Source organism: Undibacterium sp. GrIS 1.2, from assembly GCF_040544435.1.
Lineage (GTDB): Bacteria > Pseudomonadota > Gammaproteobacteria > Burkholderiales > Burkholderiaceae_D > Undibacterium.
Genome location: NZ_JBEONP010000028.1, coordinates 1 through 57,671, shown reverse-complemented (window position 1 = coordinate 57,671; position 57,671 = coordinate 1). Strand labels below are relative to the sequence as shown.

49 protein-coding genes are annotated in these 57,671 nt (G+C 48.0%); 27 read left to right on the top strand and 22 right to left on the bottom strand.

Features of this window, described 5'->3' with window-relative positions:
- Positions 1–254: 254 nt before the first annotated feature.
- From pgi to edd, 3 genes are all read right to left on the bottom strand, one after another.
- Positions 255–1,874, bottom strand: coding sequence for a glucose-6-phosphate isomerase (gene pgi / locus AAKU61_RS13395; RefSeq protein ID WP_354332963.1), 1,620 nt, complete (start codon positions 1,872–1,874; stop codon positions 255–257).
- Positions 1,875–2,072: 198 nt separating this feature from the next.
- Positions 2,073–2,723, bottom strand: coding sequence for a bifunctional 4-hydroxy-2-oxoglutarate aldolase/2-dehydro-3-deoxy-phosphogluconate aldolase (gene eda, locus AAKU61_RS13390; protein ID WP_322117909.1), 651 nt, complete (start codon positions 2,721–2,723; stop codon positions 2,073–2,075).
- 73 nt (positions 2,724–2,796) lie between these two features.
- Positions 2,797–4,665, bottom strand: a complete 1,869-nt coding sequence (edd, locus tag AAKU61_RS13385) for a phosphogluconate dehydratase (RefSeq protein WP_354332962.1) — start codon at positions 4,663–4,665, stop codon at positions 2,797–2,799.
- A gap of 390 nt (positions 4,666–5,055) precedes the next feature.
- On the opposite strand from edd, the gene zwf reads away from it, so the two are divergent.
- The 5 genes from zwf (at position 5,056) to AAKU61_RS13360 (ending at position 10,361) form a co-directional block, all read left to right on the top strand.
- On the top strand, positions 5,056–6,525 hold the full coding sequence (zwf, locus tag AAKU61_RS13380) for a glucose-6-phosphate dehydrogenase (RefSeq protein ID WP_354332960.1): 1,470 nt from the start codon (positions 5,056–5,058) through the stop codon (positions 6,523–6,525).
- A complete protein-coding gene (gene pgl, locus AAKU61_RS13375; RefSeq protein ID WP_354332958.1) occupies positions 6,512–7,213 on the top strand; it encodes a 6-phosphogluconolactonase in 702 nt (233 codons plus the stop codon). The genes zwf and pgl overlap by 14 nt, the downstream gene beginning before the upstream one ends.
- Before the next feature lie 33 nt (positions 7,214–7,246).
- Entirely contained in the window at positions 7,247–8,146 is a 900-nt protein-coding gene (locus tag AAKU61_RS13370) for an SIS domain-containing protein (RefSeq protein ID WP_322117913.1), read from the top strand.
- Between the two features lie 157 nt (positions 8,147–8,303).
- Positions 8,304–9,146 (top strand): HDOD domain-containing protein, encoded by an 843-nt coding sequence (locus tag AAKU61_RS13365; RefSeq protein WP_322117914.1) that lies wholly within the window; start codon positions 8,304–8,306, stop codon positions 9,144–9,146.
- Between the two features lie 312 nt (positions 9,147–9,458).
- Complete coding sequence (locus tag AAKU61_RS13360; protein ID WP_354332955.1) at positions 9,459–10,361, top strand: DedA family protein/thiosulfate sulfurtransferase GlpE; 903 nt, start codon at positions 9,459–9,461, stop codon at positions 10,359–10,361.
- 77 nt (positions 10,362–10,438) lie between these two features.
- Here AAKU61_RS13360 and ypfJ read toward each other — a convergent pair whose 3' ends face one another.
- The 6 genes from ypfJ to AAKU61_RS13330 form a co-directional block, all read right to left on the bottom strand.
- Positions 10,439–11,338, bottom strand: coding sequence for a KPN_02809 family neutral zinc metallopeptidase (gene ypfJ / locus AAKU61_RS13355; RefSeq protein ID WP_354332953.1), 900 nt, complete (start codon positions 11,336–11,338; stop codon positions 10,439–10,441).
- Positions 11,339–11,411: 73 nt separating this feature from the next.
- Entirely contained in the window at positions 11,412–11,765 is a 354-nt protein-coding gene (locus AAKU61_RS13350; protein ID WP_354332952.1) for a single-stranded DNA-binding protein, read from the bottom strand.
- An 81-nt stretch (positions 11,766–11,846) separates the two neighbouring features.
- Complete coding sequence (locus AAKU61_RS13345; RefSeq protein ID WP_322117918.1) at positions 11,847–12,218, bottom strand: hypothetical protein; 372 nt, start codon at positions 12,216–12,218, stop codon at positions 11,847–11,849.
- Positions 12,219–12,314: 96 nt separating this feature from the next.
- Positions 12,315–13,046 (bottom strand): flagellar brake protein, encoded by a 732-nt coding sequence (locus AAKU61_RS13340; RefSeq protein WP_354332950.1) that lies wholly within the window; start codon positions 13,044–13,046, stop codon positions 12,315–12,317.
- A 120-nt stretch (positions 13,047–13,166) separates the two neighbouring features.
- Positions 13,167–14,495 carry a sensor histidine kinase gene (locus AAKU61_RS13335; protein ID WP_354332949.1) on the bottom strand — a complete coding sequence of 443 codons (1,329 nt, stop codon included), beginning with the start codon at positions 14,493–14,495 and terminating at the stop codon, positions 13,167–13,169.
- Positions 14,485–15,903: a sigma-54-dependent transcriptional regulator gene (locus tag AAKU61_RS13330; protein WP_354332947.1), complete on the bottom strand. Its 1,419-nt coding sequence runs from the start codon at positions 15,901–15,903 to the stop codon at positions 14,485–14,487. The genes AAKU61_RS13335 and AAKU61_RS13330 overlap by 11 nt, the downstream gene beginning before the upstream one ends.
- 349 nt (positions 15,904–16,252) lie before the next feature.
- Here AAKU61_RS13330 and AAKU61_RS13325 point away from each other — a divergent pair, with 349 nt between their 5' ends.
- The 5 genes from AAKU61_RS13325 (at position 16,253) to AAKU61_RS13305 (ending at position 24,351) form a co-directional block, all read left to right on the top strand.
- Positions 16,253–17,539, top strand: a complete 1,287-nt coding sequence (locus AAKU61_RS13325; protein WP_354332945.1) for an efflux RND transporter periplasmic adaptor subunit — start codon at positions 16,253–16,255, stop codon at positions 17,537–17,539.
- A 360-nt stretch (positions 17,540–17,899) separates the two neighbouring features.
- Positions 17,900–20,416, top strand: a complete 2,517-nt coding sequence (locus tag AAKU61_RS13320) for an ABC transporter permease (RefSeq protein WP_354332943.1) — start codon at positions 17,900–17,902, stop codon at positions 20,414–20,416.
- Between the two features lie 86 nt (positions 20,417–20,502).
- A complete protein-coding gene (locus tag AAKU61_RS13315) occupies positions 20,503–21,183 on the top strand; it encodes an ABC transporter ATP-binding protein (protein WP_354332942.1) in 681 nt (226 codons plus the stop codon).
- 114 nt (positions 21,184–21,297) lie between these two features.
- On the top strand, positions 21,298–23,706 hold the full coding sequence (locus AAKU61_RS13310) for an ABC transporter permease (RefSeq protein WP_354332941.1): 2,409 nt from the start codon (positions 21,298–21,300) through the stop codon (positions 23,704–23,706).
- Between the two features lie 117 nt (positions 23,707–23,823).
- Positions 23,824–24,351: a GNAT family N-acetyltransferase gene (locus AAKU61_RS13305; RefSeq protein WP_354332939.1), complete on the top strand. Its 528-nt coding sequence runs from the start codon at positions 23,824–23,826 to the stop codon at positions 24,349–24,351.
- A gap of 145 nt (positions 24,352–24,496) precedes the next feature.
- On the opposite strand, the gene AAKU61_RS13300 is transcribed toward AAKU61_RS13305, so the two are convergent.
- The 5 genes from AAKU61_RS13300 to AAKU61_RS13280 all read right to left on the bottom strand — a co-directional run bounded on the left by AAKU61_RS13300 (position 24,497) and on the right by AAKU61_RS13280 (position 27,839).
- A complete protein-coding gene (locus AAKU61_RS13300) occupies positions 24,497–24,931 on the bottom strand; it encodes a hypothetical protein (protein ID WP_354332937.1) in 435 nt (144 codons plus the stop codon).
- A gap of 120 nt (positions 24,932–25,051) precedes the next feature.
- The gene (locus AAKU61_RS13295; RefSeq protein ID WP_354332935.1) at positions 25,052–25,432 is read right to left on the bottom strand and encodes a glutathione S-transferase N-terminal domain-containing protein; all 381 of its coding nucleotides are present in this window, start codon (positions 25,430–25,432) and stop codon (positions 25,052–25,054) included.
- 166 nt (positions 25,433–25,598) lie between these two features.
- On the bottom strand, positions 25,599–27,002 hold the full coding sequence (locus tag AAKU61_RS13290; protein WP_354332933.1) for a tetratricopeptide repeat-containing glycosyltransferase family protein: 1,404 nt from the start codon (positions 27,000–27,002) through the stop codon (positions 25,599–25,601).
- A gap of 223 nt (positions 27,003–27,225) precedes the next feature.
- Positions 27,226–27,363: a hypothetical protein gene (locus tag AAKU61_RS13285; protein ID WP_354332931.1), complete on the bottom strand. Its 138-nt coding sequence runs from the start codon at positions 27,361–27,363 to the stop codon at positions 27,226–27,228.
- 104 nt (positions 27,364–27,467) lie between these two features.
- The gene (locus AAKU61_RS13280; protein WP_354332929.1) at positions 27,468–27,839 is read right to left on the bottom strand and encodes a hypothetical protein; all 372 of its coding nucleotides are present in this window, start codon (positions 27,837–27,839) and stop codon (positions 27,468–27,470) included.
- 242 nt (positions 27,840–28,081) lie between these two features.
- On the opposite strand from AAKU61_RS13280, the gene AAKU61_RS13275 reads away from it, so the two are divergent.
- Positions 28,082–28,960: a DUF4349 domain-containing protein gene (locus AAKU61_RS13275; RefSeq protein WP_354332927.1), complete on the top strand. Its 879-nt coding sequence runs from the start codon at positions 28,082–28,084 to the stop codon at positions 28,958–28,960.
- 85 nt (positions 28,961–29,045) lie between these two features.
- Here the strand turns inward: AAKU61_RS13275 and AAKU61_RS13270 are convergent, their stop codons facing one another.
- Complete coding sequence (locus AAKU61_RS13270) at positions 29,046–29,357, bottom strand: cupin domain-containing protein (protein ID WP_354332925.1); 312 nt, start codon at positions 29,355–29,357, stop codon at positions 29,046–29,048.
- Between the two features lie 639 nt (positions 29,358–29,996).
- Between AAKU61_RS13270 and AAKU61_RS13265 the strand changes: the two genes are divergently transcribed.
- The 3 genes from AAKU61_RS13265 (at position 29,997) to AAKU61_RS13255 (ending at position 33,853) form a co-directional block, all read left to right on the top strand.
- Positions 29,997–32,207 carry an OsmC domain/YcaO domain-containing protein gene (locus tag AAKU61_RS13265; protein ID WP_354332924.1) on the top strand — a complete coding sequence of 737 codons (2,211 nt, stop codon included), beginning with the start codon at positions 29,997–29,999 and terminating at the stop codon, positions 32,205–32,207.
- A gap of 194 nt (positions 32,208–32,401) precedes the next feature.
- Positions 32,402–33,019 carry an SOUL family heme-binding protein gene (locus AAKU61_RS13260; protein ID WP_354332922.1) on the top strand — a complete coding sequence of 206 codons (618 nt, stop codon included), beginning with the start codon at positions 32,402–32,404 and terminating at the stop codon, positions 33,017–33,019.
- 126 nt (positions 33,020–33,145) lie between these two features.
- Positions 33,146–33,853, top strand: a complete 708-nt coding sequence (locus AAKU61_RS13255; RefSeq protein ID WP_354332920.1) for a TonB family protein — start codon at positions 33,146–33,148, stop codon at positions 33,851–33,853.
- Between the two features lie 151 nt (positions 33,854–34,004).
- Here the strand turns inward: AAKU61_RS13255 and AAKU61_RS13250 are convergent, their stop codons facing one another.
- On the bottom strand, positions 34,005–34,544 hold the full coding sequence (locus AAKU61_RS13250; protein WP_354332918.1) for an REP-associated tyrosine transposase: 540 nt from the start codon (positions 34,542–34,544) through the stop codon (positions 34,005–34,007).
- A gap of 352 nt (positions 34,545–34,896) precedes the next feature.
- On the opposite strand from AAKU61_RS13250, the gene AAKU61_RS13245 reads away from it, so the two are divergent.
- Positions 34,897–35,043 carry a hypothetical protein gene (locus AAKU61_RS13245; protein WP_354332916.1) on the top strand — a complete coding sequence of 49 codons (147 nt, stop codon included), beginning with the start codon at positions 34,897–34,899 and terminating at the stop codon, positions 35,041–35,043.
- On the opposite strand, the gene AAKU61_RS13240 is transcribed toward AAKU61_RS13245, so the two are convergent.
- Together AAKU61_RS13240 and AAKU61_RS13235 are read right to left on the bottom strand one after the other, a co-directional pair.
- Entirely contained in the window at positions 35,026–36,717 is a 1,692-nt protein-coding gene (locus AAKU61_RS13240; RefSeq protein ID WP_354332914.1) for an AIPR family protein, read from the bottom strand. The two genes, AAKU61_RS13245 and AAKU61_RS13240, sit on opposite strands and share 18 nt — an antisense overlap.
- On the bottom strand, positions 36,714–38,477 hold the full coding sequence (locus tag AAKU61_RS13235; protein WP_503012614.1) for a glutamine--tRNA ligase/YqeY domain fusion protein: 1,764 nt from the start codon (positions 38,475–38,477) through the stop codon (positions 36,714–36,716). The genes AAKU61_RS13240 and AAKU61_RS13235 overlap by 4 nt, the downstream gene beginning before the upstream one ends.
- 721 nt (positions 38,478–39,198) lie before the next feature.
- Here AAKU61_RS13235 and AAKU61_RS13230 point away from each other — a divergent pair.
- Positions 39,199–40,278, top strand: coding sequence for a DUF2157 domain-containing protein (locus AAKU61_RS13230; protein ID WP_354332912.1), 1,080 nt, complete (start codon positions 39,199–39,201; stop codon positions 40,276–40,278).
- A 164-nt stretch (positions 40,279–40,442) separates the two neighbouring features.
- Positions 40,443–41,210: a DUF1223 domain-containing protein gene (locus tag AAKU61_RS13225; RefSeq protein WP_354332910.1), complete on the top strand. Its 768-nt coding sequence runs from the start codon at positions 40,443–40,445 to the stop codon at positions 41,208–41,210.
- 61 nt (positions 41,211–41,271) lie between these two features.
- Here the strand turns inward: AAKU61_RS13225 and AAKU61_RS13220 are convergent, their stop codons facing one another.
- Genes AAKU61_RS13220 through AAKU61_RS13210 form a run of 3 tightly spaced genes read right to left on the bottom strand, consistent with a single transcriptional unit; the run spans position 41,272 to position 43,911 of the window.
- Positions 41,272–41,847 carry a GNAT family N-acetyltransferase gene (locus tag AAKU61_RS13220; protein ID WP_354332909.1) on the bottom strand — a complete coding sequence of 192 codons (576 nt, stop codon included), beginning with the start codon at positions 41,845–41,847 and terminating at the stop codon, positions 41,272–41,274.
- An 8-nt stretch (positions 41,848–41,855) separates the two neighbouring features.
- Positions 41,856–42,707, bottom strand: a complete 852-nt coding sequence (locus AAKU61_RS13215; RefSeq protein WP_354332907.1) for a LytR/AlgR family response regulator transcription factor — start codon at positions 42,705–42,707, stop codon at positions 41,856–41,858.
- Positions 42,708–42,711: 4 nt separating this feature from the next.
- Entirely contained in the window at positions 42,712–43,911 is a 1,200-nt protein-coding gene (locus tag AAKU61_RS13210; protein ID WP_354332905.1) for a sensor histidine kinase, read from the bottom strand.
- Positions 43,912–44,385: 474 nt separating this feature from the next.
- Here AAKU61_RS13210 and AAKU61_RS13205 point away from each other — a divergent pair, with 474 nt between their 5' ends.
- The gene (locus AAKU61_RS13205; RefSeq protein ID WP_354332903.1) at positions 44,386–46,233 is read left to right on the top strand and encodes a M2 family metallopeptidase; all 1,848 of its coding nucleotides are present in this window, start codon (positions 44,386–44,388) and stop codon (positions 46,231–46,233) included.
- Between the two features lie 273 nt (positions 46,234–46,506).
- Here AAKU61_RS13205 and AAKU61_RS13200 read toward each other — a convergent pair whose 3' ends face one another.
- Positions 46,507–47,748 (bottom strand): CaiB/BaiF CoA transferase family protein, encoded by a 1,242-nt coding sequence (locus AAKU61_RS13200; protein ID WP_354332902.1) that lies wholly within the window; start codon positions 47,746–47,748, stop codon positions 46,507–46,509.
- 71 nt (positions 47,749–47,819) lie between these two features.
- Here AAKU61_RS13200 and ugpQ point away from each other — a divergent pair, with 71 nt between their 5' ends.
- The 9 genes from ugpQ (at position 47,820) to AAKU61_RS13155 (ending at position 57,475) form a co-directional block, all read left to right on the top strand.
- Positions 47,820–48,554, top strand: coding sequence for a glycerophosphodiester phosphodiesterase (gene ugpQ, locus AAKU61_RS13195; RefSeq protein WP_354332900.1), 735 nt, complete (start codon positions 47,820–47,822; stop codon positions 48,552–48,554).
- A gap of 156 nt (positions 48,555–48,710) precedes the next feature.
- Positions 48,711–49,085: a hypothetical protein gene (locus AAKU61_RS13190; protein ID WP_354332898.1), complete on the top strand. Its 375-nt coding sequence runs from the start codon at positions 48,711–48,713 to the stop codon at positions 49,083–49,085.
- A 214-nt stretch (positions 49,086–49,299) separates the two neighbouring features.
- Positions 49,300–51,912: an alanine--tRNA ligase gene (gene alaS, locus AAKU61_RS13185; RefSeq protein WP_354332896.1), complete on the top strand. Its 2,613-nt coding sequence runs from the start codon at positions 49,300–49,302 to the stop codon at positions 51,910–51,912.
- Complete coding sequence (locus AAKU61_RS13180; protein ID WP_322119582.1) at positions 51,909–52,427, top strand: GNAT family N-acetyltransferase; 519 nt, start codon at positions 51,909–51,911, stop codon at positions 52,425–52,427. The genes alaS and AAKU61_RS13180 overlap by 4 nt, the downstream gene beginning before the upstream one ends.
- 4 nt (positions 52,428–52,431) lie before the next feature.
- Positions 52,432–52,953 carry an NUDIX domain-containing protein gene (locus AAKU61_RS13175; RefSeq protein WP_354332987.1) on the top strand — a complete coding sequence of 174 codons (522 nt, stop codon included), beginning with the start codon at positions 52,432–52,434 and terminating at the stop codon, positions 52,951–52,953.
- Positions 52,954–53,129: 176 nt separating this feature from the next.
- Positions 53,130–53,357 carry a sulfurtransferase TusA family protein gene (locus AAKU61_RS13170; RefSeq protein ID WP_354332895.1) on the top strand — a complete coding sequence of 76 codons (228 nt, stop codon included), beginning with the start codon at positions 53,130–53,132 and terminating at the stop codon, positions 53,355–53,357.
- 373 nt (positions 53,358–53,730) lie between these two features.
- Positions 53,731–54,483 (top strand): electron transfer flavoprotein subunit beta/FixA family protein, encoded by a 753-nt coding sequence (locus AAKU61_RS13165; RefSeq protein ID WP_354332893.1) that lies wholly within the window; start codon positions 53,731–53,733, stop codon positions 54,481–54,483.
- A gap of 100 nt (positions 54,484–54,583) precedes the next feature.
- Positions 54,584–55,513: an electron transfer flavoprotein subunit alpha/FixB family protein gene (locus AAKU61_RS13160; protein ID WP_354332891.1), complete on the top strand. Its 930-nt coding sequence runs from the start codon at positions 54,584–54,586 to the stop codon at positions 55,511–55,513.
- Between the two features lie 171 nt (positions 55,514–55,684).
- Positions 55,685–57,475, top strand: coding sequence for an acyl-CoA dehydrogenase (locus AAKU61_RS13155; protein WP_354332889.1), 1,791 nt, complete (start codon positions 55,685–55,687; stop codon positions 57,473–57,475).
- Positions 57,476–57,671 lie beyond the last annotated feature (196 nt).

Genomic DNA, 57,671 nt, shown 5'->3' with positions numbered 1-57,671 from the left:
TGATGGTGGTTGAGTCATATTCGCTTGAGTAATTGTTATTGAATACTGATTGCACGAACATTCAGCGGGCGAACTTATCGTTGATCAGAAGTGTCATGCTTGGTATTACTCCGGGTAGGTATATTTAAGTCGTCCATATAATCATTGGGTAATACTGAATATTGATGAAAATAAAAGGGGAGTATGTAAAATTCGGCTGCGATAGTGACCGGCGAAAGGATTTTGCAGTGAACCATAGCGCTGCTCAATTCGCCCTATTTATTCCGTTTGCCAATCGCGTTCAGCAAGCCACGGGTAGAGCTATCGTAATCTTCCTTTACCGCAGACGGATCCAGACTAATTAATTGCTGCGCCAGCGATTTGCCGAGTTCTACACCCCATTGATCAAACGCATTAATATCCCAGATCACTGATTGTACAAATACTTTGTGCTCGTACAGTGCAATCAATGCGCCTAATGAGCGTGGCGTGAGGGAATCTAGCAACAATGTTGATGTTGGACGATTGCCTTCAAAAACCCGTGGCGCCAATACCTGGTCTGACAATGCACCCAGCTCGGCGCGGACCTCGTTAATATCTTTGCCCCATGCCATGGCTTTTGATTGTGCAAAGCAGTTGGCCAGTAGTGCTTTATTGTGTCCTGGCATGCCGGCATCATCTTCGGCTACGACAATAAAATCGGTCGGGATAATCGTCGCGCCTTGATGCAATAACTGAAAGTAGGCATGCTGACCATTGGTACCCGCTTCACCAAATAAAATTGGTGAGGTGGCGTAATCCACCCGCTGACCTTCTCGCGTGACAGACTTGCCGTTGCTCTCCATTTCTAACTGTTGCAGATAAGCAGGCAGGCGTGTCATGCGCTGATGGTAAGGTGCAATCGATAGCGCCTGTAATCCAAGGAAGTTGATATTCCAGACACCGATCAAGGCCATTAATACCGGCAAGTTTTGCTCAAGCGGTGCTTGCGCGAAATGTAAATCCATCTCGTGCGCACCCGCCAGCATTTCTTCAAAGCGGTCTGCGCCGACATAGAGCGCAATTGACAAACCAATCGCACTCCACATCGAATAGCGACCACCAGCCCAGTTCCAGAACGGGAACACATTTTCTGGCGCAATCCCAAAATCTGCCGCCGCTTTTACATTCGTACTGAGCGCCACAAAATGCTGACGGATTTGTTCTGCCGGACAACCGTGCGCCAACATCCACTCGCGTGCAGTGCGGGCATTGGTCAGAGTCTCCATCGTGGTAAAGGTTTTCGAGGCGACGACGAACAAGGTCGTTTCAGGATTCGCATTTTTCAACGCATCGGCGACATGGCGACCATCCACATTGGAGACAAAGTGCAGGGATAAATTATTCTTCGACCAGGGAGCTAGGGCGATACACGCCATCTGCGGTCCAAGATCTGATCCGCCGATACCGATATTGATGACGGTGCCGATCGGCTTGCCGGTATAGCCCAGCCAGCGACCTTCGCGTACCGCATCGCTAAAGCTACGCATTTGTGCCAATACCTGATGCACGTCGGCAGCGATATTCTCGCCATTCAGATAAAACGATTCGCCTTTGGGTAGACGCAATACGGTGTGTAGCACTGCACGGTTTTCGGTATTGTTAATCGCCTCTCCGCGCAACATCGCATCACGATGGGCCTCGACCTCTTGTTGTCGTGCCAGCGCCAGCAAATTGAGCTTGGCGGTGGTGTCGATTCTCTGTTTGGAATAATCCAGCAAGATACCGCAGGCCGATGCAGAAAAATGCGTAAATCGCTGCGGATCAGCGCGGAATAATTCTTTTAAACTGGGCAGATTAGTCGCCCGCTGCTGCAGCAAACACCAAAGGGGAGTACGAGAAACAGAGGTCGTCATGATCAGAATTGATTCTATGAGCAAAAAATCGATTTAAGGGGGAGTATCTTGATTAAAACTCTAATTGTCCAATAAATCATTGGACAATTAGAGTAAAAAGTACAATACCTAGATGAGTATATGTTTTTTTTAGAGGGTGTTTTATGGGTTGCTTCTTGTCAGCTTAGTGCGTTTTCTACATAGAAATTGTGTGGAAAATCAAGCCAACTGAGGACGCCCTGCAATCATCGCTTGCGTCGCCAGTGTGCCGATTGCTTCCCAATCGCCAGCATTGATCAGGGAGGCAGGGCACATCCAGGAGCCGCCGACGCACAAGATATTATTTTGACGCAATAAGCCCGGCGTTGCTTCCACCGTTACGCCGCCAGTCAGGCAAAAACGTACGTCGGGGAAAGGGCCGCCCAAGGCTTTTGCCATCTTGATGCCACCGACGATATCAGACGGGAATAGTTTGACGACATCAAAGCCATGTTCCAGCGCCAACATCAAATCGCTCGCACCGCCAACACCAGGGAAGTAAGGCAAGCCAGATTCTGCCGCTGCTCTGGCCAGGCTCGGTGTGATACCTGGGCTGATGCCGAATGCGGCTCCAGCATATTTCACTGCATCTAGCTGCGCTGACGTCAGCACCGTACCTGCGCCAACAACGACATTCGGGCAAGCTTTGATCACTTCGCGCAAGACAGTCATCGCGTTTGGTGTGCGCAAGGTAATCTCAACCGCAGGTAAGCCGTTTTCTGCGAGCGTCGTCACGCAACGAATCGCCTGATCCACATCGTCTGTCACCAGAATCGGCAAAACACGAAGTTGTTCTAATTGCGCAATGATGCTTTGTTTTGTGTGGATCATGATGGTCTCAATTCTTTAGTGATGGTTCTTTTTTAACAGTTAAATAGCGGCACATCCTATTTGCTTGACGGCCTCAATCGATAAACAAGGTCGATGCACCATGCTCTGGCGCGGTCACTACCCGTCGTTGTGCGGCAAATAATTCTCGACCGTAATCAAATGTCGCCTCGGTGGATGGCGTGCGGACTGCGCGTTGCTCCCACTCAGCCGCATCGACTAAGGCAAGCAGTTCGCCTGTATGCACATTTAATTCCATCATATCGCCGTCGCGTACTTTGCCTAGCGGTCCGCCTTGCGCTACTTCCGGGCTGACATGCAATGCAGCAGGCACTTTGCCGCTGGCACCGGACATGCGGCCATCGGTGACTAGGGCGACTTTATAGCCAGCCGACATCAGACTACCTAACACTGGCGTAAAGTGATGCAGCTCTGGCATACCGTTGGCTTGCGGCCCCTGAAATATCACGACAGCGACAAAATCTTTGTTCAGTTCACCTGCTTTGTAAGCGCCGACCAGTGCGTCTTGCGACTCAAACACAATCGCTGGCGCACGTACGATCCAGGCGTCTTCTGGTACCGCAGAGGCTTTCACAATCGCCCGACCGACATTACCCTGTAACAAGCGCAAACCGCCAGTCGCTGCGAACGGATCACTCACATTGCGCACGACGTCGTGGTTGGTCGAGATAGCGGGGAGGGTTTGCCATTGGACTTTATTGCCCTCTGGATGCTCTACCAGTGCCGGGCGGCTGGTGTGTCCTAACAAACCTTGATTACCGTAGACAGTTTTGACATCGGCATGCATCAAACCTGCCGACAATAATTCACGGATCACAAACGTAGGGCCGCCCGCATCTTCAAATGCATTCACGTCAGCAGTACCGTTGGGATAGACGCGTGTCAGCAAGGGGATAACCGAAGACAATTCATCAAAATCTTGCCAGTCGATCAGGATGCCTGCCGCGCGTGCGACTGCAACCCAGTGAATTGTATGGTTGGTCGAGCCGCCAGTGGCCAGCAAGGCGATGACTGCATTGACGATGACTTTTTCATCGACCAGCTTGCCAATCGGCGTGAACTGATCGCCATGTTCAGTTAGCTGCAAAACCCGCTCAACCGCCGCATCTGTCAGCACATGGCGCAAAGGATCGCCCGGATGGATGAAAGCCGCGCCGGGCAAATGCAAGCCCATGGCTTCCAGCAACATCTGATTGCTGTTGGCTGTGCCGTAAAAAGTGCAGGTACCAGCGCTGTGATAAGCCGCACTTTCTGCTGCCAGTAATTCTTCCTTGGTCGCTTTGCCTTGGGCATAGCGCTCACGTACTGCGGCTTTTTCTTTATTTGATAAGCCAGAACCCATAGGGCCGGCGGGAATAAAAATCGTCGGCAAATGACCAAATGCAAGAGCGCCGATCAACAGACCGGGCACAATTTTGTCGCAAATGCCAAGGCACAAAGTCGCATCAAACGCATCATGCGACAACGCTACCGCAGTCGCCTGCGCAATCACATCGCGTGAGAACAAAGACAGTTCCATTCCAGGGCGACCTTGGGTGACGCCATCGCACATGGCTGGCACGGCGCCCGCGACTTGGGCAGTACCGCCAAAGCGCAATGCAGCCTGACGGATTTGTTGCGGATAAGATTCATACGGTTGATGCGCCGACAGCATATCGTTGTAGGCGGTGATGATGCCGATATTCGGTTTTTGTGCTTGATTCAACCAGATTTTGGTGCCGCTATCCATCGCTGCGTTGGCATGTGCCTGATTGGCGCAAGACAAGCTGGCACGACGTGGACCGCGTCCCCGCATTTTTTCCAAGCGTGCCAGATAGGCAGTGCGCAAGGTTTTGCTACGCTCAGTAATACGTTCTGTCACGCGGGCAACAGTTGGGTTGATTGGGTTGATGTTGGCGGGTGTATTTGATGCAGATGTACTCATGAGGAGGCTCGCTTCAGACTTTTTTGGATAATTTTTTTGGATGGAATGAAGATAGCATAAATCTAGTAAAACTGTAACAAACTTTCATTTATGAGTATTTAACTCGATTAAAACAGTAAAAATGACAAATTTATCGTAATGAAACTACATTTTGGATTGAAATCAGGCATAATCAATAAAATAAAATCACATAATCAAACATGAAATCAGTGTAGTAAAAATATCGGTATAACCTAGTTTATTTTCGTTTCATCAGGACTTACGCAAAATTGTCCCAGCAAGGCGTAGCGACGACGACAGTACTTTAGTACGGCTAGGAGCTGCAACGCAGCTGGGGCGGTTTTGCGTAAATCCTATTCATCTCAAATTTAGAATAACTCTGGAGTCAGCATGACCACATTCGTATTATTTGGCGGCACTGGCGATCTCGCCAAACGCAAGATCATTCCCGCGCTGTATAGCGCATTTGTGAACGGTCGTTTAGATGCTGACTTTAAATTTATCGGTGCTGCACGCGAGGTGCTGACGGACGAAGAATTCCGGGTTCGTGTTGCGGCGAGTATTGAGTCACACGGCACTAAGGCGATTGATAAAGATGCAGGCCATAGTGAAAAGACTGCTGCCTTTTTGGCGCTGACGTATTACTCCAAAATTGATGCCCGCGAAGCTGGCGATTTTGACGCCTTAAAAAGTCAACTTAATACCAGCGACACTAATCCGACTTTGTTTTATCTGGCGACTGCCCCCGATATTTTTGTACCAGTAGTAGAGCAATTGTCCAAGCATGGTCTGGTGGAAGGCAATGCCCGGGTTGTATTAGAAAAGCCTCTGGGACGTGATGCGCAATCGGCAAAAGAAATCAACGCATCTTTGCGCACCCATCTGCGCGAAAATCAGATTTATCGTATCGATCACTATCTCGGTAAAGAGATGGTGCAAAACTTGTTGGCGCTGCGTTTTGCCAATGCATTTTTAGAGCCACTCTGGAACCGTAAGTCGATTCAAGATGTGCAGATCTCTATTTCTGAACAGGTCGGCGTCGAGTCCCGTGGTGATTTTTATGATCACACAGGCGCTTTGCGTGACATGGTGCAAAACCATTTATTGCAACTGGTATCGATCGTCGCCATGGAACCGCCAGTCAATGATAATCCCGATGCTATCCGTGATGAAAAGGTAAAAGTCCTGCGCGCATTGCGTAAATTTTCACCGGAAGACATCACTAAAAAGACCGTGCGCGGCCAATACCGAGCTGGCGCGGTAGACGGCAAGCCTGTGATTTCGTATCAGTCGGAACCCGGCGTGCCGCCTGCATCGCGTACCGAAACCTTTGTGGCGATTAAAGCAGAAATTGATAACTGGCGTTGGGCTGGCGTACCGTTTTATTTGCGCACGGGCAAACGTATGGCCAGCCGTAGTGCGGAGATTACGATTAATTTCAAACCGATTCCGTATTCTATTTTTGGCAGCTCGCAAAGTAATTTGCGCTCTAATCGCCTGGTCATTTCTTTGCAGCCGGAAGAAAGCGTACAACTGTTTTTAAAAGCCAAGGAGCCGGGTGAGGGAATTCGTTTGTCTGACGTCGCTTTAAATCTGGATTTTGCTGAAGCCTCTAGTTTGCGTCGGGTGGAATCCTATGAACGTCTGTTGCTGGATGCGATGCATGGCGACCTGACTTTGTTTGTACGTGATGATGAACTGGGTGCCGCATGGGCATGGATTGATCCTATCATGACCGCCTGGCAGAACGACAGCGAGGGTTTGAAATCGTACATTGCCGGTAGTTGGGGGCCATCAGCGTCCAGCTATTTGCTGGCGCAAAACGGTGCAGCATGGGGCGAAGAATATGTTGAAAACTAATAGCATGGTGCTGCATAGTTTTAATGATTTTGCCGAGCTTACTGACGCTTTAGTCGCGCAATGGATAGGTATTATCGATAGTGCAGCAGTTGAGCGACTCCCGGCTTATTTTGCTCTTGCTGGAGGCTCAACACCTGCACCGATATATCGCCAGCTTGATCAATTATTGTCGCAGCGCGATGTGAATAATGTGAACCTAGTTGCGACCGATGAGCGTTGGGTTGAGGACGCCGACGCACAAAGTAATGAAGGTCTGTTCAAAAAAAATATGGCCTCATCGTATCGTCGTCAGTGGAATTTAATTTCATTAAAAAACGATGCAAGTACGCCGGAAGTAGCGACCGAGGCCATCAGTCACCGGTTAGCGCAACAAATCCCACAGCCATTTAATGCCGTGTTGTTGGGAATGGGGGCGGATGGTCATGTCGCTTCATTATTTCCGCAAGCGCCGACCCGGCATGATGATCTGGCTTGTCTGGCCGCCTTACATCCGCAGACGCATCAAAGCCGCATGTCTTTATCGCTGCCACGTTTACTTGATACTGACAGAATCTGGTTAGTCATTACCGGCGCAGAAAAACGTCAGGTTTTAGAGGGAGCATTAGACACTCCTGCGGGTAGCGCTTTACCGATTTCTGTATTGCTGCAAGAAGCTAGCTGTGATGTCGATGTATTTTGGTGTCCTTGATTACCACTAATAGTTCTCTAATTAAAGAGCAACATGCCTAATTCTGCCACCGTACTACAAGACCCAAAACCAATTCCTTCTGAAAAAGGTTTATTGGCACGCATCCGCACGGCCAGCACGGCGCTGAGTCGTGCTGAGCGGCAGGTAGCAGAATTTTTGCTGCTCAAACCGCACGATGCATTGGAAATGTCGATACGAGTTTTAGCGCAGGCTTGCGATGTCAGTGAGCCTACGGTTGCACGTTTTTCGCAATCCTTGGGCTTTGACGGATTTAAAAGCTTTAAGCTGGCATTTGCCAAAAGTCTGGCAACTGGCATTCCGTATTTACATCTGGACGTGAATCAGGCTGATCATGTGCGTGATGTGTTGCCCAAGGTATTTGATCGCACCATCGCCGCCTTGATGGAGGCGCGTAATTCTGCCAATACAGCGACCTTTGAGGCGGCAGTCAATCTGCTGTCACGCGCCCGCCGCATTGAGTGTTATGGATTGGGGTATTCCGGTGCCTTGGCGATTGACGCTCAGCTCAAGTTTTTCCGTTTCGGGATTCCTACGACAGTCTTTTGTGATGCGCATTTACAGGCACAATCGGCATCTTTATTAAATAGTGATTGCGTGGTTGTCGCCTTCTCTCGCACAGGCCGTACCCGCGACATGATACGTAGTGTAGAACTGGCAAAAGGTGCTGGCGCCAAGGTGCTGGTGCTATGCGCCAGTGGTGGTCCATTGGCAGAATTGGCAGATGTCCATTTGAGCGTGGATGTAGAGGAAGATCCGGATATTTACACGCCCATGACCTCGCGTCTGGCACATCTGACGTATATCGATGCATTGGCAGTTGCCGTCACTTTACAGCGCGGTCCTGCTGCGATTGATATGTTAGAAAGAGCCAAAGCCAGCATTAGTGAAAAACGGTTGGACAGTAAAATTTAAGGGCGATTTTTTCTGTGGTGAAGGGTTTGGGTTTTTGCGTAAATCCACCGTATAAAATTTACAACAAGTTAATTTAAATCTGCGAAGCTATTCGCTATCCTTTGGCGATTCCCCTGTTTTGGGTAATACTGGGAAAAAACCAGTCTAGGAATTGTCTATGTCAGCCATTGCGATTGAGCAGATTATTCAAGAAGTCAAAGACTTACCCACCTTGCCTGGCGTGGTGATGGAACTTCTCAATACCATTGATCAGGATGACGTGAATATCAATGAGTTAGCTCAAAAAGTCAGCCGTGACATCGCGCTTACTGCCAAGACCTTGCGTTACGCTAATTCGGTGTATTACGCCACCATGGTGAAGGTAGCGACAATTCCACAGGCGATCACACTGCTGGGATTAGACACCTTCAAGCAAATGGTGATGATCGCTGCCTTATCTGGCTGCTTTCCGGAAAACAAGTGCAAGGGATTTAGTCATAAACGATTTTGGTACCACTCCAACGCGGTCGCTATCGCGGCAAAGATTTTAGCCCGGCGACTCAACTTTAATCTCGACCTTGCCTTCACCGCGGGTTTGTTGCACGACATCGGTTCGCTAGTCTTAGTGACACATTATTTGTCTGAATACGAAGCAACGATCGCATTCCGCTTAGAACATCAAGTCACGCAATTCGAGGCAGAGCGCCAGGTCTTAGGCATCGATCATGCGGTAGTGGGCGAGGCACTGGCAAACCAGTGGCAGTTTTCTGAACTGATGGCCAAGGCCATTGGCGGTCATCACCAGCCGGACAAACCAGGCCTCGGCTTTTTGGCAACCATCGTACATGTCGCTGATGGTATTGCGCATGCACTCAACATCAGCACAACACCCGATCACACGCCACCAGAGATTAGCGGCCAGGCATGGGAGAGTCTGGGACTAGATCAAGCATCGCTAGAAGAAGTCCTGGCCGAGGCGCAACTCCAGTTCGATAAACTGAATGCTGAAATGGATGTCTGATTGTTTAGGGTGTATGTGATACTGGCAGTAAGTATATTTAATCGTCCATGGAATCATTGGTCTGTAAGCTGATTTTAATAAAATTAAGAGGGAGTATATGGATTACTCCTCGCTGAAAAGAGATTTTGAGTCTTCGCTAACGCGCTCCACTCAGTCACCGCAATATCTCAAAAGCTAGCCCGGCATACAATACGTATTTGTCTCCATCCTGCAATTTGTTCTCCACTATTTAGCTTCATTTTGATTTAATTCTGCAACTGGGTTCCCCACATCATGATGCAATCCCTGATCCACCTGGCACAACAATAAGGCTTGATTATTGTTTTCGGCAATGTCTTGCTGATGCAATTAGGCCTGCCTTTGCCGACAGTTCCTACCTTAATTATTTCTGGCACATTGGCTGCCGATGGTCAGGTATCGCTGGCAGCCTTACTTGCAGTCACGCTGCTGGCCAGTTTGATTGGCGATACCGTCTGGTATCTGATCGGTCAGCGCCACGGTGTGCGGGTGATGCGCCTGTTATGTCGCTTATCTTTATCCCCAGACTCCTGCGTCAGACAGACCGAAACCCGGTTTGAGCGCTGGGGCCTGAGTACGTTGCTGATCGCCAAATTTGTACCGGGTTTATCGCTGATCGTCGCGCCAATGGCAGGCGCTTTGCGTTTGCCATTGCTAGCTTTTTTATGTTTTGATGCAGTCGGTATTTTATTGTGGGGCGGGATTGCCATCGGTGCTGGCTGGTTGTTTCACCCCGATATTGAGATGATCAGCCGGCATCTGCTGGAGATGGGCAATGGCGCTTTGGCGCTATTGGGCATTGCGCTCATTTTGTACGTCAGTTACAAATGGTGGCAACGCTGGCGTTTTCAAAAAATCCTGAACATCACTAGGATCAGCGTCAATGAATTAGTCGATCTGATGGCAGCGGGGAAAACACCTGTGATCGTCGATATCCGCTCTTCATCCGTACGCAATCTGGATACCCGTCACATCCCCGGTGCCAGAATGATCGCTTTAAACGAATGGCAAACCTTAATACCTCATGTGCAGCAAGACAGCGATATCGTCGTCTACTGCAATTGCCCTAACGAAGCCTCCGCCGCGCAAATGGTGAAATTGCTGATGGGACGCGGCTACACCAGAGCAAGGCCGTTGCTAGGTGGATTAGACGCGTGGGAGAAAGCGGGGCAGGCTATACATACTCTGGATGCTTGAAAACGTCATCGTATCTCCACCGCGCTTCCTAATCCCTATAAAAAATGCTCTGATTGGATCAAAGCTGCTCGATCACATCAAAGTTGCTTTGCCTGGAAAGTATTGCACTGATCGACTTTGCCGCTCTCCAATCCGCGACTAAACCAGCGCACCCTTTGTTCTGATGTGCCATGCGTGAACGAGTCTGGCACGACCTGACCTTGAGCCTGACGTTGCAATGCATCGTCACCAATCGCGGTTGCTGCACTCAAAGCGGTTTGTACATCACCGCTTTCTAATATGCTGCGTGACTGGTTGGCGTGGAACGCCCAAACACCTGCAAAGCAGTCCGCCTGTAATTCCATCCTGACCGACAAAGCATTGCCCATCACTTGTGATGCGCGTGATCTCGCCTCATGTACTTTGTCGGAAATACCCATCAGATTCTGTACATGATGTCCGACCTCATGTGCGATCACATAGGCTTGCGCAAACTCACCGCTGACATGAAAACGATCACGCATTAGGCGATAAAAGCTCAAATCGATATAGACTTTTTGATCCACCGGACAATAAAAAGGCCCGGTCGCGGTCTCGCCTTTACCGCAAGCAGTAGAGGTACTATTATTAAAAATGACTAAAACTGGTTTGACATATTGCTTACCGCTGGCGCGGAACATTTCAGTCCACACGTCTTCCGTATCACCCAGTACGGTTTTTACAAAGTTAGTTTCTCTGTCATTAGCAGGCGGGCGATGTGCTTGCGGCTGTTGGCTTTGCTGAGACGATGTGACCGGCGCTGATCCGCCGCTTAACAGGCTTAACACCGTCATTGGATTAATACCAAAAAAATACGAGGCCACCAAAGCGATCACGATCGAACCGATACCAATATGACGTCCGCCAAAGCCACCTCCGCCGCCACTATTGCTGCCATCATCACTATCACCACGACGATCTTCTACATTATCGCTCTCGCGATTGCCTTCCCATTTCATATTATTCCTCCAGCTTGATCATTTTTGAGTGATTTCATCAGGCTTACTTTTTTATACGTAATTCGTTTTAAGCTCAGTGGTTGTCGTCGCGCTCTTCATCATCCATCAGCATCGCATCCCGCTTTTGTCTAACGTGATATGCCGTCAATACAGCATGCGCTACCAAATCTACGGCTGGCCTGGTATTGCCTTGTTTATCTTCCCAGACTTTGGGTGTTAAGGCGCCCGACAACGCGACGGCATCGCCATCACCCAGCGCTAATAACTGATCTTGCAGATCGTCGTTAAAAGCGATGACGTTACAGAAAATAAAGTCACCATCCGGTGTTGGAAGTCGTAGTTTGCAAGTGACATAACTACTGCCGCCTTGTCCTTTACCCTCTTGTGCTTGGCCATACAATCTGCCGGAAATTAATGCATCTATCACTTGAGCCCTGTTATGTGAAGGTTGAAACTAAGTATTGAAAAAATACTGAAGAAACAAATACTGAAATCCAGAGGTGAATTTTTATTTCAGTAGTTGAAAAAAATGTTCAGATTTACGGACTATTTTTTTTGATTCCATGCCGAACAGATCATGCGTTTCTTGCAGTACGAATTCATTGACTTCTTTGAGGTGGAAAATCAGACCACGGAAGTTGGTTCCCAAATAATCAAACGGTGCCAATTTGGTTTTTACCGGCACATCAGTTGCCAGTAAGGTACGCAGCTTACGTTCCAGATCATACAAACTTTTCTCATCAAAACTGACAATCGATCCCTTGGGAGTAGGGAAGCTGGTTGAGAATGAAGAGTTTTGTCCCATCGGGTTTTTCAGGGTAATTTTGATGCCTAGTCGCAAAAACTTCGCTATCGCAAAAAAATCATTATCGTCGTACATAGGTTCTCCAGGTGTTTTCTGTTTTTATACTGCCTGCCAATATAGGCTGACTTGTGATTGATCAATCTGCAAACTAAACATGAAAAAGACCAGCGATCAAAGCATCAGTAGCTTACGTCTTTCATATTCGGTCTTGATGATAAAGCGTTGAATCGCGACTTCCATCACATGCGGTAATTTTAAAAATTTGACGCCTATGCGATAACGGCCATTGCCATCACGACTAATCAAGGTGAAATGCCGAATTTGTCCGGGACAGATCAGGACATTTTTATCGGATAACTGGATTTCTAACTGCGCGATTTTATCGTCTGATCGCAACGGCGTTTCGCCATACACGGTGGCGGCAAAACCACCTACGCTCAAATCATGTAGTGCCAGATCATATAGTTGGCTATCTTCTTCCATGAGTAATTTCACTCTTAGAGGATTGACCACCGGCAGAGCATTACGATAACTCTCGCGCCTTTGCAGACGGACGATACGTTCTGGTAAAGGGACCCAAAAGGCGTCTTTGTCACCCCATAAAAACCGATTCGGCTCTATCCCGGAAAATTGCACTCGTATCCCATCTGGCAGTGCTAAAAACGTGCAACTAGCTGCTTTTTCTAACAGTTTGTTCGCTCTTTCATCGCCACCCAGATCAAAAATCAATGCCTCTGCTCTGGCCTCTAACAGCAAGCTCAATATAAATTCATTACCGCCATTAAAATAAACGGTCACAGGTTCCCGGCGATGGATCAGATCATTCAGTATGTTCAGGATCTCCATTCGCCCAAGCAAAAAAAAGCGATCCTCAATTTCGTCATTACTTAAGGACGCTGACATGGGTTTGTCTCCATCAAACGTTGGTGAGTATGACCATACCCTTTGCTGTTAGGGAGGTCAATACTCTTCAATCCAGATGTTGGATGCAGCTATGTCGATTAGGTACTATGAGGGCGATTATTAAACAGTCAAAATGAAGCGCGCACCGCCTTGTACCACGTGGGCATAGCGGATAGTGCCGCCGTTACCCTGGATCAGTTGCTGCACCATTGCCAGGCCGATTCCGCTACCTTTTTCTTTGGTTGAGAAAAAAGGCGTAAAAATATGAGGAATAAATTCTTCCGGTACACCAGGCCCGTTGTCGGTGACTTCTACCCGCAAACGCCCGCCACGACTCAGTTTGGCGCGTATGACCACTTCGGGCGAGGCTTTTTTGGATGTCGCTTCTTCCGCATTTTTGATGAGGTTAATCAAGGCTTGTTCAAATTGGGCAGGGTCTATCATTAATTCTAGCGATGCCGGTTCTGTTATAAATTCGGCACGTCCGCCACGTTGTGCCCACGCTGGAGAGATTAAGGTGGATAAGCGCTTAAAAAGTGTTGCCAGATGGATACGTTCTGGATGTGCCGCAGGGACGTTCGACAAGCTCCGGTAGCTACCGACAAACTCCGCTAAACCATGCGCGCGGCGACTGATAGCGTCTAAAGCCATGGTCAAGTCCTTGATGCTGTCGGTGGGTAAGCTTGGTTTTAGGTCCTCTAACAAATCATGCGCGGTGCGGGATAAAGATGCCACTGGTGTCAGAGAATTCATAATTTCATGGGTCAGCACATGCACTAATTTTTGCCATGCCTGTTGCGCCTCGGATTGCAGTTCGCTTTCTACCGGCATTAAGGCAATCATCAATCGCGTGTTGCCATGCGTGGTCAAACTGCTGGTTGCAAGTAATGCGCGCTCCAGTCCTTGCTCGGTTTCAAACAAAATCATGCTGCGCTTGCCCACCACTTGCGTTCTCAGCAGATCAAATAATTGCTCAGGCTGGACGGCACGACCTGGGGCGATCAGCCGACGTGCGTTGCCATTCATTGCTTGCACGGGATAAGGCGTGGAGGTGGTGTCAATCGAAAACAGGGCAATCGGTGCGTGTTCTAGACTATTTTCTAGTGTGCTTAGATTTTCTTGCAGCGTTGATGAGGTATGCGGTAATGCGGGTGCCACATCGGCTAGGACATGGATTTGGCGTGGTAATAAACCTGCCAGACCAAAACCAAATAGCCAACTACCGATCAGCGCTAGTAATCCAGACAATGCCAATAATCGTGCTGTCTGTGCAAGCTGTGTTGCAGTCAAAATATAAGCCGTAGCGCCCGCGGCAAGCATCAAAATCAATACGCCAGAAATGCAGAACAGTTTGCGATATCGATAGCGCGGGTCCGGCGTTGCTGATGCCGGTGACACTGGTGATGTTGGCGATGTTTGCAATATTTCAGTGGGCATTTCAGATGTCATGCTTTTCTAATTTCCGGTACAAAGCAGCGCGACTTAAGCCCAGCAATTTAGCCGCCTGACTAATATTGCCACTAGCTTGCGTCATGGCGCTGGCAATTGTGTCGCGTTCTAGTTTGGTCAGCTTAAATGTATGAACGGTATTCTGAGCAATGTTATCTGGCGCAATCCCCGCTACTTCCGCCATCGCTACCAAAGTCGCGTTTGCAAAGCTTAAGCCAAAATCCTGAAGCTGATAATCTGCCTGCGTTCCTAAGATCACGGCTCTCTCACATGAGTGCCTTAAAGAGCGAACATTGCCCGGCCAATCGTACTCGCACAGCGCGTTCAAAGCGGTATCGCTGAGCTGACGTACAGGGCGCTGATATTGATTTTGATATAGCACCATATAATGGCTGAGCAAATCAGGGATATCTTCCCGCCGCTCGCGTAAAGGTGCTACGCGCAGGACGATGGTATTTAAGCGGAATAAAAGGTCCGAGCGAAAAATAGAGGGATCAAATAATTTGATCTCGCTTAAATTAGTCGCGCTGACGATACGCACATCAATTTTTTCTGCCTTGTCCATACCGACCGGTGTGACTTCACGCCGTTCTAGCGCGGTCAGTAATTTCGCTTGTGCACCCAAAGGTAGATTGCCAATTTCATCTAAAAATAAGACGCCACCGCGCGCCGCCTGAAAGCGTCCTGCACGGTCGCTACGCGCATCGGTAAAAGCACCTTTGCGATGACCAAACATATCGCTCTCAAATGTGGTCTCGGGTATCGCTCCCATATCGACCGCTAAAAAATGAGCTGCGTTACGTGGTGACGCTAAATGGATGGCGCGTGCTACCAGCTCTTTACCCACGCCGTTTTCACCCAGCACCATGACATTGGCCTCGGTCGGAGCGACGTTGGCGATCATGGATTTGAGTTCACGCATGCTGGCAGAATTACCCATCAGGTTTGCAAATGCGATGGACGTATCATTATTGCTGACCACATCAGATGTACCTGATATGTCAGATACGTGAGTAGTAGATTTTCTGGCGAGAGCCGTTTCTACCGCGGCCAGTAGTCTGGCATTGTCCCAAGGCTTGGTGATGAAATCGCAAGCACCGCGTTTTAATGCCTCCACCGCCAAAGGTACGTCGGCATACGCCGTTACGGCGATGACCGCAGGAGCGGGATGTTGTGCCCGCAATAAATCCAGCATCGCCAAACCCTCGCCGCCATCAGTGCGGCCAGCGGTGAAGTTGAAGTCGAGCAAAACGACATCCGGGTGTTCATGCACTAACAAAGTTTTTACTTGTGCAGGCTCGGTCACGACCTTGACTTGCGGATATTTGCGACGCAGCAAAAGTTGCGCTGCACAAGCTACATCGGGGTCGTCATCAATGATCAGCAGATGAGGTGCGCTATTAGACATGATTGTGCATAGTTGAAGATAAAGCTGGCTGAGATTTCTGTAGGTGCTGGTAGGATTTTAATTTACACGTGTCAATGCACAGTCTAGCTTTGATAAAGGACACTAGCAATGATTCACCAACGCTAACGAGCGTAAAAACAGGAAGTATCCGTGAAGTGTTCAATATCGGACAGTTTTTAAAATCTGTCTGAATCAGATTGTCCAATACCGATCAATGCCGATCAATAATCCCCAATTTTTAGTCCTTTTCAATCCAAATCAGCATGGCACAGAGATTGCGATAGTAGACATGAGTTTCAGAATGAGTAAAACATTCTCAAACAAAACCTCCTACCATTTTGATTGAACCATGAAATTATCTACGCCTCATCTTGCTGTGACCGGTGCCGCGATGGATGTCATCGTGCCGCAGAATCATAATAAGAAAATTCTGATTAGCGTGGTGTCAATATGTTTAATCGGATTGGCGATTGCTGGTTTATGGAATCTGATGCCGCGTGGTTTGCAGGTATCTGCTGCCGATGTACGTATCGCCAACGTCGAGAGCGGGATTTTTTTGGATGACATTATCGTCCGCTCTAAAGCCGAGGCGCTGCATTCTGTGATACTGGATTCCATTGAATCCGGCAGGGTAGAAGAAGTGTTTGCGCATGATGGCGCGTTGGTGAAAAAAGGCGATATTCTTTTTAGGATTTCTAACCCTCAACGCAATTTAGAACTATTGCAACGTCAGTCAGAACATACTCAGCAGATTTCTAATCTGGCCAATTTGAGAGTGAATTTTGAGGCCGCAAATTCTGATCATCAGCGCCGCTTATCTGACCTTGAATTTAATCTAATGCAAGCGAAAAAAAAGCATGCCCGGAACGTCAAATTGGCTCAGCAAGGCTTTATTTCTTCGGTCGCGCTGGATGAATCCGCCGATACCTTGGAGCAGCAGCAACGTGCTTTTAATGAAGAGAAAAATCATAGCGCGAATGAGACCGAAGTCAAGCGTGACGCTGTTGCCCAGATGGAGCATGCAATTAAGACGATAGAAACGGGCTTGACGCTGGTCAACGCCACGGTCGATGCGCTGGTGGTACGTGCCCCAGTTGCTGGTCGCCTGACAGATTTCCGTTTGCAGATCGGTGAGACCGTAAAAACAGATCAGCATATTGGGCGTATCGACGATCCCGACCAATTTAAGCTCACAGCACAAGTCGATGAGTATTATCTGAACCGTATTGCGATAGGGCGACAAGGCGTGTTTAAGCAAGATGCCAAAGAGTATCGTGTCGAAGTTAGTCAGGTCTATCCACAAATCAAAGATGGCCGCTTTTCGATTGAATTAGTGTTTAAAAATGCACAACCCGCCAGCCTCAACCCCGGTCAAAGCTTGGATGCGCAAATTACCCTAGGTGAACCGAAAGACGCTTTGTTATTACCCAATGCGCCATTCATCACCGACAGCGGCGGCGCCTGGGTCTTTGTGGTCGCAGCCAATGGTGTTGATGCCGAGAAGCGCATGATTAAAACTGGGCGTCGCAATAACCGTCAGATAGAAGTCTTATCAGGCCTCAGTGCAGGAGAAAAAATAGTCGTGTCGAGTTACGCTACATTTGGTAATGCGACGCGCTTGCAATTGAAAAAATAGCTTCAAAAAAATAGCATCCTCGGCGCGTCAACTTAGGAAGGCGACAGCATCAATGCGATAGTTTTTTCTTTGCTGTATCAGTATGATAATTTATATACTAATAGGTAGTATATTTAATTGTCCATATAAAGTCTGGACAATAGGCCAATTTTCATAAAAATGATGGGGAGTATATGGTTTTCATCAAAATTTTAAGATGCTTAACCTCATCACAAGCGCCGCACAGAACAGAAGAAATTTATTAGGGATTGTTGAGTATCTTAGATGTAATGAAAAAGCAAGCAGAGACGGTTGATGTAACTAAGTCTTTAATCAGTAAATCGGTAGTAAATCGGCAGTAAAAAAGAAAGAGATAAGACAATGAACTTTAAAGATTTTCGGATGGGGTGGCGCCTGTTGCAACAGCAGCCTGTGTATTCCGCCATTATGATTGTCAGCCTGACGATAGGATTTACTTTTTGCTTTTTGGTGCTGGCATTCACCCGCTACGAATTTGGATTTGATACCAATGTTCCAGAGGTACAGAATGTGTACGTCGTCAAGGCACGTCCTAATTGGGGATTTGGTTTTTGGAGCGAGAATGTCCCTTTGTCGATGAAAGACTCGCTGGAAAAAAGTGATGCTCCTTTATTGGTCACAGCAGTGTTGCCGTATTCCGCCGCAATGCGGGTGAACGACGGCGGCAACGATGTCGTGACCAAAGTAGAGCTGACTCTGGTGGATCCGGCTTTTTCTAAAGTATTTGGTATCAAGCCAATGGAAGGTGATTTGCAAGCGGCACTCAGCCGCCCAGATGCACTGGCACTGTCAGTAGCGACAGCGCAAAAACTCTTTGGCGATCGTCACGTTGTTGGCAAAAATTTACAGATCAGAGGCGCTTCTTACCGTATCGCGGCGGTATTGCCTGATCAGCCGGCCACCAGCTCGATTCAGTTTTCCGCGCTAGCTGGTCTTAACTCTGCCGCATGGCCAGAGGCAGAGCGCCAGCGCGCAAGAGATAACTGGAATTACTATTCCTATGACGATAAAAATTTTCTGAATAACAAAGTCTATTTCCGCTTATTGCCCAATACCTTATTGCCAAGTACGCAGTCGAATGCGACATCAGGTAATAAAACGGATATCAAGTCTGATGGTTTATTGAGTGAGCTTGCCAGCGCAATCAACACCGACATCAGTCGCTCGGCATTGGCCGGACATCTGAATACAAAAGATACGCAAGAGCTTGGCAATAAGCCTTTATTGAAAATCGCATTTGGCGCGTTAGCAGAATCGCATCTGGATAGCGAGGCGCGTAGTAATAGCGGCTCTAAAGGGGACCCTATCGCTACGTTGGCGATGAGTGCCGTCGCGTTTTTAATTCTTTTGCTGACCGCAGGTAATTACGTCAATCTCGCCACCATCCGCACCATAGCGCGTCAGCGCGAGATGGCGATCCGCAAAGTGCTGGGTGTGACAGCAGGGCGGTTGCTGATGCAGATGATGGCAGAATCGATCTTGGTATCTTTGATCGCCGCAATTGCCGGTGCCTTCTTAGCTTGGTTATTACTACCAGTCTGGTCGGAGTTAACTGAGTTAGATATGGTGAACATTTTAACGCGCCAGGACTGGATGGCATTTGCCGCCATTGTCATCGTGATGGGTATATTGGTCGGTATCTGCGCTGCACTATATCCAGGTTGGATTGCACTCAAGATGCGCCCTGCCAATGCTCTGGGTGGGCGTGGGAATAGTGAGACAGCAGGCGGTTTGTGGCTGCGCCGCGTGTTAACCGTGATGCAATTCGCTATCGCCATGTTCGTGACCGGGGTGGTGATGACGATAGGGACGCAAATCCAATATCTGAAGCACATCGACTATGGCTACCAATTAGACTCACTGCTGATCATCAACTTGCCTGCGGAATTGAGCCAGACTGAGGTTCGTAGTTTTCAGGATGCCCTGGCACGTCGGCCAGAGATTAACGGTGTTGCAAATACAACGCCATGGCCTGCTAAGGTGGAATTTAAGACGACCAAAACAGAGACCATTAGTCTAAGCACCTTGAGAGTAGGTCCAGAATATTTCCATACCATTGGTTTGGGGGCAGCAGTAGGGCGCGTGTTTGACCCCAACATCGATGCCGGTGACAACAGCAATGGTTTGGTGATGAATGAGTTAGCCGCAACCCGGCTGGGCTATGCCAATGGCAATGCGGCGCTGGGACAGATTGTTAGTATGGAAGGCAAAGCGATGCAGATTGTCGGCATCAGCAAGAATGTCAGCAGCGGCTTTATGCATGGATCACCACGTCCGATTGTGTATCAGATTGCGACCTCAGAAAAATCGTCGCTAGCGCCGCTCTTGCCGCAATTAACTGTCAATGGACGCAACGATCTGACCGCAGCAAAAACAGCCATTACTGAAGTCTGGCATCAGCATTTCCCAGATATGTATTTAAATCTTAGTCATCTGCGACAAAATTTGGAAGTCAACGCAGGCGGTCCTCAAGCTATTTTTGATTCTTGCGTGATTGTCGCTGCCATCATGATTCCGCTAGCCATTTTCAGTATTTATATTCTCTCTGCCTATGCAGTTCAGCGACGCGCTAAAGAGATCGTTATGCGTAAATTATTTGGTGCTGACAAACTCGATATCGCCAAGCTACTGCTCAAAGAATTTACGATTTTACTCAGCATTGCCGCCATCGTCGGCTTGCCCTTGTCGTATGTTGCGGGTAGGGGTTTTGTCGAGCAATTTGCAGACCAGGCACCGATGGGATTATGGCCAATTGTCCTGGCATTGCTGGGTGCTGTCGTAGTGACTTTGCTGGCGACTACCAGACACACCTTAATCGCCGCAAGAATGTCCCCGGCAGTCGCCTTACGCGCTGCCTGAGTAAATTAGTTGTAGCAGAATTAAAAGTAAGCTGAATTAACAAGTAAATCTATTCCAGCCTTTAACAAAACATATAAGGAAGCATCATGCTAAAACTAGTCAACGTCAGTAAACTCTATGTCGCAGGCGAAGTACAGACCGCCGCACTGAACGGGGTAAATATCGAAATCGATGCCGGTGAATATGTCGCCATCACAGGCCCTTCTGGTTGCGGTAAATCGACTTTACTTAGTCTGTTGGGTTTGCTGGATATTCCCAATTCTGGTGAGTACTGGTTTGAGGGGAAAAACGTCGCAGGCTGGAGTGAGTCGCAATTAAATCAACTACGCCGCGGCAGAGTTGGCTTCATCTTCCAAAGTTTTAACCTGATAGAAGAACTCAGCGTGTATGAAAACGTCGAACTGGCCTTGGAATATTCTGAAGTACCAGTCAAAGAGCGTCGCATTAAAGTCACCGCAATGTTAGAGAAGTTGGGCATAGGGCATAGGGCAAAACACAGGCCATCCCAATTGTCTGGTGGCCAGCAACAACGTGTTGCTATTGCACGTGCCTTAGTCGCTGGCCCCGCTATTTTATTAGCCGATGAACCGACAGGTAATCTCGATACTGCACATGGCGATGAAGTCATGCGCATCTTGCGCACCATTAACGCCGAGGGCACGACTGTCGTGATGGTTACGCACTCGCCATCGCACGCAGCACAAGCATCACGGACATTGCATCTGCTGGACGGGCATGTGGTGGTGGATGCTTTGCGTGCCGCTTGATTGTTTACTTTCTGACGAACTTGCCTGCTGATTTTGCATGGTGAGTTCATCATATGGCGACCTGAAGTCCCTGTCAGTAATAGCTGACGCCCCCATTACATAAGATAGACATTGATGAAATTCAGAGATTTCCGCATAGGCTGGCGCCTGCTGATACAAGAACCTGCGCATTCGCTGGTAGCGATCATAGGATTAGCCATAGGATTTATGGTGTTCTTTCTTGGCCTTAGCTATATTTATTACGCTTTGCATTTTGATCGTCATGTACCCGAGTATCAGCATATTTTTATCGTCAAGAGTTTGCCAAATTGGGAGGATCAGCGCTGGCATGAAAATATTCCGACTTTAGTAAAAGATGGCCTGGAGCGCAGCGGCTTGCCATTGCATGCAGCACGCTTGGTGGTGCTGGATACCGAGATGCGCGGTGACGGCGCGGTACAAAACGTCAAACTCACGACGGCTGATGCCAGTTTGATAGAGGTATTTGGTATCAAGCCGGTTGAAGGCGATCTGTTAGTTGCCCTAAGTCGTCCGAATGCTCTGGCACTCACCGTATCGACTGCACGACGACTTTTTGGCGATGCCCATGCCTTGGGAAAATACGTGCATATCAAAAACGATACTTTCCTCGTATCAGCAATTATCAGCGATACACCGGACAACTCTACAGTTCCGTTTTCTGCTGTCACCGGTATCAATACCTTGGCGTGGAAAGCGGATGAGCGTAAAGCCATATTAGACAGCTGGTCCGATTTGTCAGCTCGTCTTTACATCAAGTTAGGTGCAAATATCTCCGCAGATCAAATTGCGCGGCGTATTGCAGAGGATGCCGACAGGTCGCCTTTACGTGCGCAACTCAAAGCGGAGCAACTTGCACAATTAGGTCACGATCCATTATATGAAGTGAAATTAGGGGCGCTGACAGATTCTTTCCTTGACCCGGTAGTCGGCGGTGGTAACGGATCAAGAAAAGGCAATCGAACGATCACTATTTCAGTTGCCTGCATCGCCTTATTCGTTTTGTTGTTAGCGATTGCAAATTACGTCAATCTGGCTACGGTCAGGATCATAGCGCGGCAGCGCGAGATTGCTATTCGTAAAGTGCTTGGTGCTCCGCATTGGCGTGTCGTCATGCAGGTATTGACAGAGACGATACTGGTCTCCCTTATCGCGGCAGGTGTCGGGATGCTGTTGGCATGGCTAGTCTTGCCAGGATTTTCTGCTTTATCCGGTTTTGCATTGGAGTCACTGCTGACCGCTACCAATTTCTTATTGGCTATATTGGCTGTGCTAGGTTTCAGCATCGTTATAGGATTGCTGGCAGGTTTTTATCCGGCGTTGATGACAGCCAAAATACGTCCCTCCGCAATCCTCGCTGGACGCGGCAGTTCGGTGAGTACTCATGGGATGTGGTTGCGCCGCAGCCTGACAGTATTTCAATTTGCAGTCGGGATGTTTTTTATTAGCATGGCACTGACAATGTCAGGGCAGCTTCAACACATCAGCCGTTTAAATTTTGGATTTGATCCAGACAAATTTCTCTCGATTGAGATGCCCTACGGATTAGAGCAGGCAAACGCTAAAAGCTTCAGTGATGCAGTAACGCGCCTGCCTAGCGTCGTCAAAACAACGGCTTCTACCGTGGCAATCGGCCAGGCTGATTTTTGGAATGTCGATATCACCATGCCCGATGCTCGTGTCATCAAACTCGATAAAACGCTGGTCAGCCCTGACTACTTTAATGTCTATGAGATCGCCCCATTAGCAGGTCGCTTATTCGATGCAAAGATAGATAACGTTGACAATCCCAGTGTGGTCGTGATTGACGCTTTGGCTGTTACGCGCTTGGGCTTTAGCTCGCCTACCGCTGCCGTTGGACAATTCATTAAAGTCAAAGATAAGCCCTTACAAATCATCGGAGTCAATCAACCTGTCAGGACGCAGAGCCTGCTGATGGATGCCGCACCACGCGTGTTTATGCTGTCGCTAGAAACGCCATCGCTGTCCGTCAAATTTGAGGGTGATCCAGCTATTGTTAGCGCCGCTATCACCCATCTTTGGGCGCAACATTTTCCTCAGAATATATTGCAGATTAAGCCCGTAAGGAATTTGCTGGAAAGAGGGCCAAGACAAATTGAACCTATGTTGATCATTGTTTCGATTGTGATGTGTATTGTGATTTCTCTGGCGTTTGTTGGCATGTATATCTTGTCTGCCTATAGCCTGCAACGACGGTCAAAAGAGATCGTTTTGCGCAAGCTATATGGAGCCATGGGACGAGATATCGCTCAGTTACTTAGCTATGAGTTTATTGCGCTGATCGGCGTCTCGGCGCTACTTGGTTTGCCTGTGGCCTACGTCATGGGGGAATCTCTTTTAGATGAGTTTGCTGAACGTGCGGCGATCGGACCATGGGCGGTATTGGCCGCGCTGGTCAGTGCTTCGATCTTAGCAATGATCTCGACCATACGGCATACCAGAGTGGCAATGCATATGTCTCCTGCATCGGCGTTGCGAGGATAAAACTCTTCGTCATGTATTGAAAACGAGTGACTGGCTGGTACACTGGAAGGATAGAACGTTGTTCATTTTCATAAAAAATTCTTTCAGTGTTACCAATCGATACAGGAGATTATTCATATGATCAAAGGCAGTTGCTTTCATCTTCGGCATGTACAAAAAGACGATATCCCTGAGCTCATCAGATTGCTTAACGCACCAGAATCTAAAGGTGATTTTCTCTCTTTAGAGATGGTGTTGCCAGGTGCATTGGAGAAGAAATTTGAAGCAGAATCGTTGAGTAAAGAACTCAATGAAACGTTTTTAATCGTTGATCACGACGGGACGATTTTAGGTCGCGTGTTTCATTTCAAAACTATCTCTTACTTCAACTCACGTGAGATAGGCTACGGACTATTTGCCAGCGACAAACGTGGCAAAGGTATCATGACCGAGGCCGTGCAACTGCTGACTGATTATCTGTTTAAAACCTTGTTGATCAATCGCTTAGAGATCCACATGCATGTCGATAATATCGCCTCAGAAAAAGTGGCGATCAATTGCGGCTATCTAAAAGAAGGCATCGCCCGTGGCGCTTCATTTAGCCGGGGCAAACATGTTGATATGGCCATGTATGCATTGTTGCGGCATGAGTGGGAAGTGCTTTGAGAAAGTCTAAGTTAGTTGATATGGGTTTAATTACCGGATCAATCTAAAATTTCGATTTAGAGCGTCCAATCATTCTGCGGCTTCTGGCGTGATTTCCTTCCAAGAGCCGCAGAATGATTGGACATCTGTTTTTAGAGTTGACTTGTTAATCTGCTTTACGTGTTCTGGCGATGAACTCTGCATGCGGATAATCGGCTACCGTAAAATCAAATCCGCGTGAGGTCAGCCAGGTACAAGCTTCTTCTATCGTAGAGAAATAGTGGACTAAGTCTTCTGGCAAGTTGCCAGTTTTGCGGCGGTGGATTTCTTTGCGCATATTGTCTGGCACAACTACAGCGAGACAGACGCAAGAATTCTGGAATGCCCATTCACGCATTTTAGGGAATGCTTGTAGCGAATCTACATTCGACATCTCCCAATGGGCTGCATTGGTCAGACCCGCCCAAGGCTGGCTGACCGGTGCCTTTTTTTTCGTATCGAGAAAGCAAGCCCAGGTGCCTTCTTCATTAAAGCTACCCGCTGTAGTGCGTACGAGAACATTGCGTACTACGGTAATTTCCCATTGACCATGTATTTTCATCAGATTGATTTTAGATGATGGAATTTGTATTTTACTAGTGTCTTATTAATGTCGGATCGATGTCTAATCAATGCGTTATTCGCGCATGCTAACAATTAAACGCCTTGCTAAATCCTATCTTTATATTACCGCAAATTCCTGCTGCAAATAGTGCACGATATCCTTGGATTCATATAACCACTTCACGCTGCCGTCGTCGTTGCTGATCTTCAGGCAGGGGACTTTAGGGCTGCCGCCTTGGGCCAATAAAGTTTGGCGATGTTCTGTCATATGTTGCGTATTACGTAGTTCTATAGTCAGCGACAGGCGCGCCATTTCTTTCCGTACCTTGATGCAAAAAGGGCACGTTGCAAACTGATATAAGGCCAGCTTTTGGCATGCTGCATCGACCTTAGTCTGATCAGCGATGGAGCGCACGACACCTTTTGGCCGTGTCAGGCTTTCTTTCAACAGCATGAAAGGGCCGAGGACGATGCGTAGCAGTCTAAAAAAGTATTTCATGAGTTCTACCAGGTTTAAAAATGATGATGCTGTTATCGAGATTGCCGATTTGATGGGCGACGGTATCGACGATGTTATTGATATTGAATCAGCGCAGAAGGGCGCATTGTAAGCGACAAGCGCATGATTTCGGCAGATTGTATTGATGCGTGATCCACGCATCTCCCTAAGAAAATGTCTTACCGTCTTTGACCCAAATTGCCAGAGCCGCAGCAAGCTCGTCCATCACAGCATCCCAACGTCCAGCTGAGTCCTGCCTGAACAGACGCATTTGATGCGGGTACCATGGGCTGTCCTGACGATGCGCCAGCCAGCGCCAGTCTGGTTTATAGTCCGGCACTAACAGCCAGCACGGCACACCCAAAGCACCTGCCAGATGTGCGACAGCGGTATCGACACTGATGACTAAATCCAGTTGTTTGATGATCGCCGCAGTGTCTGCAAAATCTGTGACGCAGTCACCCAGCATTAACACTGAAAATGACTCTGGGATAGATTCTCCGTCCAACTCTTTTTGCAGGCTCACAAATTGAATGCCAAGCACCTTTAATACAGGCGTCAAATACGTCACTGACGGCAGCGAACGGTGCGCATCATTTTCAAAACGGGAATTACCTTTCCAGACCAGACCTACGCGTTTCTGATTGGCAGACGACAGCTGTGAATATTGGGCTGGCCATTTTTCAGACCACTGTTGCAGCACATCTGCATCGGCATGCAGATAAGGAATAGTCGCAGGGATAGTATCTAAGCGGGTCTCAAAGTGGAAAGGCAAACTCATAGGCAAGGTCCAAAAATCCCATTCCCGGTTCGATAAATTATCGTCCAGAGACAAAATTTCATCCACGCCAGCCAGACTGGCGAACAACCTTTTTAAACCTGGATGACAAATCAACGTGACTTTAGTCGCGCCTTTTTCTCTCAGCAAAACCGCATAGCGACAGAATTGGATCATGTCGCCATGACCTGCCTCAAAACCGATTACGATCGATTTGCCGGACAGGTCGCCACCTTGCCAGTGCTGACAAGTAAACACGTCCGATATACGTGTAATCCAATCACGCGCTTCCATGCAAGGCCAACCTTCGGCATAGCGCCCTTGCCGCAGCAAAATATAGGCTAAATTAAAACGTGCTTTCGCATAATCCTGGTCCAGATTGAGCGCATTACGGTAGCAATCCTCAGCTTCTTCCTCTCGTTTCGTACAGGCTAGCAAGACACCCAAATTGGACCACAATGCGGGTGAGTCGGAGGTAAATAATAAACACTGCCGGTATACGTTCTCCGCCTCATCAAAGCGATCGCGTGCCATCAGCATCGCGCCTAAGTTCAGATAAGTTTGTACCACGTCGGGTCGTACCGTGATCGCTTGCTGATACCAAAACTCAGCACTGTTCCATGCGCCAATTTGCTCTTGCAGATAAGCCAAGTTAATCATCACCTCAGCAAAGTCAGGGGCGATTTCCAGCGCTTGTATAAAACAGGCAATCGCTTTGTCATTCTCAGCATCGCCCATTAACTGATTGCCGGTAGCGAAAAGTGTTAGCGCTGATTGGGGATAATCTGACATCGGATTCGCTTATGAAAGGTGTTAGCAGTGAGATTCGCTATGCAAAGTTGAAATGCTATCGTATAAGAATTGTTGGCAGTGATTGTAGCAATTTATATGCGCCGCAATGCTACAGATAAGAGGACTCTACGCTGAGGTTTGGTCATCTTATGTAGAGTTCTAAAATCCTCGTGCCCGGACACGTCGCGTCGTTTTATTTTAAACTCCGCAAAACTCGCAATACCTAGGCATTACTGTGCCAGCTTGACAAGCTCTGCATGTACTCCAATACGGATTTTTTAAAATTCTGTAAAAAGAATCTCCAATCAAAGTGCGCCTCGCAGCCCAAAAACACGCCACCAGCCGCAATATCATTGGACATGCTTTACACTTAAAATAGAAGATATCCATCGAAATAGTATATGTGGTCATCGTTGAGGTACGTACGCGAATGGATTAGCGTATCTTGCCCCTGCGATGTGCGTGCTAATTTGGTGGACTAAGGTGGATTTTTCCGAGAGCGATTTTGGCGTTACTTTGACTGACGTGTTTAAAAAATGGTCTGCCGTTTTGATTTGACACAAACATAAAATATTCGCCCGCTGCATTTCTGGCGAAACAGGTTAACGAATATTGAACAACTAGGTCATCGTCTTCGTCACCAATAATAGACTCTTCCTCTTTAACGATCTCAGCATCCGCTCCATTGAAGACAAAACGAGCATCGCTGGACTTCGCTCGATAAGCGCGAAACTGTTCCTTCGCCTCTTCGCGATATCGACTTAGATCTTTATCTGAACCCTTCTTTAGCGAGAGTGCAAAAACAACTGGCAAGATTAAAAATATGATTTCTATCATCAAAGATAAACTTTCAAATCAAGTGTGAAGTTGCATATTGCGTGTTGTGCATTATAAGCACTCGCCTATTCGCCATCCATATTCACTCTGCAAATTACATATAACGATCTGTATCGTTCCTCAATCTGACGATAAAACATCTTGTACGAAATACCGCTGGAGCGTCCGATTTATGTTTTCAGCGTGCATATTTCAATGCGCTCAGTTAGTATCTATTTCATATCCAAACTACAAGTCATCTTATGAAAAAAACTGCTTTCTTTTGTATGCTTCTAGCGATGTTTAGCCTGAGTGCTTGCTCGAAAAAAGAGACTTCGGATGATGAGTATAGAAGACCGACAGGCGTCGTGTTGGCGCAAGAGGTCGCTTCTCCTCTTCAGGCAGAAATGCCTGCGTCAGCGCAAAGGGAACCTGGAGAAAGTAGGGCACCATCAAAAGCCAAGGAGTCCTCTCGTCGCTATCTTGCTTACGAACATTCCATCGGTATCAATATTGCTGAAGAAAAAATTACGCCATTGGTCGATAACCTCAAGCGCATCTGTGATGCTACCGAGAGTTGCGATGTTTTGGATATCAGTGTCAGCGGTAACGATTTCGCCAGCGCCGAATTGAAATTGCGTGCAAAGCCCACAGATATTCCTAAGCTGATCGCGTTAGTCAGCCACGAAGGTAAGTTATCCGATCAGCGCACCAGCGCAGAGGATTTGAGCGGACGGATTGAAGACACGGCAAAACAGATCGCTCTCAAAGAAGATTTTCGTAGTCGGCTGGAAGGTCTACGCGCCAAAGCGGGCAGCGATATTGATGCGCTGATTAAAGTCAATGAGCAACTGGTGCAAGTCCAGTCCGATCTAGAATCATTGAGTGGACAACGCGTTGTCTTGATGAAACGCGTCGATACCGAAATTCTCAACATCCGAATTGCCTCTGCAAACAAGGCTTCTGTCTTGGCACCATTAAGCCGCGCCGCTTCTGGCTTCGTACGCAATAGCCTAGATGCACTGGCAATGGTCGTCACCTTTATCGCAACCGCATTGCCATGGCTGCTGCTTCTGACTTTTTGTGTTTGGCTATTCAAAAAAATCAAGCAGTACAGAAGACGGAAGTTTGAAAAGAATTGATGTGTGCTTTAGTACTCACAAGATGAAGGTTCATGATGAACCTTCATTGTTTGAAGCGGTGCTCATGGCGACCCCATGTAAGTCATTAGCCGCGCTGAAACACCTTCATCAAACTCACACCGTCGGCACCCGCCACGCAAGCAGTTACCCCCGCCTCCAGATGGATTAACTGAGCAGCAGCCAACGCTACCGACTTACCAGCGATCGTCAGCGTGCATTCGCCTTGCAAGACATACAGCACAAATGCATGGCTGGCCTTGATGCTGATTGCCTCACTCTCGGGGTAGGTATTCAGATACAGCTTATGGGATTCCTCTGGATGCAATTGACGCACCGCGTCTTCAGAAATAGTAAGCGGTGACAGTTCAGACCAGGTTTGTGGGTGGGCGTGTGTCATGTGGATTCCTTTAAATATGTCAGACAAAGAGCCGGCAAGCGCTACAGCCTATTTGCCAAAAGGCGCGAGTATAAGAGTAAACGCGGTAAGAAGACAGCGAACGGGCAGAAATAAATGCGTGCCGATTATTGCAGAGTCAGTCTATCAGGCATCGGCTAAGGCTTTGCTTCAAACCACAACATCAACCTATCTTTGAACCCAGATTTTCCATTAGACCGCTACCACTTCGCAAAAAACGCAGACGGCGTGCGGTCTTCAGAGGGATAGCACGACCGCGATTTGAGTGCGAGCGCTACAGCGACAATTGCACCTTTGGCGAACTACCTGGCGTTGTTGCTCCTCCTAGCAAGATGTAGCTTGCGTCGTCGTCGCGTCTAGCCAGTCAGTCCGCCAAAGGCACACTTGTCGCTGTTTCAATGGAAAATCTGGGTTGAACGTCAGCATCTTGCAGGATGATGCGCGTCAAATTGTTTAAAAAAAGATAATGACCGTTTAGTATCGTTAGCTTGGTGGCTGTACTAATTTCTGCTGACAGACAGAGTCGACTGATTCTACCGCTTACCCTATCAGGCTAAAAGAACGGATAATGGCGCCTAATTCACGTTTACGCACTTTTGGCCGCCTTTTTGGAACACTCTCATGGAAATTAAAGTTAACTTTCTCGATAAGCTTCGTCTCGAAGCCAAGTTCGATGACTTCACAGTGGTAGCCGACCAGCCTATCCGTTACAAAGGCGATGGCTCAGCCCCCGGGCCTTTCGATTACTTTCTTGCCTCGTCGGCACTGTGCGCCGCTTATTTTGTGAAGTTGTATTGCAATACGCGCAATATTCCTACTGAAAATATCCGGCTATCCCAAAATAATATTGTTGATCCAGAAAACCGTTACGCGCAGATTTTCAAGATTCAGGTCGAATTACCGGCGGATATTTCTGATAAAGATCGTCAAGGAATTTTGCGCTCTATCGACCGCTGCACAGTAAAAAAAGTGGTGCAGGCTGGACCAGAGTTTGTGATTGAAGAGGTAGAGAGTTTAGATGCCGACGCGCAAGCCTTGCTGACTTTAAATCCAAATACGGATGCGGCCACTTATATCGTTGGCAAAGATCTGCCTTTGGAGCAAACCATCGCCAATATGTCTGGCTTGCTGGCAGGCCTGGGCATCAAGATTGAAATTGCCTCGTGGCGCAATATCATCCCGAATGTATGGTCGCTGCATATCCGCGATGCGCATTCACCGATGTGTTTTACTAACGGCAAGGGCGCGACCAAAGAAAGCGCCTTGGCATCAGCTTTGGGCGAGTATATCGAGCGGCTGAGTAATAATCATTTTTACGCAGGCTCGTTCTGGGGCGAAGATATCGCCAACGCCGAGTTTGTGCATTATCCGAACGAGCGCTGGTTTAAGCCTGGTAAAAAAGACGCGTTGCCTAAAGAAATTTTGGATGCGTACAGCTTAGCGATTTACAACCCCGATAAAGAGCTACGTGGCTCGCATCTGATTGATACCAATTCTGGTAATACAGAGCGCGGTATTTGCTCGCTGCCATACGTGCGGCAATCCGACGGCGAGGTAGTGTATTTCCCATCCAACTTAATCGAAAATTTATTCGCCAGCAATGGCATGAGCGCCGGTAATACGCTGGTCGAGGCGCAAGTGCAATGTCTGTCTGAAATTTTTGAGCGCGCCGTCAAACGCGAAATTTTAGAAGGCGAAATCGCTTTGCCCGATGTACCGCAAGAAGTGCTGGCGAAATATCCCGGCATCTTGGCCGGCATTCAAGGCCTGGAAGAACAAGGCTTTCCGGTGCTGGTAAAAGACGCCTCGCTCGGCGGACAATATCCGGTCATGTGCGTGACTCTGATGAACCCGCGCACAGGCGGCGTATTTGCCTCCTTCGGCGCACACCCGAGCCTAGAAGTAGCACTGGAACGCAGCCTGACAGAGTTACTGCAGGGTCGCAGTTTTGAAGGCCTCAACGATTTACCTCAGCCTACCTTTGTAAGCCAAGCCGTGACTGAGCCGAATAACTTTGTCGAACACTTCATCGATTCCAGCGGCGTAGTGTCATGGCGCTTTTTCAGTGCTAAGTCCGACTACGAATTTGTGGAATGGGATTTCACCAGCGAAGGCAGTAACGCCAATGCAGAAGAAGCCGCCACCTTATTCGGCATCCTCGCAGAGATGGGCAAAGAGGTCTACATGGCTGTGTACGATCAGTTAGGCGCGACCGCTTGCCGGATTTTGGTACCGGGTTATTCAGAGGTTTATCCCGTCGAAGATTTGATCTGGGATAACACCAACAAATCCCTATTGTTTCGCAACGATATCTTGAATTTGCATCAGCTCGACGATGATGCCTTAGAAGCGCTGCTCGATCGTTTAGACAACAACGAGCTAGACGATTACAGCGACATCGCCACCTTGATCGGCGTCGAATTTGACGAGAACACGGTCTGGGGACAACTCACCGTGTTGGAATTAAAACTCCTAATTAATTTAGTCTTAGAGCAATTTGAGGAAGCGCAAGAGCTGGCGCAAACCTTCTTGCAATATAACGATAACACGGTCGAACGCAGATTGTTTTATCAAGCCTTGAATGTCGTACTAGAGGTCATGCTAGATGATGATTTAGAGCTAGCCGATTACGAAGTCAATTTCCGTCGCATGTTTGGCAACGAGCGTATGGATGCGGTAATGGGATCAGTCAACGGCAGCATACGCTTCTACGGCTTAACGCCTACGAGTATGAAGTTGGAGGGCTTGGACCGCCATCAGCGTTTGATTGATAGCTACAAGAAATTGCACACTGCGCGGGCTAAGCTGGGGGCTACATCGAGTAAGGCCTGAGATTCATCTCGGACCCTGTAGTAATGAGTTTATTCAGCGCACAAACGAATGTTTTATCTCAGAGCAGTCGTTTGTATTGGAGCGTCGATATGCCCATATGTCGATATGCCGATATTGGCTAATGTTAGGTAAACAACAGTTGCAATATCACTTGGCCGTTATCATTGCCAGCACTTAGTTGAGGAAGAACACCAATGATAAAGATTCTCGTCTTATTGATTGCTATATGGGGAATCACCATGAGTGCTTTTGCGATTGAAGAACCGCGGTATGACCTGGTAAAGCAATACCCTGAGTTTGACATCAGAAAATACCATGCCTACATAGTTGCCGAAGTGATCGTGCCCGGCCCGGCGGATAAAGCCGGCAATAAGGGTTTTGACTATCTGGGCGGCTATATTTTTGGTAAAAACAAAGGCAGTAAAAAGATAGCGATGACGGCGCCAGTGGCACAAACCGCAGCACCAACGCCGATAAAAATCGAAATGACCGCACCTGTCTCGCAGACCGCAGCCGACGGTGGTTGTCTGGTGCAGTTCACCATGCCCAAAGAATTTACCTTAGATACCTTGCCGGAGCCGACCGATCCCAAAGTCAAGCTACGCGAGATATCCGCACAAACTTATGCAGTGATCACTTATTCGGGTAGTTGGTCGCAATCGCTATATGAAGAAAAACTCAGCCTTCTCAAAAAGCTAGCCAGTGAAGCAGGTTTGAAAATGGAAGGCGAACCTGTTTTTTCACGCTACAACTCACCGTTTTCATTACCGTTTTTTCGTCGAAATGAGATCTGGATACGGGTGGTTATGTAGTCGGAGTAGGGTGCAGTTTTTTTAGGTCGATAAGAAGAGTAGCGTGCACGATGCACTCATTTTGTCTAACAAAAAAGATATTAAACAGATTACAATTTCGACTCTTAATTTTTCATCAAGGTTCGTATGCGTAGTTTGATTAGTGCGGTATCGTTGTTGGTCTTAAACTCAATCCTGTGTCTTCCAGCGGCGGCAGAACAGCCGGTCGTTACAGATCAGACATCCGTGGCGGCGTCTGCGGCATCGGCCTCTGCTGCGGTAGTAGATGCATCAGAGCCACCTAAAAATAACGACATTAAAGTTATCGAGATCGATAAGGTCTGTGCTATTCCCGCCTATCCCAAACCAGCTCTCCGCATCGGCATGCAAGGCAAAACCATTCTTAACCTGATGATCGACAATGCAGGCAAGATCAGCGCCTTTCAGTTAGAGAAAAGTAGCGGCTGGAAATTACTCGACGTCACTGTGATGCAAGCAATCATTGGCTGCCAGGCGATACCCGAGGGTCGGTGGATACCGAGCGAGCGCAAAGTTGCCTACCTATGGAAACTCAATCAACCTGATGTCAGCCCAGCAGTGATCGACCCAAAAAGCTGTAAACCTTCAGAAAAGCTTCGCGTAGCCCTCGATAAAGAAAATGGAGTCGGCATCGTCGTTGGTATGTCCGTTTCCGACAAAGGTAAAGTACTCAATGCCCAAGTCCAGTGGGGTAGTGATGACGAACAACTAGACCAAGAAAGTCTGCGCATCGCACGGTCATGTGAGTTTGTCCCAGCCGAGAGAGGTGGCAAACGCATCGCGGATGCACAATCAATCAGGTTCGTTCAGAAGTAGTAGGCGAGGGCAGCCAGGCTCGCTGATGAAACGATAGGTTTGTTTAGTATGTCCAATCAAAATAAGCCTCGCAGCCCGAAAACCTGCCAGAAGCCGTAATATCATTGGGGGTAGGGTGCACAATGCGCACCAATTTATCCCCAGCGAATAACTATTCCCCAAAGTCCCCGGCAACATCGGCACCAATCCCCCAATCCGGCGGCAATATCTCTTGCGCGACATAACGATGAAATGTCGAATGTGGCCAATCCATCGCACGCGTAACCAGGCCATGTTTCGCCGGGTTAAAGTGAATATAATCGACATGCCGTGCAAAGTCGTTATCGTCACGGATTTGATGTTCCCAAAAGCGTCGTTGCCAGATGCCCGATTCTTTTCTTTGCGTTCGTGAGGCAGATAAATTATCCACGCCAAACTCATCGGCACAAGCTTGTGAGACCAACCGTTTGATCATCGACCAGCGAACAGAGAAGTCCGCATCACCTTGCGGCAGCGTCCAGATACAATGCAAATGATCTGGCAGAAGCACCCATGCATCAATCTCAAACGGATGTGTCAGACGTGTTTTTTGGATCGCCAGGCGCAAGGCATTACGCAATGATTCGGTGGCCAAAATAGGTCGTCGACGAAAGCTATTTACGGTGAAGAAATAGGTGCCGCCAGCGATATTTGATCGTCGGTAATTAGACATGAGAAAGGCGCGAAAAATAAAATCACAGCGTGCCTTGAACGCGATAGCTCGTCAATATTTGTAATAATAATCCCGCAGTAAAGATGCGCCTAGTGGCACAAAAAAATCACAAGGCGCATAAATATTAAGTAGGGTGCGCCATGCGCACCAATGATGGAAAAATGAACGGCTTAAAAAATGAGGATGTCCGGTGAAATGGTGCGCATGGCGCACCCTACGGAGGCACGCACGCTACGCTTGCTGCTTTGAACGCGATATCTCGTCAATCTCTGTGAAAACGATCCCCAGCAAAGATGCGCCTCGTGGCACAAAAACAAGCCACAAGCCGCACAAACATTAGGTAGGGTGCGCCATGCGCACCAATGATGGAAAAACAAACGGGGTAGAAAATGAGGATATTCGGTGGAACGGTGCGCATGGCGCACCCTACGGAGGTACGCACGCTACGCTTGCTGAGGTACGCACGCTACGCTTGCTTAGCTCACGGCATTTTTTTTAGCATCTGAGAATAAATATCTTTACATTTAGTTTGATTTTTAAACAAGCTTGGAATCATCGCATTTTCGTAATAATTTTGAACGTAAGTCACAACTGCCGCACTATAAAAATTTGTTAGTTCCACAATCTTCTCATCGGAAATTATGGATTTAAGTTCAGCACTCGGATTGTTTAGATCGTTTTTGGGAATGTGTTGAAAAACTAAGCCAGAAATCAATCTGTTTCCATATCTAACAATTTTTTGCTCACGAAGAATCCTATAGCTTTTCTCAAGAAATGAAAGTTGATTTTCGATCTTCCGGTTTATTACGACCGCTCTCCACGTGAGAATTCCCGTTGTAGACGGATTAAAGAGAGTTTTATATGGAGGTCTAGTTAAGTCCTCCCATACTTTTCCGATTTGTCCTTTTACTTGAACAATTATTGAAACATCTAACGAGGCGCAAGCTAAAGCTGTTGTACTTTCTTGTAAGTCAAAAGACGATGATGTCGATAACTGTTCGTCATTTCGCATAATGACGTAGTTGATACCATCAATTGCAAGCTCTGACTTTATTCTTTTTTGTTCGGTATCTTGTGCAACGAAATCTCTATTATCAATTTTGTTTTGGCGATTATTTGTTTTTGTGATGTTGTCGCCAAAATTGATGTCTGCGCCATCTAGAGAAACAATACGAATTTGAACATAAGCTTTGTCAATCGAAACCGATGGTTCTGCTTCGGCAAATCGTCCAATGGTGCTGATCGTTTGGGCGCCATTGACAACATACAAATCCTCACACGCAAACGTCCCCACTTCGGTATCTGAACCCCCTTTAGCTGTTTTCTTAACGCTTGATGCGATTGCAGTAATTCCGTTATTGAAATACCAAAAATTCTCAGGGAACTCAGTAAGTGTTTCTCTAATTTCTGCGTTCACGTCCGTGTCACCTAGTGATCCCCGGAGATTCAATGCCAATAATCTTTCTTTGTGTTGCCCCCAAAGCTGAGCGAGATCACTTGCACATATTTGCCCATAAACTGCGTATGACGGATTTTGTTTTTTGCCCCAATATCGAAGTTGTAATTCCGCTGAAATTGGATCATTTAAGTTTTCGCTAAGAGATTTATGAAGTAATGACTGATTAAGAATCGAGATCGATAATATTTCACCTGCATCATTGACTTCATTTTTTAAATCTGAGAAATCGCGCTCTGCATGAATTGATAGTTTGGATGTACCTGTATGGGCAAGAATTACGACAATTTTTGTAGAGGACGAGTTGAGAGCATCTTCTATTTCTACAGCTCTGGCATTAACTTTTGCATTAAATCTCTCTAAATTTAAGCTTAATAAATCATGAATTCCGGCGATAAATTTTTTAACCGAACCAAGATCAGGCTCGCCTTCTCCGCTTTTTATCCATTTGGTTTGTACTAAATAGAGACTTGAACTTTGCTTGTCATATGCGATCGCATCAATCCCATTATCATCATAACCATCAGTAATCGACTCAGCCGCTTCCTGTTCTGAGAGGCTTGTAAGGTGATAAATGGAGTATGCAGCAAGTGATCTGGATAGAAACACAGACTCCAAATCATCCTTAAGTTTTGACTTTTGATCAGCTAAATCAATCTTTCCCTCAAATAATTGTTTGAGTCTATTTCGTATCTGATTTACATGAATGACACTCATTTCGTCCCCCAACCATCCTTCAAAGTAGTAACCCGATTAAACACAGGTTTACCCACCACAGAGTCCACACGATCTGCCACAAAATACCCATGACGTTCAAACTGCAAGCACGTATCTGGTGTTACGTCTTTCATACCCGGTTCTACATAGGCTTTGACGACTTCTAATGCGTTTGGATTGAGTAAGGCCATGAAGTCTTTGCCGCCCGCGTCCGGGTTTGCATCGGTGAACAGGCGGTCGTACAAACGGACTTCGACTTCTAATGCATCGGCGGCGCTGACCCAGTGGATGTTGCCTTTGACTTTGTAATTGGCGCTGCCTTCGGTGCCGGATTTGCTGTCGGCGAAATAGTTGCAGTGGACGGCGATGATGTTGCCGTCGGCGTCTTTGTCTGCGCCCGTGCATTCGACTACATAGCCGTAACGCAGACGTACCTTGTTACCTGGGAAGAGGCGGAAGTAGCCTTTGCTTGGGACTTCCATAAAGTCTTCTTGCTCGATCCAGAGTTCTTTGCTGATGGTGAATTCGCGGTTACCACGCTCTGGGTGGTGCGGGTGAACTGGTGCGCTGCAGGCAATGTTCTCGTTCTCAGGGAAATTGTCGATGATGAGTTTGAGCGGTCGCAACACGGCGGTGGCGCGTGGTGCTTTGGGGTCGAGGTCTTCACGCAGGCAGCCTTCGAGCGTGCTGTAATCGATCCAGCCATCAGAGCGGGTGACGCCTATGCGTTCGCAAAACAGTTGCAGTGATTCTGGGGTGTAGCCACGGCGACGGATGCCGACGATGGTGGGCATGCGTGGGTCGTCCCAACCGCTGACGATGTTTTGTTCTACCAGTTGGCGCAGTTTGCGTTTGCTGGTGACGACATAGGTCAGATTGAGGCGGGCGAATTCGTATTGGCGTGGCACGGGATGCTCACATATTCCTCCTTCGGCGGCGCGTTCGATGACCCAGTCGTAGAACGGGCGGTGATCCTGGAACTCTAAGGTGCAGATCGAGTGGGTGATGTTTTCAATCGCATCTTCCAGCGGATGGGCGTAGTCGTACATTGGGTAGATACACCATTTGTCGCCGGTGCGGTGATGATGAGCGTGACGGATGCGATAAATAGCCGGGTCGCGCATATTCATGTTGGGCGACGCCATGTCGATCTTGGCGCGCAAAATATGTTCACCATCTTTGAACTCACCCGCCCTCATCCGTTGGAATAAATCCAAAGACTCTTCAGGTGTGCGATCTCGAAACGGCGAATTGATCCCGGGTTTAGAGAAGTCGCCTCGATTAGCCGCCATGTCATCAGCCGATTGGCTATCAACATAGGCATGTCCTGTATTTATAAGGTAAACAGCTAGCTCATAGAATTTTTCGAAATAATCGCTTGCATAGTAGAGGTGACTGCCATCGTCTTGTTCCGGACTATCGTTCCAGTCGAAGCCTAACCACTTGACGCTGTCGATGATGGTGTCGACATATTCTTGATCTTCTTTTTCTGGATTGGTATCGTCAAAACGCAGATGGCAACGGCCAGCGTAATCGCGTGCCAAGCCAAAGTTCAGGCAGATGGATTTTGCATGACCGATGTGCAGGTAGCCGTTGGGTTCTGGCGGGAAGCGGGTGATGACGTTGGGCAGGCCGTCACGGGTATAAGTGCCTGCCGCAAGATCGCGGTCAATAATGCCGCGCAAAAAGTTGGACATCGGGGCAGGTGCGTTTGCATCGTGTTTTGTTGCAAGAGTGGTGTTTTTATCGTTATTGCTCATGGTGCCAATCGTTTCAAAAAATAATGTGATGACAAGCATTTTACCGCAGCGTAACAAGAAGCCAGCGCAAGTTATTAGTTAAACCCAGATTTTCCATTAGACCGCTACTACTTCGCAAGAAACGCAGAGGGCGTGTGGTCTTCAGAGGGATAGCACCACCGCGATTCGAGTGGGAACGCTACAGCGACAATTGCACCTTTGGCGAACTACCTGGCGTTGTTGCTCCTCCTAGCAAGATGCAGCTTGCGTCGTCGTCGCGTCTAGCCATTCAGTTCGCCAAAGGCACACTTGTCGCTGGTCCAACCGAGATTTTCCATTAGGCGCACCGAAGGTGCTATTTGAGTGCTGGCGGCGCATTTCCGGTCATTTTTGACGCTCTTCGTTGCTCATGGCTTGCCATGATCGCCTCATTCGCATCAAAACTGCCTCGAAAAGTGCATCCGCCATCAACTCAAATCCTAACGGAAAATCTCGGTCCAATGGAAAATCTGGGTTAATTATTGACCGTTTATGCAGTGCGCTTTCTCTCTATCAATGATCTCAACGATGACAGGCGGAAATAGATGCACATTTTTGTTGATGAAAGATTAATATTCTCGACTTGAGGTATCGGCTGGTGATACTTTAAGAACATCTGCCACAGCGATAGCAAAAACGCATTTAATACCAGAGGGCAAATGCACGCTGGTGCAGAGAAATAATCAGTCGGGAGGACAAGAAAATGGGCAAATTAGTTGAACGTAGCGCCTTGATGGAGGCGGCAGATCTGGGCTTATTGCATTACGGGCAGGTCGAGCCTTTGATGCGGTTTTTAGAAACCCGGGCGATGAAAACCGGTACGGCACGGTTTAGCGGGACGATGGTTTTATATTATCTGGGCGGCATGCTGGCGATTGCGGCGTGCTCCTTATTCAGCACCCTTGCGGTGGAGCGCTGGGGCATGCCGGTGCTGCTGGCGCTGAGTATTGGCTACTTTGTATTTGCTATAGCGGTCGCTACCTGGCTGGATAAGCGCGGGCAGGGCGTGCTGGCGGGTATTTTTGCGACGCTGGCGATTGCTCTGGTGCCTCTGATGGTATTTGCGTTGCAGCATGTCACCGGGTTTTGGGAAGATAGCGCTAATGCTGAGCATTATCGGGATTTTCATCAATGGATAGACTGGCACTGGCTGGTGATGGAGTTGGTGACACTGTTGATCGGTGCGCTGATGTTGTGGCGCTTTAAGTACAGCTTTTTGGTGATGCCGGTTGCGGTGACCTTGTTTTATATGGGGATGGATGTGGTACCTGCCTTGCTGATGCATGGTGATATGGGCGATATCTTGGGCGGTGACTGGCATGTGCGGCAGCAGATTTCGCTGGTATTTGGGTTGGTGATGCTAGTGTTTGCGCTGGTAGTGGATTTCCGCTCACTGCGCGGTGTGGACTATTCGTTCTGGCTGTATCTATTTGGCTTGCTGACGTTTTGGGGTGCGTTGTCGTCGATGGGCAATGGCGCTTTGTCTGGCAAGCTGATTTATCTGGCGATTAATGGGGGCTTGATTTTTATCGGTGCGGTATTGGGTCGTCGGGTGTTTGCTGTTTTTGGCGGTATTGGTATCGCGATGGTGTTGGGCGATTTGTCCTGGCATTTGTTCAAAGACAGTTTTGCCTTTGTTGCCGTATTGACTTTGTTAGGTTTTGCGCTGATTGCATCGGGTGTGTGGTGGAGCCGGCATCGTGTGCGTCTAACCGCGCAACTCTCGAGCAAATTGCCGATGGCAATGCAATCTAAACTGGCAATGCGCGGCTTATCGACCTGAATAGATCCTAATATTAATGAGATCGATGTAAGGAAACGCCACCTCCTTAGACTAAGACACATAGTCGCAGTATAAATAGGGATATGAATATAGGACTTGGACAGCGCCAGATGGAGGGCGGTGTCCAAGTCTTTATTAAGGTTCCTGATTTTTAGGGAGGTGGTATGAAACGTTTATTCTCAGTATGGCCGTTGGTACTGGTTGCAGGGATCGTCCAGCCAGCGTTGGCGCAAACTTGTACCAAAAGCAGTCCAGCGCACACGGTCGCTTTGCTGGAGCTGTACACCTCCGAGGGCTGCAATAGTTGCCCGCCAGCCGATAAGTTTGTCAGTAGTGTCTACAAAACGACCGGCTTAACATCCGACCAGGTATTGCCCTTATCACTGCATGTGGATTATTGGGATTACATCGGCTGGAAAGATACCTTCTCCAATCCTATTTTTACGCAGCGTCAGCGCTGGCTGGCGGAGCTGGCGTCCACTCGCACGGTGTATACGCCTGAGGTGTTTGTTGCTGGCAAAGAGTTGCGCAACTGGAGTAATGGCGTGGCGGATGCAGTCAAGCGCATTAATCAAAAACCTGCTCAAGCGGATATTCGCCTGACTGTGGATGGCGTGACAGATCGTCAGCTCAACGTGAGTATGACCAGCAACACGGCGCAAACCGGCAAGCTCTATTTTGCCTTGGTTGAAAGCGGCTTGGTCTCGCATGTCAAAGCAGGAGAAAACAGTGGCGTCACGCTACAGCATGATTATGTCGTGCGGCAGTGGGGCGATCCCGTTCGTCTGACGGGCGGCAGCAATACGACGATGCGTCAGATCAGCTTCCCTGCGAATGCTGTACGTAAGAATCTGGCAGTGGCGGCTTTTGTGCAATCGGACAAAGGTGAGGTATTGCAGGCGCTGTCGTTGCCGATTTGTTCGGGTTTATAGAAGGCGCTTTAATGCACCTTTTATCCGAACACATCGGTTGTAGAAGATCTCGGTTGAACCTTTATGTTTCGCTTGCAGCCCGTAGCATTTCTACATGTTCAATATCATCTTCCAGATAGATGTCTGACACGGTGACAAAGCCAAAGCTGCCATAGAATTTTTCCAAATACGCTTGTGCGCCGATGCGGATAGGTTGATTGGGGTAGCGTTGTTCTAACTGCGCGATGCCCTCGGTGATGAGTGCTTTTCCGCTGCCACTGCCACGAAATTCTTTTGTGGTGATGACACGGCCGATGGATGCTTCTGCAAACTTGAGACCCGGCGGAACGATGCGCAGATAGGCCGCGATCCTGATCTTGCTTTGAGTGTCGGGATGTTCTGTCGTTTCTTCTATGACTGTTCCAACCACGTGCAAACAATCCTGATCTGCGTCATCCATATCCGGGAACACGCAGTTTTGTTCTACGACAAATACCTCGCTGCGTGCACGCAAAATGGCATACAACAGCGCGGGTGATAAGTCATCAAACGCCAGACATTGCCATTGCACCGCAGCGCTGATGGGTTGAGTATTGTGAGACGCTGGCACTGAGTGCGATTCAGAAGTTGATTGCGAAGTCGATTGAAGAGCGGTCATAAATAAAATTACATTTGTCTGAAAAGATGGGCATACACACGGCTTACAGCCAGCTTCTCATCCCGATCAATCAGCTTGAGCGAAAGCTTGCCGGATTCATCCCGATGTGCCGAATGGATGCACTGGCTGTTGACCACCGTGCTGCGATGGATTTGCCAGAACTGGTTGCTATCAAGCTGTGGCAATAACTCTCTGAGGCTAACACGGATTAGTGAAGAATGTTCTGCTGTGACGACGTTGATGTACTTGTCAGTTGCTTCAAAATACAGCACATCATTGATGCGTATCATACGGATCTGGTTGCCGACTGCGGCACGTATCATCGTTAGTTTTTCTGTCGTCTTTGCATCGCCGCTAGCGACGCCAGCTTGACTAACACCAGCTTGATTTGCATAACCAAGATTGCCAACGCCAGGCATCAGATTGCGCAATTGCGCGACTACCCGTTCTAATTCTCCTGAACGCTCTTGACCGTCGTCTAAACGCGTTTGTAAACGCTTGACGGTTTTGCTCAAACGTTCTTCGCTGACTGGTTTCAACACATAATCGGATGCCGCATGTTCAAACGCATCTATCGCATAATCGTCATAGGCTGTGACGAAGACAATCAATGGGAAAGGTTTGTCATCAGGCCATTCTTCGGCCAGTTCTTGTGCGACTTCCAACCCGGTTTTCCCCGGCATTTTGATATCTAAAAAAAGAATGTCTGGTAGCTGCGCCAGTGCTTCTTGTACTGCGGCCACACCGTTTTCTACCACGCCGCAAATGCGTAGCTCTGGCCAGAGTTTTTCCAGATGCTTCATCAGCGTGAGCGATAATATCGTTTCATCTTCTGCGATGAGTGCGCGTAGTTGTGCCATATATTTATCCTTGTAGCGGAATAGTCAGGTGCGCTATGGCACCCTCTGGTTGATTGGGACTGAGTGTCAGGCTGGCGCTAGCGCCGTATAGCGCAAACAAACGGTCGCGTACATTCTCGTTGCCGACATGATGGGAGTTTTCATCGATACGGCCATTAATGTGGTCACTTTTTTCGTCGTTTTCGCCGTGATTCTGCGATTGAGTAAGTTGCGTTTGATTGGCGACCGGCTCTTTGTAGGTAGACGGTAGTCCCATACCGGTATCGATTACTTTTAGATGCAGAACTTGATCGGTGACGGCTGCAGAGACGTGAATGTGACCACCTTCTATTTTGGGTTCTACCCCATGTTTGATTGCATTCTCAACCAGCGGTTGTAGCAACATCGGAGCGATCTGTAATGACTGTAAATCTGCCGGTAAATCGATCTGATACGTGAGGCGCTTGCCCATCCGTATCGCTAATAATTCTAGGTAGGCATGCATCAAGGCAAACTCTTGTTTGAGCGTAGTCTTGTCGGTGCGCGAGGAGCTGAGACTGGCACGCAAATACAGAATTAATTGCTCTAGCATATATTGAGCACGCTCAGCATCGATAGCGATTAAACCTTGCAAATTCGCCAGCGTGTTAAAGAGCATATGCGGCTCGATCTGCGCTTGTAGCAATTGCAGTTTGGCTTGCATTGCCTGCCGCTCAATCGCGGCATTGCGGGCTTTCTCTTTTTCTGCCTGGGCTTTTAATTCTGCCAGTTTGCTTTGGTTCCAGAAAAAAATACCTGAGATCAGACTGATAAAAATACACATGACGACCATGGCGCGGTCACCACGGTTAATAAATCCATTAAAGCTCGGTATCGGAATGCCATAGATCAGCATGCCTATACTCAATCCAATATAGTACCCGACCGGAGCGGAGGCGGCGCAGACTAACAAAAAAGCCAGATTATTAGGCTTATTCGTTCTCCAGATCAGCCAGCGTAAGGCATCGATCAATAGTGAGATACAGGTACCAATAATGACCGAAAATACCCAGTTCATCTGGAAAGTTCCGTCGGTGACCACGACATAAGTCAGGAAAATCGCTACTAGCGTATTGAACAGCATTAAGATCGCCAGCGACCGTAGTAAATTAATTTTGTGGCCGCCTCTGGGGAAGATCAATGTCAGCATATGAAAAGTAGAGAATTTTTTTTGAATGTCTATCATACGTTGCTTAGTTAGCTTCCCTTTAGTTTTCCTTCAGTTTTACTAAAGGGTTCTTATTGCAGCAATGCTATTTGCGGATGACAGCCATGATGAGCAGAACCTTTTTATTGCGCGACAGTAAAGTGACGAAAGTACTCGATTTGGTCGCCAATCAGCGCTGAGCCGCCGCGAAATGACCCGCCAAAATTGCGTATGCGGTAATAGAAAATCCCTACGCCAGAATATTTTGCTGATATATTTACCGGCCTTGTTGGCAAGCTCTTTCGTAGCCTTGTTAGCAAGCCTTTGATTAAGCTCGTTTTTGAGATTGTTTTAGCCCAGCTTGTCCTGATCAATCTTGAGCTTCACTATGAGTATCAGCACAGCATAGGCACAAAGTAGTGCTGCATTGCAGCGTAAAAGAGTTGTCGCTTATTTGCTCATCGGCATACTGAAGTCATTACCGATGATTTCGTCGTTTTTAATAAGGATCTTATGCGTTATTCCACACGTTTTTTACCGGTACTGACTGCCATCGCAATGGCGTTATCCGTACCTGTGACCGCTATGGCACAAACCGCCGCGCCAGCCAAAGTCAAAACAAAGCCGCCGACCGTGGCCGAAGCAGAACAGTTTTTGCGTGACAGCGAAGTACGTTTGCAACAACTGTCGGTGATCTCGCAACGTGCCGCTTGGGTGTATGAAACGCATATCACCGATGACACTGAGGCAATGTCGGCGCAAGCCAGTGAACGGGCTTTAACCGTCGGCAGTGAAATTGCGATACAGGCGCGTCGCTATAACCATTTGCCGTTGTCAGCTGATAGCAAACGTAAGTTGAAATTGTTGCAGCTCAATTTAAGTCTGAGTAACGCGGCTGACCGCGAAGCTTATACCCGCTTGAGCACTTCGCTCGCGGGTGAATATGGCAAGGCTAAATACTGCAAAAAGGCAGATGATCCAAGCACCTGTCTGGATCTGGGGCAGATGGAACAAATCATGGCAGAGAGCCATGACCCAGCGGTACTCAAAGATATCTGGATGGGCTGGCATCATCAGGCGACTAAATATAAAAAGAGCTATGTCGATTATGTCGCCGTGTCTAACAAGGGTGCGCGAGAAATGGGCTATGTCGATACCGGCGCATTGTGGCGTTCAGAATACGATATGTCGGCGGATGAATTCGCTGCCGAGAGTGAGCGCCTGTGGCAGCAAGTCAAACCTTTGTATGAATCTTTGCATCAGTATGTACGTTTGAAATTACGTCAGACCTATGGTCCTGACGTGGTGCCGCTGACAGGGCCGATCCCCGCCCATTTGTTTGGCAATATGTGGAGTCAGACCTGGGAGAATTTATATCCTATCGTCAGACCAGAAGGGCAGGATGCCTCTTTGGATGTGGGCGCAGTATTAAAGCAAAAAAATATCGATGCCAAAGGAATGGCGCAATTTGCAGAGGGCTTTTACACCTCATTGGGGATGGAATCCTTGCCAGCGACGTTCTGGCAAAAATCAATGCTGACCAAGCCGCGTGATCGCGAAGTCGTGTGCCATGCATCCGCCTGGGATCTGGACAATATGACCGATGTACGTGTCAAGATGTGTATGAATCAGACGACCGAGGACTTCACTACGATTCATCATGAGTTGGGTCATATTTATTATGATCTAGCGTATCGCAAGCAACCGTTTTTGTTCCGAGGCGGCGCAAATGACGGCTTCCATGAAGCGATCGGCGATACGGTTGCCTTGTCCGTAACCCCAGAATATCTGAAGCAAATTGGATTGCTGAATCAGGTGCCGGATGTGTCGCAAGATATTGGCGTATTGTTGAATCGTGCCTTAGAAAAAGTTGCTTTCTTACCGTTCGGTTATCTGGTGGATCAATGGCGCTGGAAGGTGTATTCCGGTCAGGTTGCGCCTAAAGATTACGACAAAGTCTGGTGGGAACTGCGTGAGAAATATCAAGGGATCAAGCGACCAGCGCCGATGGAAGCGGATGGTTTTGATGCCGGGGCTAAGTATCATGTGCCGGCAGATACGCCTTATGCCCGTTACTTCATTGCTGATATTTTGCAGTTCCAGTTCCATCGCGCTTTGTGCAAAGAAGCGGGTTATGTTGGTCCGTTGAATCGTTGCTCTAACTACGGTAACAAAAAAGCCGGTGCCAAATATCAAGCGATGCTGTCCATGGGTGCAAGCCGTCCATGGAGCGAGGCACTGAAAACCGTTTCTGGCGAAGAGAAGATGGACGCCTCCGCGATTCTGGATTATTTCGCACCATTAAAAGTCTGGTTAGATGCGCAAAATAATTTGCTGATGAAGCAGGATGTAAAGGGATAATCGAGGCGATACATTAAAGGCCAGCATTGGGGACGGGTATTGAAATAAGCTGTATTTAAGCTGCGATAATATTAGATACTCTAGGTAAGTATATTTTATTGTCTAGATAAAGTCTGCTTAGTAGCTTATTTTGATAGCATACTCCCCTATTTGTTGGTATTTAAAAATACAAAAGGGAGTGGCTTTTTGGCCACTCCCTTTTTGCTTTCGTTGATAGTTTTGACTAAGTTGATGGCTAAGTCAGCGCAAGCTAGCCCCATGCTTAAACCAAGATCAAATAATGCGATTTTTAATCAGGGCTGCAATCTTCTCATCATCGTAATGCAGTACGTCGCGCAGAATTTGCTGGTTGTGCTGCCCCAATAACGGTGGCGGTGCCTGATACTGAGTGGGTGTGACGGATAATTTCATCGGGCTAGCGACCAGCCTGACTTTGTCTGCCGTAGGGTGGGGCAGATCAAGCCGCATCTCGCGGGCGATGACTTGTGGATTGTCGAATACTTCTTCCAAATTATTGATCGGGCCGCAAGGCACGCCGGCGCTTTCTAACAAGTCTATCCACTCTTGTTTGGTTTTTTGTTTGACCATCTCGGCCAATTGCGGCACCAGTTGATCTCTGTGCTGTACGCGTCGCGGATTGGTAAAGTACAGGGGATCGTCTGCCAGTTCAGGGCGACCGCCTGCATGTACAAATTTAGCGTACTGACCGTCATTTCCGGCGGCCACAATGATGTGTCCGTCTGATGTAGCGAAGGTTTGGTAAGGCACGATATTCGGATGTGCATTGCCCCAGCGTTTTGGTGCGACCCCGCTGGCAAGGTAATTGGTGTTCATATTGGCCAGCATGGCGACTTGTACATCCAGCAGCGCCATGTCGATGTATTGGCCTTCGCCTGTGCGATCCCGGTGTGTTAGCGCTGCCATGACGGCAATAGTGGCGTACATGCCAGTCATTAGGTCCGCAATTGCGACTCCCGCTTTTTGTGGGCCGCCGCCGGGCAAATCATCACGTTCGCCGGTCAGTGACATAAAACCGCCCATGCCTTGCACAATAAAATCATAGCCAGCGCGATGCGCGTATGGTCCGGTTTGACCAAAACCTGTGATGGAGCAATACACCAGATCAGGTTTTAGCTTCTTTAGGTTGTCGTAGTCCAGACCGTATTTTTTGAGTTGGCCGACTTTGTAATTTTCCAGCACGACATCGGATTGTTGTGCCAGTTCACGGATGATTTGCTGACCTTCTTTGGTGGCGATATCAACGGTGATGGCGTGTTTGCCGCGGTTGGCTGCGAGGTAATAAGCAGCTTCGCCGGTATTTTTCCCAGCATCGGATTTGAGAAACGGTGGCCCCCAGCTGCGGGTGTCGTCGCCGACTTCTGGTTTTTCCACCTTAATTACTTCTGCTCCCAAATCAGCTAAATTTTGCGCACACCATGGCCCTGCAAGCACGCGGGTGAGATCCAGTACGCGGATATGTCCGAGGGAAGTCTTGTTGTTTTCTGTCGTCTGCATATATGCTATGTCCGTTCGATTGGTCGATACTATTCTGGTAAGTCAAACAATGCTGAGAGGAATTCAATACGATGATAACTAGTTGGCCTTATCCTAAAATAATCGCGCACCGTGGCGGTGGCACGCTTGCTCCAGAAAATACCATTGCTGCAATGCGATGTGGACTGGAGTATGGATTTCATGCGGTTGAGTTTGATGTCATGTTATCAAAGGATGGTGTGCCTGTGCTAATGCATGATCCTTTATTTGGCCGCACTGTGTGCGGCGAGGGTGGCGTCGCAGCTAGCTTGGCAGTCGAGTTACAACAGATGGATGCGGGAAGCTGGTTTTCTGAGCGGTTTGCCGGAGAGCGTATCCCGACTTATGTGCAAGTGATTGAGTTTTGTCAGCAACATCGGATCTGGATGAATGTCGAGATTAAACCGGCACCGGGGTTTGAAGAGATTACCGGACGGGTAGTAGCAGAAGTGACTAAGCAGATGCAGGCGGGTGGTGACGTGCTGTTTTCTTCCTTTTCATTTGACGCTTTAATGCAGGCTAAGCTAGTGGCACCAGAGATTAAGCGCGGATTTTTAACCGACCAGATTGAGTCGGATTGGCAGCAGCGATTAGAACAACTGGATGCGATTGCCTTGCATACCAACCATAAACATTTAACGCCTGAGATTGCACAACAGATCAAAGCTCCAGGCTATGGTTTGTTTTGTTATACAGTGAACACGCCAGAGCGCGCTCGGGAAATTTTGGATTGGGGTGTCGACGCGTTTTGTACTGACCGGATTGATTTGATTGCGGCCGATTTTTGATTGTTACATTCGCTTACGCGGCTTACAGTTTTAACGTCAGCAGCTTGTATTTGGAGCTCGTTATAGGCTCATGAGTGACGCAGTTAAAATTAGGATTTACGCAAAACTGCCTCACTTGGTCAGTAAAATTACTTTAATCCATCGAAAGGGAAGATCATGAAATCCAACAAAAACACAATCACACGTATCATCTCCAGCAAAATTGCTCCTGCATTGATTGCAAGCTTGTTCGCGATGCCAGTATTTGCGCAAACCGCTGCGACAACGAACACACCTAATATCGATAAACGTCAGGATAATCAACAACAACGCGTTGCCAATGGCGTTAGTAGCGGCGCACTGACCGCAAAAGAAGCCACTAATTTGGAAAAACGTGAATCTAAAATCGAAACTGATAAACAAGCAGCGAAAGCAGATGGCACCGTCACCAAACAAGAGCGCGCAAAACTGCAACATGAAGAAAACCGTGCCAGCAAAAAAATCTATGCAAAAAAACACAACGCACGTACAGCGAGTTCGCCAGGTCAATAAACTGAGTTGCGCTTAACAAAATAGACCGCTGTCAGATGTTTTAAGCAGCTGATTTAAGAGAGATAGGTCTCTCTAAAAAGTAGAGGAAAAGTAGAACCCGTCTGGCATTCGACGCCAGGCGGGTTTTGTTTTTATGGCACAAAATGCCGGAAGTTATCACGTATAATCAAGAGCTAACTTTTTAAAACCGCATCAATCTGCCCTGAAAATTACTATGAACTCGTCTGAAATCCGCGATAAATTCCTCAGCTTTTTCGAATCCAAAGGCCATACACGAGTCCGTTCGTCCAGCCTGATCCCCGGCAATGACCCGACCTTGTTGTTCACCAACTCCGGTATGGTGCAATTTAAGGATGTCTTTCTCGGTCAGGACAAACGCAATTACACCCGCGCGACTACAGCGCAGCGCAGCGTGCGAGCAGGCGGCAAGCATAATGATCTAGAAAACGTCGGTTATACAGCCCGTCACCACACATTTTTTGAAATGCTGGGTAATTTTTCCTTCGGTGATTACTTCAAGCGCGACGCGATCAACTATGCATGGGAATTGCTGACCGTTGTCTACGGTCTGCCAAAAGACAAGCTCACCGTCACGGTGTACCAGGAAGATGACGAAGCCTACGATATCTGGAAAAATGAAATCGGCGTACCGCCTGAGCGCATTATCCGTATCGGTGATAACAAAGGTGCGCGCTACGCATCAGATAATTTCTGGCAAATGGCAGATACCGGCCCATGCGGTCCATGCTCTGAAATTTTTTATGATCACGGCGCCGATATTTGGGGTGGTCCTCCGGGTTCTCCTGATGAAAACGGTGATCGTTTTATCGAAATCTGGAATCTGGTGTTCATGCAATTCAACAAGGATGAGCAAGGCGTTTTGCATCCTTTGCCAAAACCTTGCGTTGATACCGGTATGGGCTTGGAGCGCATTGCGGCGGTATTGCAGCATGTGCACTCCAACTACGAAATTGATATCTTCCAAAATTTGATTAAAGCCGCCGCGCGCGAAACGGGCTGTACCGATCTACATCACAATTCTTTAAAAGTCATTGCGGATCACATTCGCTGTGCAGGCTTTTTGATTGTAGATGGCATCATTCCTGGCAATGAAGGTCGCGGCTATGTCTTACGTCGTATCACGCGCCGTGCTCTGCGTCATGGTCACAAGCTAGGTCAGCCACAGCCATTTTTCTACAAACTAGTTGCTGATCTCGTGAAAGAAATGGGCGAGGCTTATCCCGAGTTGGCAGAGGCTGGTGAGCGTGTTGCCCAGGTCTTGAAGCAGGAAGAAGAACGTTTTGGCGAAACGCTGGAACATGGTATGAAGATTCTGGAAGCGGCACTCGCCAAAGATAGTAAAAATCTGGATGGCGCGACGGCTTTCACCTTGTATGACACTTACGGCTTCCCGCTCGATCTGACGGCGGATATTTGCCGTGAGCGAAATGTGGTGCTGGACGAAGCTGGTTTTGATGCTGCTATGGCGCATCAGAAGCAAACTGCTCGTGCTGCAGGTAAGTTCAAAATGGCTGCGGCAATTGAATACAACGGAGACAAAACGAAGTTTGTCGGCTACGAGCAACTAAGCAACGACAGTAAAGTGATTGCTTTGTACGTCGATGGCAGCGCGGCCTCTCAATTGCAAGCTGGTCAGGCAGGTATTGTGGTGCTGGATGTGACGCCTTTCTATGCTGAATCTGGCGGTCAGTGCGGTGACTCTGGTGTTTTAAAATCCAGCGCCGGAGCGGTGTTTGAGGTCGCGGATACGCAAAAAATTCAGGCCGATGTATTTGGTCATCACGGTACATTAATCACTGGCACATTAGAAGTTGGACAAAGTTTGCATGCGCAAGTCGCAATAGCAGTGCGCGCGCAAACAGTGCGTAATCACTCGGCTACGCATTTAATGCACAAGGCCTTGCGTGAAGTATTGGGCGCGCATGTATCGCAAAAAGGTTCCTTGGTTGATGCTGAAAAAACGCGTTTCGATTTCAGCCACAACGCACCGATGACCGACGATCAGATTCTGCAAGTAGAAACGATAGTCAACCGCGAAATTTTGTCCAATGTGGCTGCGCAAGCGCAAGTAATGTCGTATGACGATGCGATCAAGCATGGAGCAATGGCTCTGTTTGGTGAGAAGTATGGTGATGAGGTGCGCGTATTGGATATTGGCACGTCACGTGAGTTGTGCGGTGGTACGCATGTGTCCCGTACCGGCGATATTGGTCTGTTTAAAATTGTGTCAGAAGGCGGGGTTGCCGCAGGAATACGCCGTGTTGAGGCAGTTACTGGTGAAGTCGCACTTGAACTGGTACAAACCTTAAACCAGCGTGTGAATGAGATCGCAGCCGCTCTCAAAACTCAACCAGAGAAATTAACCCAGCGCATAGCGCAATGGCAAGATCAGGTGAAGTCTTTAGAAAAAGAACTGGCTACTCTGAAGTCTAAGGCAGCTGCAAATCAGGGTGAGGCCTTGGCAGATCAGGCGGTAGAGATCAACGGTGTCAAAGTATTGGCAGCAATGATGGAAGGTGCAGACGCAACCGCATTGCGCGAAACTATGATTAAGCTTAAAGATAAATTGAAAACAGCCGCTATCGTATTGGCCGCAGTCAATGAAGGCAAAGTCAGTTTAGTCGCAGGTGTGACTGACGATGCAACTTCAAAAATTAAGGCGGGTGACTTGGTGAACTTTGTAGCTCAGCAGGTTGGTGGCAAAGGTGGCGGCCGTCCTGATATTGCCCAGGCGGGTGGCACTGATCCATCTGGTTTGCCTAAAGCCTTGGCAGATGTACCTAACTGGATTAAAGAGCGCCTATGATATTTATCCGCCGTGCTGAATTAACAGATGCCGCTCAGATACAACGGGTATATGCAAGTACCAATGCGTACTCTAATACCTTGCAATTACCACATCCTACTGTTGAGATGTGGCAGGAGCGTTTAAAACAGTTTAATCCGAATGACACTTTGCTTATCGCGATGTACGACGGTGTGATCGTTGGCACCGCGGGTTTGCATGTAGAGAGTGCGGTCAGGCGACGCCATGTAGCCTCTTTGGGAATGGGCGTGGCGGACTCTTTTAGCGGCCGCGGCGTTGGTACGGCATTAATGGTGGAGTTGATGAATCTGGCCGATAACTGGCTTAATTTGTTGCGTCTTGAGCTTTATGTCTACGCCGATAATGCCGCGGCAATTCACCTGTATAACAAATTTGGTTTTGAAATTGAGGGAACCCATCGCGCACATTCTTTGCGCAATGGGGTTTTCATCGATACTTATTCTATGGCGCGTTTTCATCCTAAACAGCCACAAGTTCCACTAATGTCACGTTAGGTTTCTGATGGAAATTAAATTCTGTCCAGTATGCGCCCAATCGCTTGAGCATCGTGCCGATGAGCATGAAGCAGGAAAAGTTCGCCTGGCTTGTCCTGAAGGACATTGGACGCATTGGGATAATCCTCTGCCGGTACTAGCCGCTTTAGTTGAGGTTGAAGGGCACATTTTATTGGCACGCAACGCGGCTTGGCCTGAAAAAACTTTTGCCCTGATCACGGGTTTTATGGAGCGTGGCGAAACCCCAGAGCAGGGCATAGCCAGAGAACTAAAAGAAGAGACTAATCTCGATGCCGATCAGATCAGCTTGATTGGCGTGTATGAGTTCATCCGAAAAAACGAAGTCATCATTGCTTATCACGTCAAAGCGTCCGGTGAGATTCGTTTGTCGCCAGAGTTGTTGGAATATCGCTTAGTACAACCCGACAGATTACGTCCTTGGCATGCAGGCACTGGGTACGCTATGGCTGACTGGATGCGATCTAAAGGATTAGAACCGGTGTTTGCTGATTGGGGCAGCGCTTGAGTGATCAATCCGCAACAAATACTCACTAAAATTGTGCAAACGATTGTCAAACTATGTGGAATCTGTGGTTCCGTTGCTGCGTTGCACCATCTTGATTAATTTTCCGGTAGAATTGGTGCAAAGTTATAGACTTTAGTTGTTGTTCAAATTTGTTTATTCCCGCTACTGGAAAAATCATGCAATTCAATAAAGAACTGGACGCGCGTGGGCTGAATTGTCCGCTTCCAATTTTAAAAACGAAAAAAGCCTTGGCCGATATGATCACTGGCGAGGTTCTTCATGTACTGGCAACAGACCCTGGCTCTGTACGTGATTTCAAAGCTTTCTCCAAGCAAACCGGTAACGAGCTGTTATCGCATTTGGAAGGTGGCGCGGAATATGAATATTTTATTAAACGCAAATAAGTGTAAATAAAATAAGATTATTTGGTTGATAGCCAAGAGAAAACCATTTTTAAAAGCCCGCACTCTATTGCGGGCTTTTTTATTTTGTCTGACCCGTTGTTTTAGCCTGAATCTATTTTAGATACGACGCTCTACTGCTAAAGTGGCTTGAAAAGAACGATCGTGCTAAATTAAGCACTCTCTAAGTGTTTGGTCTTATAATTGATAGCATTAGCAGTCTCATTAAAGCTTAAATCAAAGTTTCAATCAGATTCACTTCAATTTGTAAGGCTAGCTGCACCAAATCTACATAATATTGATCAACAACATTGTTGCTAGCACGTAGTATCATTTACCGTTCAAAAATTAGCTTAATCTCAACAAAGGCAGAACTATGAAAGTCCTGGTACCAGTCAAGCGTGTCGTCGACTATAACGTCAAAGTACGCGTCAAATCCGATGGCAGCGGCGTGGATATCGCCAACGTCAAAATGTCGATGAACCCTTTCGATGAAATCGCGGTAGAAGAAGCCATGCGTTTGAAAGAAGCTGGTGTCGTTACCGAAGTGATCGCGGTATCTTGCGGCGTAGCGCAATGCCAGGAAACACTGCGTACAGCAATGGCAATCGGTGCTGATCGCGGTATTTTGGTTGAAAGTGACGCAGAGTTGCAGCCTTTGGCCGTAGCTAAATTGCTCAAAGCCTTGGCTGACAAAGAACAACCGCAATTGATCATTCTCGGCAAGCAAGCGATTGATGATGATTGCAATCAAACCGGTCAAATGTTGGCGGCTTTGCTGGGCTGGCCACAAGCAACGTTTGCCTCCAAGGTTACTATTGCAGATGGTAAAGCAACTGTCACGCGTGAAGTTGACGGCGGTCTGGAAACTTTGTCTCTGACTTTGCCAGCGATCATCACTACCGACTTGCGGCTCAATGAGCCACGTTATGTGACTTTACCTAATATTATGAAGGCGAAGAAAAAACAGCTGGATAATGTGAAGCCTGCTGATTTAGGTGTGGACGTTGCCTCGCGCGTTAAAACACTGAAAGTCGTTGAGCCAGCTAAACGCTCTGCTGGCATCAAGGTACCTGACGTTGCAACACTGGTCGCCAAGCTGAAGAACGAAGCCAAAGTATTGGGCTAATCCGGTATCAAGCGAGATTAAGCTGGACCCAAGCTTTTTATCTTTAAGAATAATCTTTGGGGCAGACGATTACGTCACCTCAATCAATGTGGAAAACATCATGACTACACTCGTCATAGCTGAACACGACAACGCTAGCCTCAAAGGCAGCACCTTAAATACGATTACTGCAGCGATTCAATGTGGCGGCGACGTTCATGTTCTGGTCGCAGGATTCAATGCTGCAGCCGTAGCGCAAGCTGCATCGCAAATTGCAGGCGTGAGTAAAGTATTACATGCAGACGCAGTGCATTTTGCCGATGGTTTGGCCGAAAATATTGCAGAGCAAGCACTTGCAATCGCTTCTGCTTACAGCCACATCCTGGCACCAGCGACTGCCTACGGTAAAAACGTGTTGCCGCGCGTCGCTGCTAAGCTGGATGTATCGCAAATCTCTGAAATTACGAAGGTAGATTCTCCAGACACTTTTGAGCGTCCAATCTATGCCGGTAATGCGATTGCCACTGTGCAATCGACTGATGCGATTAAAGTAATCACTGTGCGTAGTACCGGTTTTGATGCCGCTGCACCTGGTGGTTCTGCTGCGGTAGAGACGATTGCTGCGGTTGCTGATTCTGGTAAGTCGGCTTTCGTATCACGTGAGCTGGCAAAGTCAGATCGTCCTGAATTAACTGCAGCTAAAATTATTGTGTCTGGTGGTCGTGGTATGGGTTCTGCGGATGCGTTTAAGGTGCTGGAGCCTCTGGCAGACAAGCTAGGTGCAGCAATGGGCGCGTCCCGTGCGGCAGTGGATGCTGGTTACGTGCCAAATGACTGGCAAGTTGGTCAGACTGGCAAAATTGTAGCGCCACAGCTATACATTGCCGTTGGTATTTCAGGCGCGATTCAGCATCTGGCCGGTATGAAAGATTCGAAAGTCATCGTTGCGATCAACAAAGATCCTGAAGCACCGATCTTTTCAGTCGCCGATTACGGCATCGTTGGTGATTTGTTTGATATCGTTCCGCAATTGGTTACTGAATTGGGTTAAGTTGGGCTACGGTGATATCAGTTTAAATTGGCAGCAACAGAATTAAATCGATATGAATGTGGCGATCGCAGAATCGTCTCATTTAATCTTTCTATATAAATAGGGCAGGGTAAGCAGGTTTGTGATGATCCTGAATATCCTGTCCTTTTTTTGAGTGAATTTGGAGTGAATATGAGCTACGTTGCGCCCCTGAAGGATATGCTGTTCGTAATGAACGAGTTGGCAGGTTTAGCTGAAGTCAACGCTTTGCCTGGTTGCGAAGACGCGACGCCAGAAACAGTAGAGGCTGTGCTGGAAGAGAATGCCAAGTTTACCGGTGAAGTGGTTGCACCATTAAACTGGGCAGGTGATCAAGCGCCAAGTTATTGGAAAGAAGGTCAGGTTTTTACGACCAAAGGCTTTAAAGAAGCTTTTAAAATGTTTGGTGAGGCGGGTTGGCAAGGCGTGCAGCATCCAACAGAATTTGGTGGACAAGGATTACCTAAGTTGGTCGCTACGCCATGTATCGAAATGCTCAATTCCGCCAGTATCTCATTTGCATTGTGTCCGCTACTGACCGATGGCGCGATTGAGGCCTTGTTGACTGCTGGTAGTGATACTCAAAAAGCGCTGTATTTAGAGAACCTGATTGCTGGTAAATGGACCGGCACGATGAACTTGACCGAGCCTCAAGCTGGATCGGACTTGGCGATGGTTCGTACCAAAGCTGTCCCGCAAGGCGACGGTACTTTCAAGATTTTTGGCACCAAGATTTATATCACCTATGGTGAGCACGATATGGCAGAAAATATCGTCCATCTGGTACTGGCGCGCACACCAGATGCACCAGAAGGTGTTAAAGGAATTTCTCTTTTCCTTGTGCCTAAATTTATGGTCAACGCCGATGGTTCTTTGGGTGCCCGTAATGATGCGCACTGTGTCTCGATAGAGCACAAACTGGGGATCAAAGCCAGCCCGACTGCGGTGTTGCAATTTGGCGATAATGGCGGCGCCATCGGTACTCTGGTTGGTGAAGAAAACCGTGGCTTGGAATACATGTTCATCATGATGAATGCCGCACGTTTCGGCGTTGGCATGCAAGGTATTGCGATCGCGGAGCGCGCTTATCAAAAAGCCGTTGGCTACGCCAAAGAACGTGTGCAATCGCGCGATCTGGCAGGCTCTGCCGGCCCTGTCACGATTATTCATCACCCTGATGTGCGTCGCATGCTGATGTCGATGCGAGCGCAAACGGAAGGCGCTCGTGCTTTAGCTTATGTGGCGGCTGCTGCAAGTGATGCAGCTCATCACCATGGTGATGAGGCCGTGCGGAAAACCAATCTCGCTTTCTACGAATACCTGGTACCGATTGTCAAAGGATGGTCAACCGAGATGTCCCTGAATGTCACCTCGACTGGCGTGCAAGTACACGGCGGTATGGGCTTTATTGAAGAAACCGGTGCGGCACAACACTACCGTGATGCACAGATTTTGACGATTTATGAAGGCACTACCGCAATTCAGGCAAATGATTTAGTTGGCCGTAAGACCGCCCGTGATGGCGGCGCGACAGCAAAAGGGATCATCGCACAAGTGCGTAAAACGGCGGCAGAATTGGCGGCGGTGCAGTCGGATGACCTGGTCGCCATTCAGCGTCAATTGCTGGCTGGTGCTGACGCAATAGAAGAGGTTGTTAGCTATGTTGCTGCCAACTTTAAGTCAGATATTAAAGCTGTATTTGCAGGTAGCGTTCCTTACCTCAAATTGGCAGGTATTGTATTAGGTGGATGGCAAATGGCACGTGCCGCTTTGGTTGCTCAGCAGAAATTGCAAGCTGGTGACGGCGATGCCAGTTTTTATAAAGCGAAAATTGCAACTGCTCGTTTTTTCGCAGACCATATTTTGTCGGCAGCGCAAGGTTTGCGTAGTTCCATTGTTGATGGCAGTGCTGGTGTATTAGCGATGTCGGAAGACCAGTTCTAAATACTGACGAGGGCGGATTCAGCTACGAAGAGCAACGGGAGGTAAGTTTTAGGGGGAGTATATCCAAATTATAAAAAACCTCAAACGGCGTTCGATAGCCGAGGCATTTCCTAGGGCGATGATTGAGTTGATTGACTGCCCGTTGTAACTGGGCTTGAGTGATTTCCTTGAAGTTGGTGTTCTTTGGAAAGTAGTA

What these genes read in the sequence shown, in the direction of transcription:
- pgi (WP_354332963.1), bottom strand. Translation starts at nt 1,874, where the DNA reads ATGACGACCTCTGTTTCTCGTACTCCCCTTTGGTGTTTGCTGCAGCAG.
- eda (WP_322117909.1), bottom strand. Translation starts at nt 2,723, where the DNA reads ATGATCCACACAAAACAAAGCATCATTGCGCAATTAGAACAACTTCGT.
- edd (WP_354332962.1), bottom strand. Translation starts at nt 4,665, where the DNA reads ATGAGTACATCTGCATCAAATACACCCGCCAACATCAACCCAATCAAC.
- zwf (WP_354332960.1), top strand. Translation starts at nt 5,056, where the DNA reads ATGACCACATTCGTATTATTTGGCGGCACTGGCGATCTCGCCAAACGC.
- pgl (WP_354332958.1), top strand. Translation starts at nt 6,512, where the DNA reads ATGTTGAAAACTAATAGCATGGTGCTGCATAGTTTTAATGATTTTGCC.
- AAKU61_RS13370 (WP_322117913.1), top strand. Translation starts at nt 7,247, where the DNA reads ATGCCTAATTCTGCCACCGTACTACAAGACCCAAAACCAATTCCTTCT.
- AAKU61_RS13365 (WP_322117914.1), top strand. Translation starts at nt 8,304, where the DNA reads ATGTCAGCCATTGCGATTGAGCAGATTATTCAAGAAGTCAAAGACTTA.
- ypfJ (WP_354332953.1), bottom strand. Translation starts at nt 11,338, where the DNA reads ATGAAATGGGAAGGCAATCGCGAGAGCGATAATGTAGAAGATCGTCGT.
- AAKU61_RS13345 (WP_322117918.1), bottom strand. Translation starts at nt 12,218, where the DNA reads ATGTACGACGATAATGATTTTTTTGCGATAGCGAAGTTTTTGCGACTA.
- AAKU61_RS13340 (WP_354332950.1), bottom strand. Translation starts at nt 13,046, where the DNA reads ATGTCAGCGTCCTTAAGTAATGACGAAATTGAGGATCGCTTTTTTTTG.
- AAKU61_RS13335 (WP_354332949.1), bottom strand. Translation starts at nt 14,495, where the DNA reads ATGACATCTGAAATGCCCACTGAAATATTGCAAACATCGCCAACATCA.
- AAKU61_RS13330 (WP_354332947.1), bottom strand. Translation starts at nt 15,903, where the DNA reads ATGTCTAATAGCGCACCTCATCTGCTGATCATTGATGACGACCCCGAT.
- AAKU61_RS13325 (WP_354332945.1), top strand. Translation starts at nt 16,253, where the DNA reads ATGAAATTATCTACGCCTCATCTTGCTGTGACCGGTGCCGCGATGGAT.
- AAKU61_RS13320 (WP_354332943.1), top strand. Translation starts at nt 17,900, where the DNA reads ATGAACTTTAAAGATTTTCGGATGGGGTGGCGCCTGTTGCAACAGCAG.
- AAKU61_RS13315 (WP_354332942.1), top strand. Translation starts at nt 20,503, where the DNA reads ATGCTAAAACTAGTCAACGTCAGTAAACTCTATGTCGCAGGCGAAGTA.
- AAKU61_RS13310 (WP_354332941.1), top strand. Translation starts at nt 21,298, where the DNA reads ATGAAATTCAGAGATTTCCGCATAGGCTGGCGCCTGCTGATACAAGAA.
- AAKU61_RS13305 (WP_354332939.1), top strand. Translation starts at nt 23,824, where the DNA reads ATGATCAAAGGCAGTTGCTTTCATCTTCGGCATGTACAAAAAGACGAT.
- AAKU61_RS13300 (WP_354332937.1), bottom strand. Translation starts at nt 24,931, where the DNA reads ATGAAAATACATGGTCAATGGGAAATTACCGTAGTACGCAATGTTCTC.
- AAKU61_RS13295 (WP_354332935.1), bottom strand. Translation starts at nt 25,432, where the DNA reads ATGAAATACTTTTTTAGACTGCTACGCATCGTCCTCGGCCCTTTCATG.
- AAKU61_RS13290 (WP_354332933.1), bottom strand. Translation starts at nt 27,002, where the DNA reads ATGTCAGATTATCCCCAATCAGCGCTAACACTTTTCGCTACCGGCAAT.
- AAKU61_RS13285 (WP_354332931.1), bottom strand. Translation starts at nt 27,363, where the DNA reads ATGTCCAATGATATTGCGGCTGGTGGCGTGTTTTTGGGCTGCGAGGCG.
- AAKU61_RS13280 (WP_354332929.1), bottom strand. Translation starts at nt 27,839, where the DNA reads ATGATAGAAATCATATTTTTAATCTTGCCAGTTGTTTTTGCACTCTCG.
- AAKU61_RS13275 (WP_354332927.1), top strand. Translation starts at nt 28,082, where the DNA reads ATGAAAAAAACTGCTTTCTTTTGTATGCTTCTAGCGATGTTTAGCCTG.
- AAKU61_RS13270 (WP_354332925.1), bottom strand. Translation starts at nt 29,357, where the DNA reads ATGACACACGCCCACCCACAAACCTGGTCTGAACTGTCACCGCTTACT.
- AAKU61_RS13265 (WP_354332924.1), top strand. Translation starts at nt 29,997, where the DNA reads ATGGAAATTAAAGTTAACTTTCTCGATAAGCTTCGTCTCGAAGCCAAG.
- AAKU61_RS13260 (WP_354332922.1), top strand. Translation starts at nt 32,402, where the DNA reads ATGATAAAGATTCTCGTCTTATTGATTGCTATATGGGGAATCACCATG.
- AAKU61_RS13255 (WP_354332920.1), top strand. Translation starts at nt 33,146, where the DNA reads ATGCGTAGTTTGATTAGTGCGGTATCGTTGTTGGTCTTAAACTCAATC.
- AAKU61_RS13250 (WP_354332918.1), bottom strand. Translation starts at nt 34,544, where the DNA reads ATGTCTAATTACCGACGATCAAATATCGCTGGCGGCACCTATTTCTTC.
- AAKU61_RS13245 (WP_354332916.1), top strand. Translation starts at nt 34,897, where the DNA reads ATGCGCACCAATGATGGAAAAACAAACGGGGTAGAAAATGAGGATATT.
- AAKU61_RS13240 (WP_354332914.1), bottom strand. Translation starts at nt 36,717, where the DNA reads ATGAGTGTCATTCATGTAAATCAGATACGAAATAGACTCAAACAATTA.
- AAKU61_RS13235 (WP_503012614.1), bottom strand. Translation starts at nt 38,477, where the DNA reads ATGAGCAATAACGATAAAAACACCACTCTTGCAACAAAACACGATGCA.
- AAKU61_RS13230 (WP_354332912.1), top strand. Translation starts at nt 39,199, where the DNA reads ATGGGCAAATTAGTTGAACGTAGCGCCTTGATGGAGGCGGCAGATCTG.
- AAKU61_RS13225 (WP_354332910.1), top strand. Translation starts at nt 40,443, where the DNA reads ATGAAACGTTTATTCTCAGTATGGCCGTTGGTACTGGTTGCAGGGATC.
- AAKU61_RS13220 (WP_354332909.1), bottom strand. Translation starts at nt 41,847, where the DNA reads ATGACCGCTCTTCAATCGACTTCGCAATCAACTTCTGAATCGCACTCA.
- AAKU61_RS13215 (WP_354332907.1), bottom strand. Translation starts at nt 42,707, where the DNA reads ATGGCACAACTACGCGCACTCATCGCAGAAGATGAAACGATATTATCG.
- AAKU61_RS13210 (WP_354332905.1), bottom strand. Translation starts at nt 43,911, where the DNA reads ATGATAGACATTCAAAAAAAATTCTCTACTTTTCATATGCTGACATTG.
- AAKU61_RS13205 (WP_354332903.1), top strand. Translation starts at nt 44,386, where the DNA reads ATGCGTTATTCCACACGTTTTTTACCGGTACTGACTGCCATCGCAATG.
- AAKU61_RS13200 (WP_354332902.1), bottom strand. Translation starts at nt 47,748, where the DNA reads ATGCAGACGACAGAAAACAACAAGACTTCCCTCGGACATATCCGCGTA.
- ugpQ (WP_354332900.1), top strand. Translation starts at nt 47,820, where the DNA reads ATGATAACTAGTTGGCCTTATCCTAAAATAATCGCGCACCGTGGCGGT.
- AAKU61_RS13190 (WP_354332898.1), top strand. Translation starts at nt 48,711, where the DNA reads ATGAAATCCAACAAAAACACAATCACACGTATCATCTCCAGCAAAATT.
- alaS (WP_354332896.1), top strand. Translation starts at nt 49,300, where the DNA reads ATGAACTCGTCTGAAATCCGCGATAAATTCCTCAGCTTTTTCGAATCC.
- AAKU61_RS13180 (WP_322119582.1), top strand. Translation starts at nt 51,909, where the DNA reads ATGATATTTATCCGCCGTGCTGAATTAACAGATGCCGCTCAGATACAA.
- AAKU61_RS13170 (WP_354332895.1), top strand. Translation starts at nt 53,130, where the DNA reads ATGCAATTCAATAAAGAACTGGACGCGCGTGGGCTGAATTGTCCGCTT.
- AAKU61_RS13165 (WP_354332893.1), top strand. Translation starts at nt 53,731, where the DNA reads ATGAAAGTCCTGGTACCAGTCAAGCGTGTCGTCGACTATAACGTCAAA.
- AAKU61_RS13160 (WP_354332891.1), top strand. Translation starts at nt 54,584, where the DNA reads ATGACTACACTCGTCATAGCTGAACACGACAACGCTAGCCTCAAAGGC.
- AAKU61_RS13155 (WP_354332889.1), top strand. Translation starts at nt 55,685, where the DNA reads ATGAGCTACGTTGCGCCCCTGAAGGATATGCTGTTCGTAATGAACGAG.